Source organism: Arthrobacter sp. ISL-72 (assembly GCF_018613755.1).
Lineage (GTDB): Bacteria > Actinomycetota > Actinomycetes > Actinomycetales > Micrococcaceae > Arthrobacter.
In genome coordinates, this window is record NZ_JAGGPP010000002.1 from 1 (window position 1) to 57671 (window position 57671).

At 61.6% G+C, this 57671-nt stretch carries 50 protein-coding genes and 3 pseudogenes (1 of these 53 running past the window's edge); 19 read left to right on the plus strand and 34 right to left on the minus strand.

Annotated elements, in window-relative coordinates:
- The first annotated feature begins 619 nt into the window (after positions 1–619).
- Positions 620–871: a hypothetical protein gene (locus tag J7I92_RS01705; RefSeq protein WP_214836496.1), complete on the plus strand. Its 252-nt coding sequence runs from the start codon at positions 620–622 to the stop codon at positions 869–871.
- A 143-nt stretch (positions 872–1014) separates the two neighbouring features.
- Here J7I92_RS01705 and J7I92_RS01710 read toward each other — a convergent pair whose 3' ends face one another.
- The 7 genes from J7I92_RS01710 to J7I92_RS01735 all read right to left on the minus strand — a co-directional run bounded on the left by J7I92_RS01710 (position 1015) and on the right by J7I92_RS01735 (position 11060).
- The gene (locus J7I92_RS01710; RefSeq protein ID WP_214836499.1) at positions 1015–3576 is read right to left on the minus strand and encodes a carbohydrate binding domain-containing protein; all 2562 of its coding nucleotides are present in this window, start codon (positions 3574–3576) and stop codon (positions 1015–1017) included.
- Positions 3577–3773: 197 nt separating this feature from the next.
- The gene (locus J7I92_RS24475; RefSeq protein ID WP_214836502.1) at positions 3774–4562 is read right to left on the minus strand and encodes an NAD(P)-dependent oxidoreductase; all 789 of its coding nucleotides are present in this window, start codon (positions 4560–4562) and stop codon (positions 3774–3776) included.
- Positions 4563–5753: 1191 nt separating this feature from the next.
- Positions 5754–6284: a hypothetical protein gene (locus tag J7I92_RS01720; RefSeq protein ID WP_251039353.1), complete on the minus strand. Its 531-nt coding sequence runs from the start codon at positions 6282–6284 to the stop codon at positions 5754–5756.
- A complete protein-coding gene (locus J7I92_RS23665; RefSeq protein ID WP_251039354.1) occupies positions 6260–6577 on the minus strand; it encodes a hypothetical protein in 318 nt (105 codons plus the stop codon). The genes J7I92_RS01720 and J7I92_RS23665 overlap by 25 nt, the downstream gene beginning before the upstream one ends.
- Before the next feature lie 294 nt (positions 6578–6871).
- On the minus strand, positions 6872–8497 hold the full coding sequence (locus tag J7I92_RS01725; RefSeq protein ID WP_214836505.1) for an alpha-amylase family glycosyl hydrolase: 1626 nt from the start codon (positions 8495–8497) through the stop codon (positions 6872–6874).
- Between the two features lie 558 nt (positions 8498–9055).
- Positions 9056–10186 carry an ROK family transcriptional regulator gene (locus J7I92_RS01730; RefSeq protein ID WP_214836508.1) on the minus strand — a complete coding sequence of 377 codons (1131 nt, stop codon included), beginning with the start codon at positions 10184–10186 and terminating at the stop codon, positions 9056–9058.
- Positions 10187–10874: 688 nt separating this feature from the next.
- Entirely contained in the window at positions 10875–11060 is a 186-nt protein-coding gene (locus J7I92_RS01735; protein WP_214836511.1) for a hypothetical protein, read from the minus strand.
- Between J7I92_RS01735 and J7I92_RS01740 the strand changes: the two genes are divergently transcribed.
- The 4 genes from J7I92_RS01740 (at position 11050) to J7I92_RS24300 (ending at position 16039) form a co-directional block, all read left to right on the plus strand.
- Positions 11050–11334, plus strand: coding sequence for a hypothetical protein (locus J7I92_RS01740; RefSeq protein ID WP_214836513.1), 285 nt, complete (start codon positions 11050–11052; stop codon positions 11332–11334). The genes J7I92_RS01735 and J7I92_RS01740 overlap by 11 nt on opposite strands.
- A 302-nt stretch (positions 11335–11636) precedes the next feature.
- The gene (locus tag J7I92_RS01745; protein WP_214836515.1) at positions 11637–12815 is read left to right on the plus strand and encodes a glycoside hydrolase family 27 protein; all 1179 of its coding nucleotides are present in this window, start codon (positions 11637–11639) and stop codon (positions 12813–12815) included.
- 211 nt (positions 12816–13026) lie between these two features.
- Entirely contained in the window at positions 13027–13245 is a 219-nt protein-coding gene (locus J7I92_RS01750) for a hypothetical protein (protein WP_214836517.1), read from the plus strand.
- A gap of 568 nt (positions 13246–13813) precedes the next feature.
- Entirely contained in the window at positions 13814–16039 is a 2226-nt protein-coding gene (locus J7I92_RS24300) for a discoidin domain-containing protein (protein WP_214836519.1), read from the plus strand.
- Between the two features lie 454 nt (positions 16040–16493).
- Here the strand turns inward: J7I92_RS24300 and J7I92_RS01760 are convergent.
- A pseudogene (locus J7I92_RS01760) lies at positions 16494–16772 on the minus strand (integrase core domain-containing protein); the annotation flags it as partial.
- A 68-nt stretch (positions 16773–16840) separates the two neighbouring features.
- Between J7I92_RS01760 and J7I92_RS24480 the strand changes: the two are divergent.
- Positions 16841–17197 carry a carbohydrate binding domain-containing protein gene (locus J7I92_RS24480; protein ID WP_396020342.1) on the plus strand — a complete coding sequence of 119 codons (357 nt, stop codon included), beginning with the start codon at positions 16841–16843 and terminating at the stop codon, positions 17195–17197.
- A 315-nt stretch (positions 17198–17512) separates the two neighbouring features.
- Here the strand turns inward: J7I92_RS24480 and J7I92_RS01770 are convergent, their stop codons facing one another.
- Complete coding sequence (locus J7I92_RS01770; protein WP_214836521.1) at positions 17513–18742, minus strand: ROK family protein; 1230 nt, start codon at positions 18740–18742, stop codon at positions 17513–17515.
- 300 nt (positions 18743–19042) lie between these two features.
- On the opposite strand from J7I92_RS01770, the gene J7I92_RS01775 reads away from it, so the two are divergent.
- From J7I92_RS01775 to J7I92_RS01820, 9 genes are all read left to right on the plus strand, one after another.
- Positions 19043–20251 (plus strand): extracellular solute-binding protein, encoded by a 1209-nt coding sequence (locus J7I92_RS01775; RefSeq protein WP_214836523.1) that lies wholly within the window; start codon positions 19043–19045, stop codon positions 20249–20251.
- Between the two features lie 17 nt (positions 20252–20268).
- Positions 20269–21234, plus strand: a complete 966-nt coding sequence (locus J7I92_RS23675) for a carbohydrate ABC transporter permease (RefSeq protein WP_214836527.1) — start codon at positions 20269–20271, stop codon at positions 21232–21234.
- A complete protein-coding gene (locus J7I92_RS01785) occupies positions 21231–22118 on the plus strand; it encodes a carbohydrate ABC transporter permease (RefSeq protein WP_214836530.1) in 888 nt (295 codons plus the stop codon). The genes J7I92_RS23675 and J7I92_RS01785 overlap by 4 nt, the downstream gene beginning before the upstream one ends.
- A gap of 32 nt (positions 22119–22150) precedes the next feature.
- Positions 22151–23281: a mandelate racemase/muconate lactonizing enzyme family protein gene (locus tag J7I92_RS01790; protein WP_214836532.1), complete on the plus strand. Its 1131-nt coding sequence runs from the start codon at positions 22151–22153 to the stop codon at positions 23279–23281.
- Positions 23282–23292: 11 nt separating this feature from the next.
- Complete coding sequence (locus J7I92_RS01795) at positions 23293–24165, plus strand: NAD(P)-dependent oxidoreductase (RefSeq protein WP_214836536.1); 873 nt, start codon at positions 23293–23295, stop codon at positions 24163–24165.
- A gap of 8 nt (positions 24166–24173) precedes the next feature.
- Positions 24174–24875 (plus strand): bifunctional 4-hydroxy-2-oxoglutarate aldolase/2-dehydro-3-deoxy-phosphogluconate aldolase, encoded by a 702-nt coding sequence (locus J7I92_RS01800; RefSeq protein WP_214836539.1) that lies wholly within the window; start codon positions 24174–24176, stop codon positions 24873–24875.
- The gene (locus J7I92_RS01805; RefSeq protein WP_214836542.1) at positions 24863–25837 is read left to right on the plus strand and encodes a sugar kinase; all 975 of its coding nucleotides are present in this window, start codon (positions 24863–24865) and stop codon (positions 25835–25837) included. Before J7I92_RS01800 ends, J7I92_RS01805 begins: the two co-directional genes overlap by 13 nt.
- A 13-nt stretch (positions 25838–25850) precedes the next feature.
- Positions 25851–26807, plus strand: a complete 957-nt coding sequence (locus tag J7I92_RS01810; protein ID WP_214836545.1) for an SMP-30/gluconolactonase/LRE family protein — start codon at positions 25851–25853, stop codon at positions 26805–26807.
- Positions 26808–27643: 836 nt separating this feature from the next.
- The gene (locus J7I92_RS01820) at positions 27644–28741 is read left to right on the plus strand and encodes an ATP-binding protein (RefSeq protein ID WP_214836548.1); all 1098 of its coding nucleotides are present in this window, start codon (positions 27644–27646) and stop codon (positions 28739–28741) included.
- 595 nt (positions 28742–29336) lie between these two features.
- On the opposite strand, the gene J7I92_RS01825 is transcribed toward J7I92_RS01820, so the two are convergent.
- From J7I92_RS01825 to J7I92_RS01895, 15 genes are all read right to left on the minus strand, one after another.
- On the minus strand, positions 29337–29657 hold the full coding sequence (locus tag J7I92_RS01825; protein ID WP_214836551.1) for an Lsr2 family protein: 321 nt from the start codon (positions 29655–29657) through the stop codon (positions 29337–29339).
- Between the two features lie 1346 nt (positions 29658–31003).
- Positions 31004–31441 carry a DUF4913 domain-containing protein gene (locus J7I92_RS01830; RefSeq protein WP_214836554.1) on the minus strand — a complete coding sequence of 146 codons (438 nt, stop codon included), beginning with the start codon at positions 31439–31441 and terminating at the stop codon, positions 31004–31006.
- Between the two features lie 9 nt (positions 31442–31450).
- The gene (locus tag J7I92_RS01835; RefSeq protein WP_214836557.1) at positions 31451–33226 is read right to left on the minus strand and encodes a type IV secretory system conjugative DNA transfer family protein; all 1776 of its coding nucleotides are present in this window, start codon (positions 33224–33226) and stop codon (positions 31451–31453) included.
- Positions 33223–34821: a helicase HerA domain-containing protein gene (locus tag J7I92_RS01840; RefSeq protein WP_214836560.1), complete on the minus strand. Its 1599-nt coding sequence runs from the start codon at positions 34819–34821 to the stop codon at positions 33223–33225. Before J7I92_RS01840 ends, J7I92_RS01835 begins: the two co-directional genes overlap by 4 nt.
- Positions 34822–36330, minus strand: coding sequence for an SCO6880 family protein (locus J7I92_RS01845; protein WP_214836563.1), 1509 nt, complete (start codon positions 36328–36330; stop codon positions 34822–34824).
- Positions 36317–37555, minus strand: coding sequence for a hypothetical protein (locus J7I92_RS01850; RefSeq protein ID WP_214836636.1), 1239 nt, complete (start codon positions 37553–37555; stop codon positions 36317–36319). Before J7I92_RS01850 ends, J7I92_RS01845 begins: the two co-directional genes overlap by 14 nt.
- A 22-nt stretch (positions 37556–37577) precedes the next feature.
- Complete coding sequence (locus J7I92_RS01855; RefSeq protein ID WP_214836566.1) at positions 37578–38330, minus strand: hypothetical protein; 753 nt, start codon at positions 38328–38330, stop codon at positions 37578–37580.
- Between the two features lie 23 nt (positions 38331–38353).
- Entirely contained in the window at positions 38354–38626 is a 273-nt protein-coding gene (locus J7I92_RS01860; protein WP_214836569.1) for a TrbC/VirB2 family protein, read from the minus strand.
- A 38-nt stretch (positions 38627–38664) separates the two neighbouring features.
- Positions 38665–39258, minus strand: a complete 594-nt coding sequence (locus tag J7I92_RS01865) for a DUF6668 family protein (RefSeq protein ID WP_214836572.1) — start codon at positions 39256–39258, stop codon at positions 38665–38667.
- Positions 39259–39296: 38 nt separating this feature from the next.
- The gene (locus J7I92_RS01870) at positions 39297–40739 is read right to left on the minus strand and encodes a chromosome partitioning protein ParA (protein ID WP_214836575.1); all 1443 of its coding nucleotides are present in this window, start codon (positions 40737–40739) and stop codon (positions 39297–39299) included.
- A 36-nt stretch (positions 40740–40775) separates the two neighbouring features.
- Positions 40776–41294, minus strand: a complete 519-nt coding sequence (locus tag J7I92_RS01875) for a hypothetical protein (protein ID WP_214836578.1) — start codon at positions 41292–41294, stop codon at positions 40776–40778.
- Positions 41291–42343, minus strand: a complete 1053-nt coding sequence (locus tag J7I92_RS01880; RefSeq protein ID WP_396020343.1) for a CHAP domain-containing protein — start codon at positions 42341–42343, stop codon at positions 41291–41293. Before J7I92_RS01880 ends, J7I92_RS01875 begins: the two co-directional genes overlap by 4 nt.
- A 672-nt stretch (positions 42344–43015) precedes the next feature.
- Complete coding sequence (locus J7I92_RS23680) at positions 43016–43447, minus strand: hypothetical protein (protein WP_251039356.1); 432 nt, start codon at positions 43445–43447, stop codon at positions 43016–43018.
- A 537-nt stretch (positions 43448–43984) separates the two neighbouring features.
- Positions 43985–44980: a hypothetical protein gene (locus tag J7I92_RS01890; protein WP_214836581.1), complete on the minus strand. Its 996-nt coding sequence runs from the start codon at positions 44978–44980 to the stop codon at positions 43985–43987.
- Positions 44977–45480 (minus strand): ImmA/IrrE family metallo-endopeptidase, encoded by a 504-nt coding sequence (locus J7I92_RS01895; RefSeq protein WP_214836583.1) that lies wholly within the window; start codon positions 45478–45480, stop codon positions 44977–44979. The genes J7I92_RS01890 and J7I92_RS01895 overlap by 4 nt, the downstream gene beginning before the upstream one ends.
- A gap of 500 nt (positions 45481–45980) precedes the next feature.
- Here J7I92_RS01895 and J7I92_RS01900 point away from each other — a divergent pair, with 500 nt between their 5' ends.
- Positions 45981–46214, plus strand: a complete 234-nt coding sequence (locus tag J7I92_RS01900; protein WP_214836586.1) for a hypothetical protein — start codon at positions 45981–45983, stop codon at positions 46212–46214.
- Between the two features lie 193 nt (positions 46215–46407).
- A complete protein-coding gene (locus J7I92_RS01905; RefSeq protein WP_396020339.1) occupies positions 46408–48255 on the plus strand; it encodes a MarR family transcriptional regulator in 1848 nt (615 codons plus the stop codon).
- 230 nt (positions 48256–48485) lie between these two features.
- Here J7I92_RS01905 and J7I92_RS01910 read toward each other — a convergent pair whose 3' ends face one another.
- From J7I92_RS01910 to J7I92_RS01935, 5 genes are all read right to left on the minus strand, one after another.
- On the minus strand, positions 48486–49109 hold the full coding sequence (locus tag J7I92_RS01910) for a hypothetical protein (RefSeq protein WP_251039357.1): 624 nt from the start codon (positions 49107–49109) through the stop codon (positions 48486–48488).
- Between the two features lie 68 nt (positions 49110–49177).
- Entirely contained in the window at positions 49178–50119 is a 942-nt protein-coding gene (locus tag J7I92_RS01915) for a ParA family protein (RefSeq protein WP_214836594.1), read from the minus strand.
- Between the two features lie 1669 nt (positions 50120–51788).
- Positions 51789–52274, minus strand: coding sequence for a hypothetical protein (locus J7I92_RS01920; RefSeq protein WP_285290048.1), 486 nt, complete (start codon positions 52272–52274; stop codon positions 51789–51791).
- Between the two features lie 285 nt (positions 52275–52559).
- Positions 52560–52778, minus strand: coding sequence for a hypothetical protein (locus J7I92_RS01930; RefSeq protein WP_214836600.1), 219 nt, complete (start codon positions 52776–52778; stop codon positions 52560–52562).
- A 3-nt stretch (positions 52779–52781) separates the two neighbouring features.
- Positions 52782–53153, minus strand: a complete 372-nt coding sequence (locus J7I92_RS01935; protein ID WP_214836603.1) for a hypothetical protein — start codon at positions 53151–53153, stop codon at positions 52782–52784.
- Between the two features lie 187 nt (positions 53154–53340).
- Here J7I92_RS01935 and J7I92_RS01940 point away from each other — a divergent pair, with 187 nt between their 5' ends.
- Positions 53341–53973 (plus strand): SHOCT domain-containing protein, encoded by a 633-nt coding sequence (locus J7I92_RS01940; RefSeq protein ID WP_214836605.1) that lies wholly within the window; start codon positions 53341–53343, stop codon positions 53971–53973.
- Positions 53974–54046: 73 nt separating this feature from the next.
- Here the strand turns inward: J7I92_RS01940 and J7I92_RS24305 are convergent, their stop codons facing one another.
- Entirely contained in the window at positions 54047–54370 is a 324-nt protein-coding gene (locus J7I92_RS24305) for a hypothetical protein (RefSeq protein WP_214836607.1), read from the minus strand.
- A gap of 101 nt (positions 54371–54471) precedes the next feature.
- On the opposite strand from J7I92_RS24305, the pseudogene J7I92_RS24310 reads away from it, so the two are divergent.
- Positions 54472–54912 (plus strand): annotated as a pseudogene (locus J7I92_RS24310) (recombinase family protein); the annotation flags it as partial.
- A 513-nt stretch (positions 54913–55425) separates the two neighbouring features.
- Here the strand turns inward: J7I92_RS24310 and J7I92_RS24315 are convergent.
- The 4 genes and pseudogenes from J7I92_RS24315 to J7I92_RS01960 form a co-directional block, all read right to left on the minus strand.
- Positions 55426–55608, minus strand: coding sequence for a transposase (locus J7I92_RS24315; RefSeq protein WP_311380040.1), 183 nt, complete (start codon positions 55606–55608; stop codon positions 55426–55428).
- 103 nt (positions 55609–55711) lie between these two features.
- Positions 55712–56197, minus strand: a pseudogene (locus J7I92_RS24320) (transposase); the annotation flags it as partial.
- A gap of 56 nt (positions 56198–56253) precedes the next feature.
- On the minus strand, positions 56254–56748 hold the full coding sequence (locus J7I92_RS24325) for a transposase family protein (RefSeq protein ID WP_311380038.1): 495 nt from the start codon (positions 56746–56748) through the stop codon (positions 56254–56256).
- 225 nt (positions 56749–56973) lie between these two features.
- Positions 56974–57671: the 3' portion of a hypothetical protein gene (locus tag J7I92_RS01960; protein WP_214836609.1), read on the minus strand. Its footprint extends 697 nt past the window's final position; 698 of the gene's 1395 nt are visible here — the last part of the coding sequence; the start codon falls outside the window, past its right edge — the gene reads right to left on this strand; the stop codon is at positions 56974–56976.

Sequence of the window (57671 nt, forward strand, 5' to 3'; positions counted from 1 at the left end):
AGCCGCTCTCCGGGACAGAGAAGGAGCGGGCGAAAACGTCGCGTCGGGTCGGATCCGGCTCAACCACGGCCGCAATCTCCGCGCCAAACTTTCCGTTCGCAATCCTTGCATAGCCCGTCCCCCGCGAACCGGCACCCACGACCGCGAGCTTTAACCCCGACCCAACTTCAGACTGACGGCTCCATCAGCTGGCCTTTCATACAAAAATACCCTTCTGCAACAGGCTTAAATGAGTAACGGAGGTGCGGGAATGTCATCGCCACCGCCGTACAGCTACCGGGCGGATGCCGCCGTTCAGACAATCGAGGGACCCCTCCCTGGGCTACCTGCAATGAATCCGGCCTCAAGGCATTGGAATCATCGGCAGGGCGCACCATGGCGTGGTTGGATCTGCCCTGTCCAGAGGGCAACGGCGCCCGCTCCCATAGGTGTGGCCGGGGAACTTCCAAGCCTCTGTATGCACTTACGGCAGGATCCATTTCTGGTGTTGTCCGCCATGAAGTAGATGAGATAACTCGTCCCGCAGACTCTTTATGCGTTGTCCCACGTCAGGCGCGGGTTTGAGTTCGCTGTAGCGCCTCGGTTGTTCCAGCGGAGCCCCGGTCACAGGCGTGGTTCGATGCGTTCAAATAAATTGCCTTTCCGCTGCCGCCTGCACGGTGGCCTTTCTTACGCCATCACCAACACCCCCGCTGCCATGACCGCTTTCACCACCGCCCCGCCGGACTGGCTGACCACTGCAGCTCAGAGCAAGCCAGCCAACACCTTTTCGCAGAGAAAGGGCCCAGCCGTGCGGCGCGTCGTCGTCGTCGTCGACGACGCGCCGCACGGCAGGGTCCCGTTCTACCGCCGATATCCAAAGCCCTTCTAATTTTGCTTAGGAACGATGGAGGCGCCGGAAACAGAGTTGAGCATAGTGGTCGTATGCCGGTGATTTATGAAGCAGACCGGCTGCGCGGGGTCCATTGGCCAAGCCACCTCGAAGTCCTTTCCCGAGTTGCGCCCTTGCCTGCGTTACGGTTTTTTTCCTGGCGACGGGCGGTCTGCGGGGCTTTTCGCATGCGTGACGAGCTCGAAAGAGTCGATGGCACCGGCGCTGCTCCCGGCTGTTGCCGCGAACACCGTGACGGCGGTGGTCTGGGGCCCGGTGACGAATGACACGGTCTTGTTTGCCCACTGCCGGTCCACCACCGCAACGGCTACCGGTTCGGCGCCCGACTCCTGCACGCCGAACGAGACTTGCTGGCCGTCTCCAAGGGCCATCGCGGACCCGGAGAGGGTGTAACTGGTGTTCGGCTCAACCTGGACGACCTGCTGGAGCTTAGTCTCGCCCCAGATGAGCTGGTGCCATTGGCCCGTCCGCGCCTCCCCGAAAATGGCTTTCGTCTGTCGTGCGTTCGTCGTGGTCCAAGGCGCGAGATAGGGGTTCTCGAAACCGCCGTTCGCCAAAACTCCCGTCGGCCCGTGCTCGCCTGGAGCAGAGATCACGAGTTCACTCACCACAAACTTTCCCCAACTGGTTGCTGCTGCATTTACAGTGATTCGCAGTTCGGCCGCTACCACTTCGTCGAAGGTGACGTCCTGTTGCTCCCAGGTGCCGTCGGAATATTTCCAGTCCAGCGCCCTGTCTGTGACGATGTTGCGCCATTCGCCGTTCGCCTCCCGTACGTCGACGGTGATGTTCGTCATTGCCTGTTCGCGGGCGTACCAGTTTCGAATGGACAGGGAATTGATCGATTTCGGCTTGGGCCAACTGACGCTGATGGTGCCGGGGAAGCTTGGGTTCAAAGCACTCTCCCAAGTATTGGCATCGGAGCCGTCGAGCATCGCGGATACGGGCGATCCTCCTGCAAGCGTATCGAAGGAGGTGGTCACAGTCGGGATGGTTGTCCCAGGGGCCGTGGGTGCTGGAGCCGGCGCTGAACCAATGCCAGGGGTCCCGAAAGCGGTGACCGTTTTTGCCACGTTCCCTCCCCGCACACGTAGCTGTGTTGTTGACACGCCGAGCTGCAGTTCTCCGGCGGTGCTGGGGGAGGCGCCGACCAGTATGGGTACCCATCGAGTGCCGTTCCAGCTGTCCACCGATACACGCGTTCCGCTAATGCCAAGCCGGTCGACGGCCGGCTTCCCATCGAAGGCCATTGTGACAGTCGACTCATCGACTTGGGAGATGGTCGCATCGAGCGGATGAGCGTCTGATGCCTTCACGGTGGTGGTGCCGAGGACACTCCAGCTGCCGCTCGTCGCGCCGTTCAAGGCAAGGGTCACCCCTGGCTTGAAGCCGTTGTCTCGGTCTACGATCGCGACAGCAAAGTCGTACCGGCCGGCGTTGACACCGGCCGGGGCAAACGTGACCTGGTCAGACGTGTCCGTGCCCTTAAGGATATATCCGGGGTCGATGTCCGACAGGACGGTGTAGAGGGGCTGTCCTGTCGCTTTGTCGAGGAGGGCGTACGCAACCTGGTACTTGTTGTTCCATTGCGGCACGTCATTGGGAAGCCGACCGACGCCTAGGTTGCGCCAGGAAACCTGAACCGAAGCGCCGCCCGGACCCAGATGGGTCGGGATGGTCGCCTTGGCGGGGTAGAGGCGGTAGCCACCATTCTCTATAAAGTACTGGACTAGGTCCGGTGCCTCCTTCATCCAGATTTCGGTGTCCTGGACCTGACGGAGATCGAGCGTGTTCGAATGCAATTCGATCGCATCCGACATAGTAGAGGCCATCATTTCCCGCACCGATGAGTAGCTGTCGCCCTGCCACCAGCCCGCTGAAGTATTGAAGCTGTGGTAACAGTTCTCGCCAAGGACCGGCGTGGTGGGCCAATGCGAATTGATGTCCGCCTTGTCGCCAGCGCTGAGATACGTTTTGCAGCCGAGACTGTCTCGGCGGATCACGTAACCGCGGTCGTTGATGGCGCGGTTCTGGCGCTCGGTTCCGAAAGTGTTCGGGCCGTACTGCAGACCCAGGAGGGTGCGGGGGAACGCCTTTGCGTAGCTAGCGGTGACCCACTCGTAGACTTGGTCACGCTGCGTCTCTGTGAGGTAGTTGTCGTGATCGTTCTCGCCCCACAGCCCCAGGCCCACACCGTCAACGAACATGGTCGTGGCCGGGTCGTCGAAATCCTCACCGAGCGAGTCAACCAGCTTGGTGTACTTTTCCTGAAAGATCGGGTCGTCGACGCGAGGGTTCTTTGCGGCGTCCCGCATCCAACTACCGACACCTGAGTCGAACACCCACTGGGGCGTTGCCTGGGAATGGTCGTAGTAGTCACCCCCCTGAACGATTACCCGCCATGCGATCTTCAGTCCGCGCTGCTGCGCGCCTTGGATGATCTGGGCAAGATTGCTGTCACGCTCACGCCAGAGGAAGCGCCCCTCCTCAGGGTTCACTTGGTCCCAAGCGAGCCTTAGGTACAAATAGCTCGCCTTGTTGGATCCGCCGCTGGCATCCATCGCACTCCAGTAATCCGTGGCACTGGGCAGTGGTCCGTTGAAGCCTTCGAGGTACAGGCCTAATCCCATGCCAGGATTACGGATGAGACTGGTTTGGTCGGCTGTCGGGGTGATCGTTTTCATAGCCGCGACGTCAGGGGCCTTTCCAGTGACGGCGGGCGGCGCCGAAGCGGCGGTGGGCACTATGCCCGTTGTTAGCGACGCAGCCAGGAGAAGCGTGACCCCTGTATTGCGTAGATGGTTTTTTATCATCGTTGATTCCCATTCTCACTAGTTGAACGAATTGTGGCACGGCCACGTATCTGGGCTGTGTCCTTGCGTTATTTCAACAGCCGACACGAGCTTTTCTTCGCGAGGGGCAGTTCACCAACCTCCTTCGCCCAATGATCGAACGGGACCCATCCAAGATCCTCTCGGGCGTTCCCGGTATCCCACCGCGTCGCAGCGTCTCTGGACACCCCGTGATAGATTCCAAAACCCGCACGCGCGGTCAACGCGGCCCTGACGAGGGCACGCATGTCGCCGGCTGACAACCAGGTATGGGCGTACTCACGTTCTTCAAGTGGCCAACCAACCAGACCGAGCCGGAGACAAGAAACGGAATTTCCCATCTCGTCCTGATGGAGCCTGGCCAAGCCTTCAACCGCCACCTTTCCGGCACCATATGGGCAACAAGGCCTCGGTGGATGCGCTGGACTGATGCCGGATATTCCGTCCCGGTAATCCAGGCCGCTTGCGTGAACGGAACTGGCTATAACGACGTTCTTCACTCCGGCGCGAGCGGCGGCGTCGAGGACATTGGCGGCGATTTCAACATTGCCCATGGCTTCGGCGACAGAGGAGACCGGTGAGGCGTTCGCAGCCAAATGGATAACAGCGTCCGCTCCGGCGACTGCCCGGTTGGCGAACCGGGGGTCGCGCAGGTCACCTTGCAGAAACTCATCCACGCCTGGTGGCGGGGCGTCTTTGATCAGATCCGGCACGGATCTTCCGGTCGCCCGAACCTGATGGTCTCGGTGGAGATCATCCAGCAACAGCCGCCCGACCATCCCCATGCCACCGGTAATCAACACAGGTATTTTTCCCAAAAGAAGTCTTCCCTTCGGCATTTGCTGATGCCCACTTTCATGCCTTCACCAATCCGCTGGCCCAACCACGATGTCACGAGCAATGATTACGAAGGCTTAATTTCATAAGTATGGTGCCGACCCTACGTGATGGCCCATTTAGGGGTCAAGAGGAGAGGTGAGTATTTGTTAAAATGAGCTTTAGTAAGAGAGGATCGACGACCATCGCTGGGTGAGGACAGTGCACCTCCTGACGAAGCATGAGGCTTCCATCGTGCTGCTTCTGCGACCCGGCTTTGAGCTGACAATTATGGAGACCAGCGAAGCGCCCGGTGTATCGAGACCCACGGTTGTGTACTGGCCACCAGCGCAGCGGGCGCATTAGTTGACCGTCCGTTGGGCAAAACTCATGGCCATTGACGAGCGACCTCTTGAGCAGCGGCATTGCACTGGATGTGGTCCCTGGGGCGAGGAAGGCGGGCGGTCACGTGATGGGAGGAACTTGGGCTGGAAGGGTGATGTGTACTGTCTTCCGCTCGATGCTGACCGTCAGTAGTCCGTGCGGCGTGGGTACGGCGGCCGTCAATGAACTCAATGCCATTTAGCCTGAACCTGATAGATCACCGGCCCCGCCACGTCCACGAACAGGATATGACGGGGGCTGGGCACCAACGTGCTGGAGATGCCTCAGAAGGTTCAGGCATGGTGCGCACCACAATGCGGAGTGTGGGATGGCATAGGTGTTTGACCAGTACGCCTGATCCCACTTTGTAAGAGCACACGTTATACAGCTGCGCAGCTGTCCATGTTGGGACCGCCATGCTGGTCGACATTCAAGGCTGCGTCGTGAATGCTTGCCGAACCGATAGCAATAAGCCCCAGCCCCGCACTGTCCCGGCAAAGACTACAGAAGCGCGGTCGCCTGCCCCTTGGGTCATCTTCTTCCATTGATCCGCCGAAAATTGAGTGCTGCGGTATCGCGGAGTGTGCGCCACGGAGGAATCAGACCCGTTCCATCGAGTAGAACCTGGAGGACTGCTTCGGTAAGTATGTCCAACCCTGGCCTCAGGCACGAAGATCTGCGAACCGCGGCGAAAAAGCAGCATCCACGGCCCGACTCGCCCACGTGAGCGCCATTCCGCTACCGCACATAGAGTTGCACTTCGAAGAGTCCCCGGTCTGGCGAAGGCGCTCTTTGAGCTGCTCCCGGTCCTAAGTGCAGTATTGAAATGCCTAGTGGCTAACCACGCCTGTCGAGAGATCGAGGCTCCATGTCTCGTGCCAGGAAAGCTGTGCTTTGCCGGCCTGGATTTCGATGGGCAAAACGACCGTTCTGGAATTGAAGAGGTCACTTCTATTCCAGCGGTCACCAATGTAAATGTGCGTGGTTCGTTCCGAGCCTGACACCGGTACGATCACGCTCACCTGTGAGTCGAAAGTACGGGAACCAGGCTTCGCGAAGTCGCGCCAGGCGGACCAGGGCCCCTGCAGAGATTCCGCTGTCGAGTACTTATTGTCGTTGGTGTTCCATCCCGTCAGGTCTGACCCAAACAGGTAGTAGAGCCCGTCTTGGTATATGAGGACAGGCGATTCATATCCGTGGCTCCCATCGTCCTTGAGAGTGGTTGAGAGCAGGCGCTCCACGCTGAGGTAGTCGTGTCCGAGTTGGTAGATATGGAGTCCGTTTTTCCGGTCTTCGGAGAGGAGGATTCCGGATCCGGAAGGGTCCTGAAAGACGCCTATGTCCCGGCTTTCATTGCCCATGGGGCGGTGGCTGCCGTGACTTTCGGCCGCTCCACCACGCGATATCGGGCGGTGTCGCCCTCTGTTGTCGACCCAAGGGAAGTTCCTTCGTGCCGCCATTCAGAGAAATTGGTCGTGGAATAGCACTCCACTGATGTGAACGTTCCCCCGTTCGACTTCTCCTCGCCCCAGGCGTAATAACGGCCCGCGTGCGCCATCACACCGACCCCGTGCAGTTGAGCGACTTTTCCATGCTGGTCTTTGAAAGGCTCCCCGGTCCGGATGGAGCCAGAGGAGCTGAAAGTAATGGTCATTCGGGGAGGTCCTTTTCATAGGTGAAGCCGTACGGAACGTCGGCATGTGCCACACGGATGGAGATGCTGTCTCTAACGTCAGGCGAAGATCTCATCTTTTGTTCCTGGTCTTGAACGAGGCTGAGCGTCAGCCGGTGAATGCAACATGCTGGAATTCGGCGCTCCAGCGATGCTCGGCCAGATCGTGGGCGGGACCACGGCGGAAGCTCCCGTGAAACGGAGGAGCCCCGCGTGATCGTCGCTGAGGAAGCTGACATCGAGTGGTTCTCCCAGCGCCGTCCAGTTGTTCTTTGTTTAGTGAACCCACCAGGCGGTGGTGTTTGGGGGCATCATGTTGTCCTTGAACGGACAACTGGTCAAGGTTGGTTCTGATCCCATCGGCGACCGCACCGGAACGTCGCCCGCGTTGACGACGCAGGTGAAATGTTCGCCCCGATCGAACGCGATCACGTCGCTGCCGACGTCAAAGGATCGGAACATCGTATTTCCAGCAAGGTGCTCCTTGCGGATCGCGAGGGCTTTCTGATACAGGTTCCACGTCGAATCCCTTTGAGCACGCTCCGTCTCAACGCTATATGCGCTGAAGTACTCGGGCTGTGGTAGCCAGGTGGACGTGCCGACAGTGAACCCGAAAGGAGGTTCGGCGCCTTGCCAAGGGATTGGCACCCGACAGCCGTCACGTCCGCGTCGGCCACCGTTGGTATTACGGAAGACGGGGTCTTTCAGTGTGTCCGCGGGGAGGTCGGTCACTTCGGGAAGTCCGAGTTCGTCGCCTTGGAAGATGTAGGTTGAGCCGGGAAGAGCAAGGATCAAAAGAGCAGCAGCCCGTGCCCGCAGCTCACCGAGCTCTTCATCTCCCCGTGAGACTCCGGGTGCCCCGCCGGCGTATCGGGTCGCGGCACGCACCGTGTCGTGGTTTCCGAGCACCCACGTGACTGGGGATGCGGTATCGCGAGCTTGCTGAAGCCCGTTGGCGATCGCCTCCCGCATCGACTGGCCGTCCCAATTCACGTTCATGAACTCGAAAAAGAATCCCTGGTGAAGCTGGTCGGCGCCAATATAGTCCCGGAGATAACGGGATCCCAGACCGGTGATCTCACCCACGAGGGGACGCTCGGCGCCGTCCTTTTCGGCGTAGGTGTCCACAAGTTTGCGCCAGTTGCGGTACACGTCGTGCACTTCCGGCTGATTCCACGCCAAGGCATTTGCAGCGTCGCCGACACGTTCTTCTTCGAAGGGGTTATCCGCATCGGGGAGGTCTGGGTGCTTGAACAGTCCCTGCGCGGCGTCGAGACGGAAGCCGTCTACGCCCAGGTCGAGCCAGAATCGGAGGACATCGTAGAAGAATGCCGCGGTGGAGGGGTTGCGCCAGTTGAAGTCGGGCTGTTCGGCCGTGAACAGGTGAAGGTACCACTGGCCGTCGTCGACGCGGGACCAGGCTGATCCTCCAAACATGGAACGCCAATTGTTGGGGGGGAGTTGGCCGTGTTCGCCTCGCCCGTCCTGGAAGTGGAATCGGCTTCGGGCTTCGCTTCCCGGAGCGGCATTGAGGGCCTTGCGGAAGAGTGGATGTTCGATGGAGCAGTGGTTTGCGACGATGTCGATGATGACTCGGAGGCCGAACTCGTGGGCACCGCTGAGAAACTCTTTGAAGTCCTCAAGCGTGCCGTAGTCGGGGTCGACGTCGGTGTAATCGGTGATGTCATATCCCTGGTCGTGATTGGGGGACGGGTAGAAGGGATTTAGCCAGATTCCCGAGACGCCGAGGTCGCGCAAGTAGGGAAGCCGGTCGCGGATTCCGTTGAAGTCGCCAATTCCATCGCCATTGCTGTCACTGAATGACCGCGGATAAATCTGGTAGATCGCCGCTTCCCGCCACCACGAGTCCGTGATGCTCCGCGCCGAGGCGGTGATGGTCATTTGACGGCTCCGTATAAAAGGCCCCGAATGAGTTGGGGTTCGAATCTGAGGGATGCGATCACGACGGGCATGGATGCGGGAAACAGCGGGACTCCTGAGTACTCGGTGCCGAAGACAACCATCGGCCCTGCCGATTTATCAAACGACTTTTTGTAATGCCAGGATCGACGATATATCCAAGGCACCGCTTAACGCAATTTGATTTTCATAAAACGAGGACTGCGATGCGGTTACGCGAACCCGCGATAGTTGCGTGGTGAGTCGAACGCGCATTTGCACCCAGGATGCCCTGGTGTTCTTCGCCTTGTACTGGATCCCGCGGGGACCGAGCAGTCGTTGACGTGTCCGATCGGGAAGACCAAACGAGGTGGCTCATCCGGCCGCAAGGGGCCGCCGGAACCGAAGCATGTTTGGCATGTTCCTCGAGTCGCCGCGATCTCGCTGAACCTCAGGTCCTGCCGTGAAGGCGCGCCCACGATGATGGTGGAGAACTCTCCCGCGTCGGGATACAACTCGAAAGCCACGAGAAACCTCGGTTCTCGGCCAGTGGCCCTTCGCTCAGTCGTGTGTTCGGCCTGAGAGCCCGAGTACCTGACTCTCGGCATGCTCGAACGCAATGCACGCAGCGCCCATCACCGTCGCGTTTTCTCCCAGCGTTGACATCTCTATTCGTGGTCCGACGAGATGGGCTTGCTTCCTCACCTTCTCGCGAAGGCTATCTGCCACCTCCTGACCAGCAGGGGTGATGCCACCGCCGAGGATAACGAGTTCGGGGTCGATGGCCAGACACATCGCGGCGAGGCCGACGGAGAGGTCATCCAGGTAACGCTCGACGGCGATGACCGCGCGCCGGTCACCTGCCGCCGCGCGCGAGAATGTCTCCAAGGGATCCGGCGAGGATCCACCGGAGTCACTCAACGCGCTCGGTGCGCTTGCCCATCGGAGGTAAGGCAGTTCTCCGACCATTCCTGCGGCACCAGTAAAGCCACGGAGTAATCGCCCCTCCAGAACGGTGGCCGAGGATGTGCGGTGCCCTGCAAGAACGTAGACGAAGCTCGAGGCGCCACGACCGGTGCCGAAGCGATTTTCTCCTTTGGCAGCGGCCATGGCGTCGTTCTCCCCGAAAACGGGACAGTCGAATCTCTGCGCCAGGCGGTGAGCGAACGGTATTCCTTCCCACTCCGATCGTGGGGAACAGATGGTCAGGCGACCCATGCTGTCGACGACGCCGGGGAGTCCTAGTCCGATGGCCAGAATGGGAGCGGAAACCGTTGCCGCCGAGCTAGCCCTGCGAATCACGTCGACTATCACATCGATTTGTTCTGCGGCACCGAGTCCTGGTGGGTGCGGCAGCTTGAGGGATCCGACCACCTTCTCATTGAGGTCGACGAGTACCACGCGAAGAGAATGAAGGCCGACATCAACGCCGGCCACCAGACCCGCCTCTCGTCTGAAGCGGTAGCGTCGCGCCGGTCTCCCGAGGGCGACGTCGTTCGATTGAGCGTCGAGGCTCGCTACCCAGCCGGCGTCCGTGAGGTCGGAGAGCGCGTTCGCAGCCGTGGGTCTCGATACACCAAGCGCTTCGCTGATCTCCGTAATCGTCAGCTCAAGGCCTGGTCGCAGAAGCAGCACGATGGAAGCCTCATGCTTCGTCAGGACGTGCGCTGTCCTAGCCTCATCGATGGTCACATGCCCCTCCTTACTAAACGTCATTTTAGCAAAGATCCCCTCTCCTCTTGACCATTACGTGAGCTGACACGTATGGTCGGCACATATTTATGAAATTAAGTCTACGTAATGATTGGTCGTGACATTACCGTGCCTGAGCGCCCTCAAGTGCGAACTTCGGGCGGCTGCCAGGCGGCCGATCCGAATGGATGGTTGGTCGCATGGGCCAGCAAGATGAAAGTACAAGAGGAACTGGTGCTGGCCGTCAACGGGCAGTACAGCGGCCATACGGTGCAGGTATCCCGCGCGTCCTGCCCCCGAGTGCCGTCTACCCTCGCCAGGTTCGTCGGCCCGGGTCCCGGTCGTGACGCTGAATTTCCTTGACGTGGCAGAGATGGAGAGAGCCTTGAAATCTTCGATTGACGCGGAAAAGCGCGAACAGACGGCTGAGGGCGAATGCCCATCCAGGCCCCCGCTGTCCGTGCAGGCCTTCGGCAGGCCGTCCCGGGACCTGGGCGGCATCCTGTGGAGGCGACACGATCCGAATCTGAACCGATGTCCCCCGTATACGGGGCAAGGCGGCGCCGCTCCAGACTCCGGAATGTGGGAGGAACATCTTTGGGCAGACATCGAGAAACTCCTTGCGGAACTGAGAGGGAAATTAGCCCGCCTTTCCGGGTTCTGGTCCCTCCAATCCTCCAGTGAGGCGTCACGGCTTGACGATGAGGAAGCCCTTGAGTGGATGCAGCAGTCCCTTGAGGATATCGCCGCAACAGCGCTGGGGACCGAGGCGGCGCACCACAAAAGCTTCCTTCGGAATCGGATGACCGCAAAGCAGGATTTGATAGTCGAAACAAGCAGTAACCGGAGTCAGGAACTTCACGATGATCAGCACAATTGAAGCTGGACAGACCTTTTTCATTGAGGCCAATGATCCTCGCCTCCTCGAAGAGGAGCTGGACACCGCAGTGGATACGGCAATCCAGCAAGCCATGGAAGCGGGCCGGCACGGCGTTCTGGTGACCCGCAACGGGAACACGACCTGTACCGTCACGGTCAACGCCAGAGTCCCCTACGGACAGATGGAAGAGGACGCGCCGGTGCGGCCCTTCCCTGGCACCGATCTAGCAAGGGCTCAGGCTGTCGTACGGCACCGATTTCCCTGGTGACGAACCACTCCTTCACCCATCATGTGCTCCTTTATTCAACAGCCTCACGACGTGCACCCAATTCCTGTGCCACATGATGAAGATCCTCGGCTGCATTGCTGGACGATCTCGGCTGGCTCACTCCGTCCTCCGCCGTTCCGCGGAGGCCCTCGTACCATTTCGCGCCTGAGTTTGACCTGCTCCTCCGACTCATGCACGAGGACTCCGCGTCCCCGAACCGCTTGGGCCGGTGATTCTCGTGACGATGTTTTCCTCGGGACGGGCGGACAGATCAGCACCCACGTGCGAATGAAAGGCAGAGCATGAACCAACTCTCACTTGATGGGGCTTCCCATCGTGAAAAACCGCCTCTTGCCCTCACCCCGCCCTTGGGGTGGAACAGTTGGAACTGCTTCCGGTGCTACGACATCAACGAAAGCAAGCTCCTGGAAGTCGCCGACGCCCTCGTCGACAGCGGCATGCTGCAGGCCGGCTACGACACGTTTGTCATTGACGACTGCTGGCAGGCATATGCCCGAGGCAGCGACGGCCGGCTCAAGGCGCACCCCCGCCGGTTTCCTTCAGGGATGCAGGCCCTGGGAGCTGAGTTAAAGTCCCGCGGCTTCAAGTTCGGACTCTATGGGTCGCCCGGCAGAAAAACGTGCGCGATGATCTACGACCGCTACCCCGGCAGAGGTCTCGGATCCTATGGCAGGGAAGACCTGGACGCAGAAACCTTCGCCGCCTGGGGTGTCGATTTCCTCAAGTATGACTGGTGCGAAGCCGACGAAGACGGCACAGACCTGAAGTATCCCGACGCATTTGAACGCATGGCCCTGGCCCTTGAGGCCACCGGCAGGCCGATCGTGTACTCCATTTCCGAATACGGACGCACACAACCGTGGGCATGGGCAGGCGAATACGGACACATGTGGCGTACCACGCCCGATATTGAAAAGAACTGGGCCTCGGTAGTGTCCATTGGCGAGACACACGCAAAGATTTCCAATCATTCCGGACCTGGAGGATGGAACGACGCCGACATGCTCCAGGTCGGCAACCCCGGCCTGTCCTCGGACGAGGCGGCAACCCACTTTGCGCTATGGTGCTTCTTCGCGGCACCGCTCATGGCCGGAAACGATCCGCGCACTATGGGCGAGGACATCCGGAAACTGTTAACGAATCAACGCCTTCTGCGGATCAATCAGGATCCATTGGGCATCGCAGCATCATGTGCTGAAATCGCGCCCGGAGTCGACCTCTGGACGCGACCTCTCGTCCAGGGCGAGGCATGGCTGATCGTCAACAAATCGGAGCACCCGATCGATATTGAATACCGGAGCGGGGCAATCAGCTTCGACCGTCGCCTCATCGCCCCGGTCCCCGCCCAGGCCCAGATATTGCCGTTGTACGGTGAATCGCCGGCGGCAATCAGCGAAAGGTCTGTCTGGTCAATCCCGTCGCATGGCTGTCTGCCTATCAGCTGCCGGGAAGATAAATAACGCGAAGACTTATCACCCAGCAGCGGACCTGCCCTGACGCGAAGTCCCGTCCGGCCAGGTCCACCGCCCCGTCTCTCCCGCATAGCGGGCCGGGCTTAACCCGCAAACTATCGCGGCTTCCCTGATCCACGTAAAACAATCATGAGGCTGAACCGCGAGCCAGCATGAACCAATCAATTGCTACTCTCCGCTGAAGAATTCGAAGGTCAAGATGAACACTCCGCCGGACTCCAACGAAACCATCTACATCCACGTCACCAACAGCCAGGCGTTGGAAGAGCGAATAGACGCCGCCGTAAGCAGCCTGCAGGAAAAAGCGATAGGCACAGGAACGCGCGGCATCCTGCTCATCCGCGATGGACCCGGAAAATACACCGCGGCCCTGTCTGATCAGGTTCCTTTCGGCATAACTCGGGAGCTTATGCGATGAACCCCCATCAACGGGGGCAGCTTCTTGCGTAACACCGACACCTGCCCAGGACGCTGACGCGTCCCGGTTGAAACCGGGGGCAGCAACCTTCTTGGTGGGCGAGAGCCGTATCAGTGCCACGCGGTATCCGGTCCGCGACGGAGATCGGCTCTTCCGGAATTTTCATACGAGACGCTGCCGCTTCCGATGAGGCTGTGCTTCGGTTTTCCTTGTCATTCCGATCGACAGCTCAGACGCGGACAGCCCTTCTCAAGCCGTCGTCGCTTTGAGCATGGTTTTGGAATCTATCACGGGGTGTCCACAGACGCTGCGACGCGGTGGGATACCGGGAACGCCCGAGAGGATCTTGGATGGGTCCCGCTCGATCATTGGGAGAAGGAGGTTGGCGAACTGCCCCTCGCGAAGAAAAGCGCGTGTCGGCTGTTGAAATAACGCAAGGACACACCCCAGATACGTGCCGCACCACAATTCGTTCAACTAGTGAGAATGGGAATCAACGATGATAAAAAACCATCTACGCAATACAGGGGTCACGCTTCTCCTGGCTGCGTCGCTAACAACGGGCATAGTGCCCACCGCCGCTTCGGCGCCGCCCACCGTCACTACGACTCCGACCATCGACACCACGACGGTGATCAAGAACCCGGGTATGGGCTGGCAGTTGTATGCCGAGGAGTTCAGTTCGCCCCTCGCGGATGCAACCACATTCTGGAACCAGGTAGACCCATACGCGTCGGCGGCTACGACGCTGTATCTCCGGGTGCCTTGGTCTCGTATGGAGCCACAGCAGGGCGTCTACGCGTGGAACTCCGACAGCAACTACAAGGCACTTGTGCAAGGTGCGTCGTCGCGCGGGATCAAGCTCGCATTTCGCGTTGTAGTTGACAGCCAAGACGTACATCAACAAGCTACGCCGCAGTTCGTGTTTGATGCCGGAGCGCAGGGCTATGGCGCCGCCTCGAACACGGCTAATAAGACCCCTTATCTGACGGACCCGGTCTTCCGTACTAAATTCGCGAACTTCGTCACGGCCTTTGGTGCGAAGTACAACGATTCGGCTGTGGTGGACTATGTCGACGCCAACGGTCTCGGGTGGTGGGGCGAAATGAGCAACATTCAGGGCATGAGTGCTACCCAGTCCACCGACACCCTCAACTGGGTCAGCTCCCTCTACGCTGGCTCCTTCAACAAAGTGATGCAGGCGGTCAATTACCCGACGGCGTCGTTCAGCACTCCGGATCTGGACGCTGTTATCGGAAAGTACCACTTCGCCATCCGCCGTGATGGACTTGGCAGCACCCAATGGCTTCCACAGGAGGAGAAAGATCGCATCCGGTCCAGGTTCGACTCAGGCACCACAGTCCTGGGTGAGAACTGCTATCAAAACATGGTCACCCGTACCAGCAACAACTGCGACTCCTCCTATGCCCAACCCAGCCTCACTGGGATGCTCGAGCGGGTAGTCGACGATGCAAAATACGTTCACGCCAACACTCTCGATCTTCGATGGCCACAGGATGACGTCCCACTGTGGGTTCGGGACAACCCCGCTCTGGTTCGCGATTTTGCTCTCAACGGCGGATATCGCCTAGCGCTCAACAGTGCGAGCTGGCCGACCGCTTTGACAGCAGGATCAACTTTTTCTCTGACGCAAACTTGGTCCAACTCGGGAGTTGGGCGACTGCCCAACGATCAGGGCGGGTGGAACGGCAAGTACCGGGTCGCGTACGCGCTTCTCGACAATGCCGGCGCCGTCGCATCCCGTTGGATCGATCCGGTGGGCGATCCAGGTAACTGGGTGAAAGGACCTTCTTATACCTCCACGCTCCAGCCACATTTCGACTCCGTGGCGCCCGGGAGTTACCGGCTGGCATACGGAATCGTGGACACAAGCACCGGCAACAACCCTGCTATCGCATTGGCGAACTCGGACACAATTGTCAATGATTGGCACGTGCTAGGCGAGACCAGCGTCAGCGCCCCCGTTGTGGTCAGTAGCTTCCCGGAGCTACCAACTGCGCAAGCCGGTTGGATCTCAGACCAGAAGCTCGAAACCGCGTGGTCGAGCGTCAAGAGTGGTATCAATTTCCCGGGCACGATCGACGTCGACTACGGCGCGCCGCAGACGGTTCGCGGCATCAAACTAGCGACCACCTACGGACAAGGCCAGGGCATCACCAACCTTGACGTACAGACATGGGATGGTTCGGCCTGGACAACCAGGGTTGCCGGAGCGATGCCCCAGTGGAACACAAATTCAGCCACACCGGAGATCGTGAGTATTCCGTTCTCAGAAACCGTGACGACGCAGAAGATCAGGCTCGTGGTTCGCGCTGCGAATCTCCAGTGGGGCAACTTCGCCATCAATGAGCTGAATCTCGACTCCGCACCGGTCACAGCCCAAGTGTCCTCCAGAACGGGCAACGGAAGCCCGGCTGCCCTGATCGATGGAAAGATCGAGACCCCGTGGGCGACCGACAACGTAGGCGTCGCATTTCCCAGTACGCTGGACGTGCACTACCCCACCCCGCGACCTATCAATAAGGTAGCCATCTCAACCACCTACGGTCAGGGGCAGGGCCCCACCATCGTGGACGTGCAATCGTGGAATGGAAAAGCGTGGGTCACCAGTCTTTCCGGAGCAACTTTGACCTGGCCTACCAACACGGCGAACCCTGAAACGCTGACTCTGACTCTTCCCGCAACAATTGTGTCTTCCGACGTTCGAGTCGTGGCGAAGGCGGCAAACCTGCAGTGGGGTAACTATGCCGTCACGGAGATCAATCCGCAGTAGGCAGCATTGCCCTGGGTCTTGCCCGTACTTTGGCCGCGGCTGGTGCCAGCTGGCGCCCCGGCCCCCTCCCTGCTGTCCCGGACCAGTTCACACCCCCACCCCAGGGACAAGACAAAAGCAGGGTCCCCGAAAGTTGGACTGGCCAAGTAGGAGCATAAGCCCGCGAGGGTCTGAGCACGGTACTCCACCGGGGCTCAGGCCCTCGAGCTTTGTCGAGATCCTTTCGGTGTTGTAGGCGTGATGCTCGGATTTGCCGACATCGAGCCCGCTCTTCCTTCACTCAGGATTACACCCAGGTTTAGAGGATGACCAATTTTGATCGAATCTGTCCTTCTCCAATCAGAATCAACAATAGCGAGGGGTTTAGGTATGCCTGTTTTCTCCCACGCCCAGAAATTCTCCCGGAAATCCTTTAAGAGGAAGGGACTGCCCCGGCTTTTGTTGACTCGGGGTCTTAGGCCGCTGTGAGCGCGGTCGGGTTGATTGTTTCATATTCGATGGGCGTGAGTTTCCCCAGCCGTCTTTGCCGTCTTCGGCGGTGGTAGGTCCTTTCGATCCAGGTCGTGATGGCCAGCCTGAGATCCTGACGTGTGAGCCACCGCTGACGGTCCAAGACCTTCTTCTGCAGCAGCGACAAGAACGATTCCATCGCTGCGTTGTCCGCGCACGCGCCGACCCTTCCCATCGACCCTGTGAGGCCGTTGTGGCGGAGCGATTCAACGAAGCGGCGGGACCACCTCCCCAGTTCACAGCGGAAATAACGCGGCACGTGTTGGTCCTGCCCCGGCATCGGTCGAGCAAATCGTTTCCGTTGAACCAAACACCACCTACGTTCTGTCCGGTTGGGTTCGATCAGGCGTTTCCGGCGAGCCCACCTCCATCGGTGTGAAGAACCACGGCGGGCCTGAAAGCAGTGCAACGTCCTCTACCACCGACTGGGTTTTCCAAACGGTGCAGTTCACCACAGGAGCGACGTCCACGACGGCGCAGATCTACGTCTATAAGGGTGCAGGTGGAGACTATGGTTACGGAGATGACATACAGGTACGTCGTTCCTCAACGATCACGGTGGATTCGAAGAACCAAGCCTCGGCGCATGGCATGCCTGGAACACAGCCTCGCTTTCCTCGACGGCGCCTCATTGTGGAGGGAAATTAGTAGAGATCGGCCCTGCACCGGCCTCCGTTGAACAGATAGTCAGTGTTTCCCCGAACACCACCTACCTGTTGACCGGGTCGGTGCGAAATGGAACAGGCGGAGAAGCCGTCTCGCTCGGGGCCAAGAACTTCGGCGGACCGAAGTTCAGACTTCCGACACTGCCACAGGGTGGACATTTCGGACAGTCCAATTCACGACTGGTTCCTCCGCATCCACCGCGACGATTTTTGTGTACAAAGGGTCCGGATCAGGCAATGGATACGGTGATGATGTCGCCCTGACAGTGCTGAATTAGCGAAGCTCAGCATGGAAGTGTCACGCCCGGGCGCTGACGGCTCCGTTGAAGAGCCGTTCCAGCATCTGGGGCGCCGTTGTCAGCTTGGACAGGGCGAGGGCGGTGCCGCCGGCGGCTCCGGCCTCCGGGCCCCCGCCCAACTCCGACGCTACGACGTCCAGGGCTGCCGAAGGGGTAAGGGCGTAGCGAAAAACATTCTCCCGGATAGGGTCCAGCAAAATTGCTCCTGCCAGCGACGTTTGCCCGCCCACGACGATACGCTCAGGGTTGAGCAGGTTGCACATGCTCGCCAGCAGTCGTCCCAGCATGGTGCCGGCCTCGGCGAGCACGTTCTCGGCCGCCCGGTTCCCTGCGGCGACAGCGGTCAGGACATCCGTCATGGTTACAGACCCGCCCATTGTGGCCGTCAGCCTGCTGATAATGGCGGGGGCGCCCGCGAACAACACGATGCACCCGCGATTCCCGCACCGGCACGCAGGTCCATTGATGTCGATGGAGACATGGCCCAGTTCGCCGCCTCCTCCGAGTGAGCCTCGGTACAGCTCCGTCCCGAAGAGGAACCCTGCTGCAATTCCGCTGGAAATGTTGACATACATCAGGTTCTGTATCCCCCTGCCCGCTCCCCACTTCGCTTCGGCGATCGTCTCGAGGCGCACGTTGTTCTCGATGAAGACGGGGACCCCAAGCCGCTTTCCCATTTCCGTTCGGGCGTTAATCCCGTGCCATGGCTGGTCGGCCAAGGCACCATGGACGATGCCGTCCGATGGGTTGATCTGGCCCGGCAGGCCGATACCTACGCCGAGCAGGTCTTCCCGGGCGCCGCCGCCCTTTTCCAGCGCAGCGTCCAGCAGTTCTGTGGCGGCATCGGCACGGGTCCTCCAGTCGTCCTTGGCCCCGATTGACGTCTCCATTGCCGCGACTTCCTCCCCCATCAGGTCGGTCACGCGCACGCAAATGCGATCCAGGACCTGGTTTATTCCTGCGACCCGGCCAGCGTCCGGGCTGAAGGCGAGCTGGTCCCCGGCGCGCCCGTCAACGTCCTGGCCCTGGGGACGGTGGGTGGCTTTGGACAGGATTCCGCGGTTGACGAGGTCGCGGGTGATGGTGGTGATGGTCGTCCGGGAGATCCTGGCGCGACGGGCGATTTCGGCCCGATGCATGGGACCGTGCTCAGCGATGAGGTCCAGGACACGGATCGCGTTGGACGTGCGCAGATCGAGGAGGGAGCCTCCCGCGTTGACAGAGTTCACTCCCCCATTATGAGCGACGCGACACGCTCAGCCAAATAAGTTTGTACGGACTCTTGACAGACTTTGCCGCGTTCTCCACAATTGGAGCCTTGGGTATCCAAGGAAATTTACATTTCAGCCGACCATAGGCTCGTAGCAACGAAGGTACGTTAAATGAATATACAAAAGCATGTTTCGCGCCGGAGCCTCTTGGGCGGCGCAGCTTTGCTGGCCGGCTTCGCGGCAACCGGAGGTGCATTAACCGGCTGTTCGGCGAGTGGGGCAGGAGAGGCTGCAAAAAAGTCTGCTGGCCTGACGATCATGAGCAAAGCCAACGAAATCACTAAGGACGTTATCGGGGCGTGGAATGCGGCTCACGCTGATGTGCCCATCACCCTGATCGAGGATGATCCAACCCGGCTCAATGCGATGCTCGCGGCCGGAACTCCGCCGGACCTGGTCCGCGGGTTCGGGGCCACCAGCACAGCTAACGTCGCCAGCCGCGGACTCGCCCTGAACCTGGACTCGTACGTCTCGAAGTCCAGTGCGCTGAACGACTCCGAGCTGCACAAGATCAACGATGTCTGGCGTTGGGACGGAAAGGCGCAGGGCGCAGGAGCCCGCTTCGGTCTCGTCAAGGACTGGTCCCAGGACGCCATGTTCTGGTACAACACTGAGGCCTTCGCCGCGGCGGGGATTCCCCTCCCCACCGCGGATAAGCCGTTCACCTATGACCAGTTGCTCGACTATGCAGGTCACATGACCAAGCAAAGCGGAGGCAAGGTCGGTCAGTACGGTTTGTTCACCACCGCGCCCACTATCGAGGCGATCTCATCCATGCTGGCAACCAGCGGCGCGCGTGCCTTCAACGACGACCTGACCAAGGCGGACTTCACCAGCCCGGAGGCCATGCGCGCTCTGCAGTGGCATGTCGATGTGGCCAAGGCCAAGGTTGGCTACACTCTCGCGGATCCCAATCCGGATGGCTGGGACTGGCCGCCTTTTGATGCCAGGAGGATTGCGATGGCCGGTGCTGGCTACTGGTTCGGCGGCGCCGTTGCACAGAACCCCAAGACGGCCAAATTTGCCCGCCTTGCTCCCGCCCCGATGATGGGCAACAAGCGGGTCAGCCCCACAACTTCGGCCACCGGATACTGGATCTCCGCCAAATCGAACATGAAGGACGAGGCCTTCGCCTTCCTTGAATGGTATGTCGCAGGCGATCAGGGCAAGACTCGTGCCCAGTCCGGGTGGGGACTGCCCGCAGTCACTTCCTTGTCCTCGGAGCTTCCGCAGAGCCAGCCCTACCAGGCGGATGCTTTCGCCGTTCAGAAGAATGAAGAGCAGTACCTACAGGTCATCTCGTTCAGCCCGTACGCGCAGGCCACCGCGGTCAGCGCAGCCATCGCGAACCTCTTCCCGCGCACAGTGGACGGGAGCCTGTCCACCGCGCAGTTCGCAGACCAGGCCACCACGGCCGTCAACGAACTCCTAAAGCAGGGCATGGAACTTGCCGGCAAGAAGGGTTGATCAGCGTGAGTGCGCACGTGGGTACACAATCTCTGGTCGGGGATGCCCGCCGCAGGCGTCGGCGGGGAGTCAACGGCGGTTCGGGCGCTTTCTATGCGTTTATCTCCCCTTGGCTGATCGGCACCGTCCTCCTCACGCTTTTCCCGCTGGGTTACGCGCTGTGGATCAGCTTCACCAACTGGGACGGAATCTCCCCCAGCCAGAACTGGATCGGCTTGGAGAACTACGCCGATGCCTTGGCTGAACCGCAAATGTGGGCCAGCCTGCAGCGCACCGGTCTGCTGGCTATTGCCATAGTGCCCGTGACCATCTGCGGCGGACTGGGACTGGCGCTGCTGCTGAACGAAAAGGTCCATTGGCGTTCGGGCCTTCGCATGCTCGTGTATCTGCCGGCCATCGTGCCGCCGGTGGCAGCAACGCTGACCTGGAAGCTGCTGTTCGACCGCGACAGCGGTGCCATCAACGGCTTCCTGGCGATCTTCGGTGCCGATGCGGTGAGTTGGATGACCGGAAACACGGTGTTCATCGTCCTCATAGTGGTCATGCTTTGGGGCATCGGCGCAGGGGTTTTGATCAACCTCGCCGCTCTGCAGGACGTTCCTGCCGAGCTCCACGAAGCCGCGCGGCTGGACGGGGCAAACGCCTTCGCGGCATTCTGGCACGTCACTTTGCCGAGCATCTCGCCGGTTCTTCTTTTCCAGGTGATCACCACGACGATCGGCGTCCTGCAGACGTTCGTCCCGGCGCTCCTCCTGTCACCGGCCAACGGAGCGGCTGCCATCACTGCCGTACCTGAAGCCAACCGCATCTTCATGGTGGACGTCTATGCGCAATACTTCGCATACTCCCGCTATGGGTACGCCTCCGCCATGCTCTGGCTCTTCTTCCTGGCCATCCTGGTAGTCACAGTCATCACGTTCAAGGTCAGCGGGCGCACAGTGTTCTACGCCGTCGACCCCTCTGAGGAAGGGAAGAAGAAATGACGCTCACCGCCCACCGGAAGGGAACGGATTCCGGCGCACCGTCCGAAATCCCCATCCGCCACATCCCCGAGCGCAAGAACCGGGTGGCGTTCGTCATCTTGCTGGTTGTCTGCGCCATTCTCTTCCTGCCGGTCCTTTGGCTCTTCCTGACGTCGCTGAAGTCTCCGCAGCAGCTGGCCTCGGACCCCATTACCTGGATACCCACCCCGCCGCAGGTGCAGAACTTCATCGAGGCAACAACGGCATTGCCATTCTGGGCATATGCCGCCAACTCGCTCTTCCTTTCGACCGTCTGCGGTGCGCTAACCACCATCAGCTCGGCACTTGTCGGTTACGGGTTCGCCCGCCTCAACGGCAGGGGAAAGAAAGTTCTCTTCGGCATCCTCATCGCCATGATGATGACACCCCCGATCATCACGCTTATCCCGACCTACCTGCTGTTCGCCAAAATCGGGCTGGTGGGAACGTACTGGCCATGGGTGCTTTGGGGCATCGCAGGCGCTCCCTACCTTATTTTCCTCTATCGACAGTTCTTCGCCCAGCTGCCCCGGGAACTGGAGGAGGCCGCGATTCTCGACGGCTGCGGACGGCTGCGCATCTTTGTGCAGATCTTCCTCCCGCTCTCCAAGCCCGTCATTATCACAGCCTTCGTCCTCTCCTTCAACGGGGTTTGGGGCGACTTCATCGCCCCTCAGCTCCTGCTCAACCAGGACAACACCACCCTCGCCGTGGCAATTACCAGCGGCTACGTCAACAAGGCCGGGTTCCCGGTAAACAATCTCCTGGCTGCCGGCGCCATACTCTACGTCATCCCCGTTCTCATCATGTTCTTCTTCGTCCAGCGGTCCTACGTCCGCGGATTTGCCACCTCAGGCATGAAATAGAGAATTTTCTCCTGCAAGAAAGGCCTGACCCCGTGAAAATAACGGACCTTGAGATCCTTACCATCGACGACGGCGGCGCGCTGATGATGGTTGTTGTACACACCGACGAAGGGATCTTCGGCGTCGGGGAGGTGGGGCTCCGGTCACGCCAGCTGGCCGTCCGGGGAGCCCTGGAGCACTTCAAGCCCCTCCTGATCGGCAACGACCCCTTCCGCACCGAACATCTCTGGCAGGTCATGTCCCGGTCCGGGTTCTACCCCGCGGACCGCGTGCTCGCCTCGGCCATCTCGGCGGTGGACATTGCCCTGTGGGATTTGAAGGGCAAGGCGCTGGATATCCCGGTCTATGAGCTGCTCGGCGGTGCGGTCCGTGACCGCGTCAAGTGCTACCGGCACATCTGGGGTGCCGACCAGGCGGAGCTCGTCGACAACGTACGGAAGGCCTTCGAGGAGGGCTGGACCGTCGGGCGTCTTTCCGTACCCTCCGAAGGGGACTTGCTGGAACCTCGCGCCGCTACCCGGCATGCTCTGGCTGAAGTGACAGCTGTGCGGGACGAGCTCGGGAGCGAATTTGAGCTGATCCTGGACGTCCACACCCGGTTGGAACTTCCCGAGGCCACAACCCTGTGCCGTGAGCTGGAGGGGGCCAATATGTACTTCATCGAGGATCCGCTGCGATGGGAAAATCCGGACATCTACCGCACGCTGCGCCAGCGCACCTCCGTGCCGTTGGCTGCAGGCGAGCAGGCCGCCTCCAAATGGGAAATCCGGCCCCTCATTGAGCACGACCTGATTGACTATGCCCGCTTCGACATCTGCATTGTGGGAGGATTCACCGAGGCCAAGAAAATAGCAGGCTGGTGCGAGTCCCACCACATCCGCACTGCAACCCACAACCCGTTGGGACCCATCGCAACGGCGGCCTCACTCCACCTGAACATGACCCTGCCCACGTTCGGCATCCAGGAGCAGTACCAGCTTCCAGGCACCCAGGCCAACGATGTATTCCCGGTTCAGGCCACCATGGACGGGGAATGGATGCGCCGTCCCGAGGCGCCCGGCCTGGGATTGGAAGTGGACCTTGAGGCCGCCAGGGCCCACCAGATCCAACCACCTCCCATGCCCCAACTGCGTAGACTCGATGGGTCATTTACCAACTGGTGAAAGGACATGCCGTGAATGCGGAACGCGGCGGGGACCACGAACTGCCCCTGGTTGTCGTCACTGGCGCAGCCGGCCGGGTCGGCCGACTGACTTCAGCTGCCCTGGCCGGCTCCTACCGGCTCCGGCTGGTCGATCGTGCTTGGCCGGGTGCCGGCGGCGGAGGGCCGGCCCCGGGGGCTGAGCGCGTCTGGCCGGACCCGCACGCTGGCGCTGCAGACGACGTCGACCACGTCACCCTGGACCTGGCGAACCGTGCCGCCTGTGACGAAGCGATCTCGTCGGCCGACATCCTGATCCACCTGGCCGGACAGGCAAACCCCCAGATTGACGAGCGCGAAGCAATCGAGGGAGTGGCCGTCATTTCAGCCAATATGGCCGCAGCCGCTTCCGACTCGAGCCTCCAAAGGGTGATCCATGCCAGCTCGATCCACACCATGGGCCTGTACCACCGTAGGGGGCAATATCCGATCAACCCGCACTGGCCGGCCAAACCCTGCTGCGAGTACGGCGCGGCCAAAGTCTTCTCCGAGAACCTGATGGAGCTCCTGGCGGAACGCACCGGCATGTCCGTCATTTGCCTTCGTCTTGGCCTCACAGGCTTCGAACCGACATCGGAGGATCTTGCCTTCCAGTGGCTGGGTCAAGCCGACTACGGCCGGCTCCTGCACTCCGCACTTGCCGCACCCGTCGGGTACGGCGCCTACTTTGGGATGTCGCCCGGCGCCATGGAGCGCTGGGATCTGACACACACAATCCGCGATCTTGGCTTTCACCCCGAGGACGCGCCCCCGCCCGCCTCTCCCGCTTTCGAAGAGGACCCTGCCCCCGGTCGCTGCCTGATGTTCAGCCCGAAGGCCCACCCCGGTGGGCCGCACAACATTTAGGAATATTCATGAAACGCCCCTCCCCCGACCTCCTTGGAGCCCTCACCGAGACGCGACTGCTCGCCATCATCCGAGGCAGCGACCCCGACGCCTGCGTCAACACTGCCCTGACGCTGATCAACACAGGGATAACAGTCCTCGAAGTGTCGCTCACCTCAGCGGACGCCCTCGGAACCATCGGCCGAATTGCAGCCGCCGCGGGTGGCAGCGCAGTCATAGGCGCAGGCACTGTCCTGACCGAGGCCCAGACCCACGGTGCGCTCGACGCCGGAGCGCAATTCATTGTCACCCCTGGGCTGGCGCCCAGCGTGGACGCAGCCAGCCGCTTGGGCGTGCCGCTATTGGTGGGCGCGCTGACGCCGACAGAAGTGCTCCAGGCCATCGAGCGGGGCGCCTCAGCGGTGAAACTTTTCCCGGCAAGCCTCGGAGGTCCCGGCTACCTCAAAGCCCTCCGAGACCCGTTCCCGGACATCCACTTCATTCCCGTGGGTGGCGTCGACGCCGACTCCGTGTGCGGCTACCTCCAGTCTGGAGCGGTCGCCGTCGGCGCCGGCGGCCCGCTCACCGGAGATGCCCCCGACGGCGGCAGCCTCGCCGCCCTGCAAGCCCGGGCCGGGTCGTTTCTTCGGCTCGCGGATTCGGGCAGGCCTGTAGCAGGCGGCTCAGCTTCCTCGGGCAGGACTTTGGAGGAACATCAATGGACGTCCTGACATTCGGTGAGGCCATGGTCTCCCTGAGGTCCGAGTCCACCCTGGCCCTCAACCCGCACCTGGGCAGGTCCATCGCTGGTGCCGAATCAAATGTTGCGATTGCCCTGGCCCGGCTCGGGCACGACGTGCAGTGGGTAGGCTGCGTCGGCACGGATGCAGGCGGAGAGCTCATCCGGAGGACGCTGCGGGCCGAATCCGTCGGCCTGGACCATGTGACGACCTGCGTGGAACGGCAGACTGGCATGGTTCTCTTCGAACAGAGACTCCCGGACCTGAGCCGCGTCAGCTACTTCAGGCAGAATTCGGCCGGATCGGCGTTGCAGCGGGACCACCTGACCGCTGCCCTCAATGAGGAACCGAGAATTGTGCATGTCACCGGAGTGACGTGTGCCCTCGGACCCGATGCCGCTGATGCCGTGCTGCACGCCGCCTCGACAGCCAAGGCGGCCGGTGCCGTTGTCACCTTCGACGTCAATTACCGCGCCAAGCTGTGGAGCGTGGACGTTGCACGCGAAACGCTGAGCAAAGTCGCGCAGGTCTCGGACGTGGTCATCGGCTCAGTGGACGAACTCGCGCTCCTTACGGCGGTCCCTTCCCACCCCGGCCGCCCGCCCGAAGTGGCCGCTGAAGCGGGCGCCGAGGTGGCCGCCCTCCTGCTGGCCCAAGGCACGCGGGAGGTTGTCGTCAAGCTAGGGGCGGGAGGTGCCCAGGTGCACCACACGAACGGGTCGAGCCACATCCCCGCCCGCCGGGTCGCCGTCGTCGATAGCGTTGGGGCTGGAGATGCCTTCTGCGCCGGTTACATCTCCGGCCTGCTGAACTCGCTTTCCACGCAGGACTGCCTGGACCTGGCCAATACCCTTGGGGCGTTCGCCGTCGCGAGCAAAGGCGACTGGGAGGGTCTCCCCACCCGCCCTGAACTCGCACTGCTAAACCTGGAAGCAGGCTCAACCCTTCGATGAAACGCGGAAAACTATGACAGCGACTTCTCTCCCCATCCAAGACCTCCAGTGGCGCGCCTGCAGCGTGGCGCCCATGGAACTTGGCGAGGGACCGAGGCTCTTGCCCGACGGACGAGTTGTCGCAGTGGACATTCTCCGGGGCCAGCTGTGGCAAGTGGACCTTGCCTCGGCAGAACGCACGGTCCTGCTGAAGGAAATCGCGGTGCCGCTCGGCGCCGTCGCCCCGATTTCCGGCAACGACCGCGCCCTGCTCGCGGCGGCCGCTGACGGAATCGCCATACTTGACGACGCCGACCGCCTCACCTGGCTCAGCGCGCCGTCCGACAAGGCACCGGTCCCAACCGCGGCCAGGGAAACCCCTGCCGTGCGCATGAACGACGCCGTATGCGATCCTTCCGGACGCTTCTGGGCGGGGACAATGGCCCTGGACGCTACTCCTGGCGCGGGTTCCCTGCACCGCCTGGATGAGGAGGGCTCCCTAACTACGGTTCTCACCGGGCTTACCATTCCCAACGGCCCGGCTTTCAATGGCAGCGGCACGCTGATGTACCTCGCGGACAGCGCCAAGGGAACCATCACGCGCTACACCGTCGACCCTCATGGTGGCACCCTTAGCCGGGCAGAGGAATTCGTGACCATTGCCAACGGCAGCCCGGACGGCATGATCACTGATGTGGAAGACCATTTGTGGGTGGCCATCTGGGGAGCAGGACAGGTCCACCGATACCGCCCCAACGGCAGCCTCGAGCGGATACTTCCTGTTCCGGCCAGGCAGCCCACCAGCGTGTGCTTTGCCGGCGAGGACAGGACCACCCTCGTCGTCACAACAGCCAGCATCGGTCTTGACTCTCCCGGGACCTACGATGGGCTGGTCCTCGCCGCAGACGTCGGAATCGCCGGAAGAACAACGCCGGCAGCGCGAATAGTTAAGGCCAGTACAGGCGGCTTTGGAATTAATGTCCCGGGATAATAGGGCCCTGATAGCGGATGCCTACTTCGCTGCCAGGCAAGCACCGACCGTCAGGATCCTGGTTTGCGGGTCACGGAACGAACGCACCGTGCGCTACGCCTCGGACCGTGACCTCATATACCTACGAAGCGCTGCCCGCCGACGAAAAGGCCACGCTCCCATCACCCGCGGCAATCACCGCAGCGTTGGAGCACAACCCGGCGACCACGTCCAACGCCTGACAGATAAACACCGACGATAGTCACACCCTTCTTGGGCGGTCAAAACATGGCTGGTGGTTTGGCCTGTTCTTTCGGTGGCCCCGTGGATGATGGAGCCATGAGTGACTACTTTTACCGCAGCCAGCAGACGCAGACGTGATCAGTGATGGACTCCTTCTCGACTTCAAGGCCAGCGTAAAAGCAACGCACTCCTGCGCAGCGACCTGTACCAGCTGTTGGGGTACACCCCAACTTGACGTCAAGGACGTGTCCAAAAGCTGTCAGATTAGAGTTCAAATTCTTTTTCTTGGCACGGGCCTTGCCAAACTCTTAGAAATCAATCTGACATCCAGCGGCGGATGTACCGTGGCGTGTCAGCGGTTCCGCCGCAACGGTCTGCGGAGTCCGCCAATGAAGACCAACGAGGATTGTCGTCTCGCAATCCGCGGCTTTCAAACGGTGTCTCGGCAATGGGCATCGTAACCCCGACTCTGCTAGCAACTCACGCTTTGGCGCCAACTGTGGCCGGCTGTTGGCGACACTGCCGCGCCACCAGCACCAAACTCACAAAACTCATATAAACTCACACGTCGAGGGAAACTCACAAGATACACAAGCACTCACAGGAGCTCGTCAATGGAGAACCCATTCCGCCCGTCGGCCGGGGCAACGCCTCCGCAAATCCTCGGCAGGGCAGGCGTGCTGGATGAGTTCGCGTACGGGCTCCGCCTGGGATCCGGCGCTCCCGGCCTGTTGACCATCTTCACCGGAGCCCGCGGAATCGGCAAGACCGTCATGCTCGGCGCCGCCCACGACATCGCCCGCGAAAAGGGCTGGGCCGTGATCTCCGAAACCGCCACCGCCGGCTTCATGGGCCGCATCGGAGAGTCCATGCGTCATCTCGCCGAAGAGATTGGCACCGGCCCAGTGAACCGCAGGATCACCGCGGTCGCCGCCGCAGGCTTCAGTATCACCACCCAACTCCCGCCCGAACGCCAAGTCGCGTGGCGGACACTGGGCGAGGACCTCCTCAAACTCGTGGACGAACGCGGCAACGGACTCATCATCACGGTGGACGAGATCCACGCCGCCGACCGCAGGGAACTGGCCCAACTCGCCGCCAGCGTCCAGCACTTCATCCAAGACCGGCTACCTATCGGCCTGGTCTTCGCCGGGCTGCCCGCTGCCGTGTCCGACCTGCTCAACGAAGGGGTGGCCACATTCCTCCGCCGGGCCGACAAGATCGATCTCCACGCCGCCGCCGTGCGGGAAGTGGAGGAGTCCTTCGCCAGCACCTTCGCCGAAGCAGCCTTTACGGTCTCCCCCGACCTCATCCGCCACGCAGCTGAAGCGACAAGAGGCTACCCCTTCCTCATCCAACTGGTCGGATACTTCCTCTGGAAGGAAGCCGAAACCAACCATGGCAACCTCACTCCCGAAACAGTCGAACGCGCCATCGAGGCGGCGAACCGGCGCAATGCACGCACCGTCATCGAAGCAGCCCTCGCCACTGCCTCCCCCAAAGACCTGGACTTCCTTCACGCAATGGCAGAGGACGACGGACCGTCCATTGCCGGAGACATCGGGCGACGCATCGGAGCCAGGACAAATCTCATAGCAAACTACCGCTCGAGACTGCTGGCGGCCGGCCTTATAGAATCTACCGCCCACGGAAGGGTCGACTTCGCAATCCCTGGCCTGCGCCAACACCTGCGGGCACAAGCCAGACCCTGACGCCTTCAGCGGGCGAGGACGTAACATATGGGTTCTTATCGGCGTTGCCCGCCGCAATGGATCCTACGAAAGTGACGTCTGAGGTCACCGCGAGGTGAGATAGCGGATATTCGTCGCTGGCCCGGACTCACTTGTCCAGACACCGTCTGGACAAGTGAGTTGGAGTCACATCGTCGCGCTCCGAGCAGGCTGGACGACCACGAGCGGCGACGACGGTAGGCATCAAGAGCGGTCCAGCATGGGTGCGGTGACCGCACTGGAACACGAGATCGTCACTGGTCTGTCCAGTCGTAGCGGTGCGGCCCCGAACAACGCGAGGCAAGGCTGCGAGGACACCGACTTGGCACGGCCAGCCTTCGAACGGCCCATTGCGCGCCGGCAGTCCGGGAGCCAACTCGTACTGCTTGGCGATAACTTGATCGGCCCCTTGATGTGTTCCTGCAATTTTCCGGGAATCTGGCCGGCGAGATGACCTTAGATCCGGCCGATCGTCCAATCCTTGCCTTTGCTTAAATTCTGTTTATTCGGATTACAACGGCAAAGCCGCTCTGATTCAGCGGAAACCATTAGGGCAGCGATTCCCGGCATTACTTCGCTAATGTGCGGCCGCGTAGCGCTCCAACACGTCAGCCTGGATTCGGCCCCGGGTGCTGACGGGAAGGCCGTTCTCCAGCGCCCAGGCGCGGACGGCTTTGGTGTCGTTACCGCCGGGGCCGGGCCGTCGTGCCGATCTGGCACGCCCGGTCGATCGGCGTGCAACGGATACGTATTTGTTCATTGCCGCACGTAGTTCGTTGGCGTGGGAATTATTGAGATCAATCTCATATTCAGCGCCGTCGAGAGAGAAAGTGATTGTTTCATTCGCTTCAGAACCGTCGAGATCATCTTCAAGCGTTGTTATTACTCGTTTTGCCATGCGGAATAGGTTATCACCCGTGGCCGGGGAGTAAATCCGGCATAGGTATTGCCTAATTCGGTAAATAGCGATCCATTAATCGCCGCGATTCGATCTGGTCGATCAGACGAGTGGGTGGTGGACAGCTACTGCGCCCATCGGTCGGGGACTTCTCTGCTCCCGTTGCGGGGTTGCCCCGGCTCGCGGCATTGAAGGCGGGATGGCGGAAACAGGCGAGGCGACTTTGCCGCGGCCGGCCGCTTCCATCAGGCCGGCTGCCAAGAGTCTTGCCGCCCGGCATCCGTGTTGTGGAATTGGCGAAGCTCCCGTCAAATAGCGGTTGACCGGAGCTTCGCGACAATTATGCACAGAGAACCCTGAGGATTGCCCGTGAAAGGCGGCACAGTCCGGAAGCCGAAGCGGTCACGCAAACGACCGGTACCCGCGGTACCCGCTCCTTGAACGAAGCCACCAGGGGAGCTTCCTGCCGGCAGGGCCGGGCGGCCGTAAATTTTTGGGTGGCCGACCAATCCGTCACCCCGGCGGCCACGAACAGAGTTTGAACCGCCCGTTCCGGCGCCCTGTGCAGCGCCCGTGATGTAGCCGCTGTAGCAGGACGGCCAGCGCTGTAGGCACGTGCGGAAAGAGCCACCCATGGCAGATACAGAGTTCGACCAGTTCCTCAAAGAAGCCACGACCTGAGAGCAGTGTCCCGTGTTTACACTCGGGCCGGATCCTTTGTACGGTCTCTACACCAGCTGGTGCCGCGTCCGCGGCACCGTGCCCGGAGCCGAGGGGGACGTTCTGGGGAGTCATGGGAATCCGCTTTAATCCCGAACCGAACGGCCGTCGCGGACTACATATTGACCAGCTACCCCGCCCTCGTCTGAGGACGGCACGGTGTATTCTCACCGATGCCCGCGTCTATCCGTGTGGCGGTCAGCGATGGCGGCCTGGATGGTGCTGACCACCTTGTCGTTTCTTCCTCAGGCGGGATCAATGACTTGAAGCTCCCCCAGCGTCCGGCCAAGGCGCCGACTTGTCTGCTGTTGCTCTCGCGGCGGGATTCATCGAGGGTTCCTGTGCGGCGGGAAGTTCTGCCGAGAAGCCGGGTCCACGTGGTCTTCAAACCTGACGCAGAGCTGCGCGGCCCGGTTGTGCCTGGCCGGAAATACATTGCCACCAAATCCATGGCCCGGCACGCTGGCGATAGGGAAGCGGCAGTCTCTTCCGTGCAGTACCCGTGACACAAGTCCTTTGGCCCCTGGGCATCGGATGGTGTCCATCTGGGAGAGAGATGCTGCAGCGTAGTTAGCGACAACGCAGTAGGTGGTCCATTTGGACCGCCCCTACTCGCTTCTCAACAGCTAACTATGGAGTCGTACATCCGGGAACCACCCTGCCGGTGCACGTTTTGGCTCCAGGTGGGCGGGGTCGCGGTGGCCTGATTTGTCGCAGTTGAAGAAGGGACCTTGGGGGTCCAGCAGTACGCGCATGTGGTGGTCTGCGTGGTCGCGCCACCAGACGCTGATCCCTGTGGCGCCGTCGAGGCGCAGGTGCTCCCATGCCCGCCATAGGGCTTCTACCCGCGAGACGGCTTCGGGGTGGAAGTACCATTCCATGCACCATTTGGCGCTCCTGTCATCGACGTCGCGGACGTAGGTGGGCAGCAGCTGTTCGTGCAGGAACTCCTCGGCCGAGCCGAAGACCAGCTGAGGCGCTGCTGCCGGCCCGGCTGCAGAGGCCTCGTACGTGTGGGCCATGTCGTTGCCGGTTTCAGCAAATAGCCCGATTTCCTCTGGCATGTCTTTCTCCTACGTGGCGATCCACGGATTGGCGACCGCGGCTTCACCGGCGGGAACCAGCGCATCGTCATCTTCGCGGCTCGGGCTGTTTGCCTTGATGGAGGCCTCCACTGCTTCCTTGTGCGGGCCGGTGTACCAGGGCAGCGTGCGGACGAGCGTGGCGGGTGCCCCGGAAGCGAGGACGACGGCGCGGCCGCGGTCGAGCTCCGCGAGGTTGGAGACATCGAAGATTCGTTCCTTGCCCTCTTGGCGTGAGCGGCTGCGCCCGGACTTGCCCGAGGAGATGGAGACGTTGGTGTAGCTGTAGTCCCCGATCAGGTCCGAAAGGGCCCGGAGGAAACCGTCTTCGGCGACACCGCCGCCATAGACCTTGATGTTCGCTGCCGACCAGATTTTGCGCATGTTCGCCTCTCCCCACAGTTCGACTCCCTGGGACCAGGACTGCAGGATCGCCATCACGATCAGGCCTTTGGAGCCGTAGTGGCTGAACTGGTCCGGCAAGCCGGCCCAGCGGACAACGTTGGCGAGCTCGTCCAGGGCGAACAGTGCAGGCAGGTCCAGGCGGCCGCCACGACGCTCGGCACGTTCCTCCATCGCCTCGGCCATGGCGACGGTGAGGGCTGTCGTCAGCGGCGCGGCCGAGCCCGCGCCTTCCTTGGAGAGTATGTAGATCGTCTCCCGGGAGTGGGCGAAGTCATTGGGGTTGAACTGGCGGCGGGGGTCTGTGGCCACGGTTGCCCCGGCCTCTGGTGCGACCCAACGCAGCGTGTTCCTGCTTTTGAGGCACTGAACCATCTTTTCGGCGGTCCCGAAAATACCGTCCCGCTGCTTATCGGCCAGCTTCAGCGTCGATTCCAGGCCCTTGTACTGCAGCTCGTAGCCGTGTTCCTTCAGGATCTCGATCGGGGTGCGGCTGACCTGCTCCGTGACCCACAGATACACCTGCGTGATGGGCAGCTCCCCCAGCGCGGCCGCGAGGAAGTATGAGGAGAGAATGTCTTCGGCCTTCGGGTCGAAGTAGGCGTCCGGTTTGGACCCTGGCGTACGCGAACCGGCAGCGAAGTGCTGGGTGAGTTTGTATGCCTTTTCTTCGTCCGTGACGTAGGACAACGGGTTCCACCACCAGGAGGGTTCCTCCTGGGCGATCTTCTGCGGATCAAAAACCCACACCGGAGCGACTCCGGCCCGGACGCTGCGGGTGCCGTCCACGACGTCGCGCTTGTTCGAGGTGGACACCACCGCGCCCGGGGCATCCAGGATGGCAGGTATGACCCGGGATGTGGACTTACCGGTCCGCGGGCCCCAGATGTCGATGCTCAGGTCCTCCCATGGCTGGATGAACTTCTGCCCGGTAGAGACCACACGGCCCACAGGGATTCCCGGGGACCCGGTGACGCCGAGGCGTTCGGCGGTGGCTTTGGCGCCAGGTTCGGAGAATGCTGCCAAGGATTTGCCGCGGCCGAGGTAGCGTGCGGCCTTGTCCACCCTGGCACGCTTGCTCGCACCCTTGGCCCGGATAACGAGGACCAGGATGACGCCGGCAAGCAGCAGTGTCGCCATCACGGCCGCCACGACGGTCGACTGGACCGGCCACGGCACCTTGCCCTTCACGAGTCCGGCGATCAGATAAATCGGGTGCGCGGGGGGCGCGGCAATGCCGGCCAGCCAGGATCCGAGGTGGGCCGAGACCCAGCTGCCGCCCCCAATGACGGCAGCTGAGCCGATGGCCAGCCAGATCTCCAGCGCATCGTCCAGGCCGGTGCCTTTACGGTTGGGTGCGCTCATGCCGCACCTTCTTCCCCATGTATCGGAGCTGCCGCTTCCAGCAGGGATTCTGCCGGGGCATGCCAGCGCTTGTTCGTATCGTTCAGGGACGCCTCGATAGTGGTCAGCCCGATCTGGACGGGGATGCCGGGACGGCCGCCGACCTTAATGAGGAACTTCCCCCGGCCCGGGGGTTCGACGTCGCCGCCGCGTGAGTCCCACGCGGGCGGGTCCTGCCATGAGATGAGCTTCTGCTGTTCCTGCCGCGACAGCGGAATGGCGGCGGTCAGCAGGGGCATCTCGGAGGCGGGCAGGCCGCCGCAGATGACCATGCCGGAGCGTTCGACGAAGCCGCGGGCCTTCATCCGGTCTTCCTCCGCCGGGAGGGCCAGCAGGTCGGACATCGTGTGGGAGATCATGACCTGCCCGACACCGACGGAGCGGTTTAGCCGGGTGAGGGCGTCCACCCGGTCTACCATGCCCTTGCCGGCCCGCAGTGCCCGCCAGAGTTCATCCAGGACGACAAGATAGTTCCGGCGCGGTTCCAGACCGGCGTCGGCGAGAGCGTTGGCGACGTTGACGGTGCCGAAGCCGTAGGACCAGCACGCCAGCAGCACAGCTGCCTGCAGGTCCGTTTCGGTCTCGTCGATACTGGAGACATCGAAGACGACCGCCCGGTCCCGCCTCATCGGATTCGTCGTGTGTCGGGAGAAAATTTCGCCGAGCTTGCCACCGCCGGTCAGCCCCAGCAGCGTGGCCTCAAGCGCCCGCGTCTCCTGCAGGTAGACGTTCATGTCGCCGCGGTCCAGTGCGACCTGGCGCAGCTCGTCCGGGGCGGCCGTGATGACGTCGAGCAGGTCTTTCAGGACCGGAACACCGACGAAGGTGTCATCGAGGACACGCAGGGCACGGTCCAGGATCGTCTGTTCCTGATCCGTCGGAGGGTTGTTCCGACTGATCGTAATCAGGGAGACGACCATGTTCAGCCGGCGGCCGTGGGCGTCCGCCCGGATCCGGACGGCGGCTTCATGGTGCCCCCGTTCCTCGAGGAGCTGGGCGACCTCGACTGCTTCGCCCGGGTCGAGGATGTTCAGGTACCCGCGGCCGCGACCAAGCCTAATGACCTGCCCGCCCAGGGCTTCGACAGCATCTACGTGCTCGCCCTTCAGGTCGCCGAGAACGAGCGGATGAACGCCCTGGCCGGAGAGGCCGAGCATCATGCGGCGCACGAGCGTGGACTTCCCCAGGCCGGGCTTGCCGAGGAGGAACGCAGAGGGGTTGGAAATCAGGTGCGCGCGCTGGAACCAGCTGATCGGATCACAGCAAACCGTGGCCTGCGTTTCCTCATGCCGGCCCAACGGCACACCGATCATGGGTGAGGACGTGCCGGAGGAAAACGGCCACAAACCACAGACCTGCACCGTCGTGCCACGGTATTCGCGCACGGCTGGGACAAGCGCTGCAGCCCCTCCCCCGCGCCCGCCCCAGCCACGTGAGCCAGGAACACGATCACGGACCGTGGCGGGTTTCCCGGGCTTCACCGGGACGCCCTTGGCGCCTAATGCAGTCATTACTGTTTTTGCAGTCTCCGTCGACAGGAGCTTGAGGCGGGCCATTTACAGTGCCTCCCTGATTTCGCTGGGCAGAAGAATGTGCTTGGGCAGCACCAGTCCCAAGGGCAGGGATGCTGCGAAGGCGGTGTCCTGGGAGCCGTAGGATCGGCGCAGCAGCACGCGGGCGGTGCCCGAGGTCTGTTCGATGGCGGCGACCGCGTCGGCCAGCCGGTCCACGTCGGTGACGGTGGCGGTGACGACCATGCCGAAGTTCACCAGTCCGGCGCCCTGCGCTTCTTCCTGCGCGGTCTGCGCGGCGGAACGGGCATCGACCAGGGCACGGGCGGACGGCCGGTTCCCCGAGCTGATGCGGACGTTGGCGTTGTTCTGGTCCCGTTCGACCACGGCGGCCGCCCGGGCCGAGTCCATCGGACGGTAGAGCAGGGACACGCGTTTACGGTCTATGTCCCCGTGCGGGGCCAGCAGGCGGGACAGAACGGAGGAGTTCACCGAACCACGAGGGGCGCCCGTCATGGTCCAGGAAACGGAGAACGCACTGTCGTGCCGGTAGTCATCCCAGCCGGCCTGCGTCGCGGTCGGGCCAACCTCACCCCAGGTCAGGGCCACCGGGGAGCCGGCGGCGTGCGCTTCATCAATGATCAGGGCCGCCGGCGGGTCGTAAGCGATCCGGACGACTTCGCAGAGTTCCTGGGCCGACATGGGCCGGGCGATCCCTGCCCCGGTCGACTGCAGCCGGGCACCCAGTCCCGGGAGCCGGGACGCCAGGTCGCGGGCAACGTCCTCTGGCACGCGTTTCCGCGAACCTGCGCGCAGGGAAGCGCTGAAGGTCAGGGACACCCAGGCCCGGACAGTGGCCGAGCCCTCCGGGTAGGTGCGGACGACCTCGCGGAGGATCGCCTTGGCTGCCTCCGGCGCGTCCGGGTGGATGTTCATCTCGACTTCGTTCCGCAGCCGGTAGCCGGAGTCCGGAGCGGTCTCCACGGTCACCGCGGCAGCTTCCAGCCCTGCCTCATCACCGAGGCCGGCGAGCCAGCCGCCCCAGTTCGCCACCCACGCATCAACCTGTTCCGGGTCTACCAGGGACGCCCCGTCGGGTTCAGTGGAGAAGACCACAGTGAAATGGCTGGTGGTGGGGACATGGAGCATGGCGAAGGGGCGGTTGTAGGAGTCGTTGAACTCATACAGCCGGGACTTAGCCGCCAGGCCCGGCAGCTGGTACATTCCCCACTCCGTGACACCCAGAGGGCCGGAGCGGTAGAGGTTCGTGCCCGCCGAGCGGGAGAGGCGGAAATTCAACCGCGTTGCGAACCGGTCAACGATGGATTGGCCGTGTTTGTCCTTGAGCGACAGCAGCAGGACCAGCTGACCGGCTGCCACGAGCACGCCAAGTCCGGGCAGAAGACCCCCGATGGCGAAGGTGATGATGCCGGCCAGCAGACCGACCATCACGATTCCGGTCTCGATCGCGCCTAGGCTGCCCAACCCCGCGGACCGGGGCACCCGCCAGTTGCCGTAGGACGGTTCCTTGTACTCGGTGTCAATTGCTGCCACTGGGGCCCTCCCCGGTTGAGTCCTGCGCGGTCTGTTGTGCGGCCTGAGAGGCCCGTGAAGCTACCTGGACACCTGCAGCGGCGGCCATGCCCATCGGGCCTGCTGCCTTCGCTGCCGCACCGGCTCCCGAATTGCTGGCAGCCGCGGCGGCTCCGCCGGTCGTTCCTGCACCGGGACCACCCGGACCGGACGGGCCTTGCCTGGCCGGTGCCGGCTTGGCGTTGCCGCCAGTCTTCCCGCCGGGCCGCTGGCTGCCCTCGGGGTTATTGCCTGCCCGCGGCTGCTGGGTGGGCGGAGTCGGTGAGGCGTTACCCCGTCCGCCCCCGTTGCGACCCAGCGAGACGGCCCCGGCCGCAGCGGCGCCCACCATTGCTGCCGCTCCCCCGCCGGGGCCCGAAGCGACAGCACCGACCATGGGAGTGACAAACCGCATCAGCGCCGGCAGCGCTAGCAACGCCACCACCATCAACGCGAAACCGGTGATGGATCCCAACAGCGCGTCACCGCCGGTAGAGGACCCCATGAGCTTGAAGGCCACGGCATAGACGATGGCGGCCGCGGGCTTATAGAGGACAAAGGCGATGGTCCAGCCCACGGCCTTCTGGAACCACTGACGACCCATTTCCGTGTTGGTGAACGCCGCTGTCGTGGGCAGGATCCCGGCCAGGATCACCAGCATGCCGCTCCGGACGACCATGAGGACGATCTGCACCAGCGAGGCGATCAGGCCGATCAGTCCGAGGATGATCAGGATGAACACCGCAGTGCCCGACTGGTTGGTCATGACCAGGATGGTCATGGCTTCGGCGAAGCCCTTCCCGTCCGTGGCTTGATCGATGATCGAGGCCGAGAACTCATCGGCCGCGATCACCAGAATGGAAATGACACCCAGTCCGAGACCTGACACCAGCGTGAGGGTCAGGAGGGAGCGGAGCAGGTCTTTCAACGGTGCCCCGCGCTGCTCCCAGATCATCCGGGTCCCGCCGAGAATGACCGACAGGACAGCCAGCGCCAAGGTCCAATAGCCGAGTTCGGAATTGATGAAGCCCACGATAGGGCTCGGCGTCGTCCCGTCCTCGCTCGCGAGATTGGTCGTCGGCATGCTCACCCAGAAGCTGGACAACGTGGTCACCATCTGGCTCATGCCCTCCATGATTGACTTCGCCAGGTTCGTTGTGGCGTCGTTGACTGCTGCGGTGGCGAGGTTGCCCGCCACGCACTGCATGTCCCCCAAGGTGCACTCCACGTCAGACTCCGGACCAGAGTATGAAGCCGCTCAGATCACTGAGCTGGGCGATACCGTTGAATATCTGGCCGTCATCGGACGCCTTTACTTTCCAATCCCCGGCCACCCAACGAAGCGACAGGACTGAGTGTGCGAACGCGCCGTTCGGGAGTTTGATGGCCAGATCGACGTCTGCCTCGGCCGGGCTGTAGGACTTGAGGAGGAAGCCGCTGAGCTGAGCGGTCTGACCGTCTCCCGGGGACGAAGTCCTCGTTTTAGCTTCTTTCATAGCCGCGTCACGCCCGGGACCCGGGACCAGGAGTCTGTCGGCGAGCTTGAACTCGTCCTGCGCCGGGGAAGAGCCAAGGGCGATCATGTTGGCGGCCGCGTAGAGCGCGCCGGTGGGGGAATTAGCGAAGCAGGAACGGAAACCGTCTCCGTCCATTACTCCCGGTCCAAACGTTTGGGGATCGGCGGGAGCGGCCATTTTGCCGACTAGCTCCCACTTGGCTTTAGGTGCCGTTCCCAGGGCCGTCTCCGTGCTTGAGGGGAGACCGCAGACGCTTTTCCCCGCGGCGTCCGAAGATTCCGTGGCCGCTGCCGAGGCGCTTTCCGACGCCGAAGCCGGGCCTGGCTGAGCAGTGCTGTCACTCTTCGGAACGAAGAAAATCACGATGACGGCAGCAATCAGTGCAACCACTAGGGCGGCCGAAATGATGAATCCGGGCTTGGTGAACGGATGCTGTTCGGTCGTGCTTTGGGTGGATTCGCTCATGATGAACCTCCGATGGTCGGGTTTTAGACGAATGCGCGGACGATGCCCGAGGCGCCGGTGATGATGATGCAGCCGGCCAGGACCCAGCCGAGCTTGCCGATGGACTCGCCGCCCTCTCCGCGGCGCAGCTGGATGACCATGCCGATGCCGACGATGATCACACCCAGGACGCCGAGGATCAGGCCGATACCCGAGGCCCAGTTCAAAACAGTCAAAAGTCCCTTGGCCTGTTCGGGGACAGTGGGCGTCGGGTCCGGGATAACGCTGAGGGGAAAGCGGGAAATGATGTTCTGCATGATGAGACCTTTCGAAGGGTAAAGCCGTTGTGGCTGGGTTAGTTGGTGAGTGCTGCGAGATCAGTTGCGAAGCGCTGATAGTCGTGCCCCGGCTGGCTGGCCGTGGAGTCTCCCAGCCGCCAGGATTCAACCCAAGGGAGCATCCATAGCCTGGGGGCGCCCCCGCCGACCAGGGCAGCGAACTCCCGCAAAGGCTTTGGGAGTTTTCCGGGGGCGTCCGCCAGGACCGCGAGGCCGAGCAGTTCAACGGCCGGTGCGGCACCGGATGCCCACTGAATGAGGGCGCTCCGGGCGGCCTGTAATCCCCGCATGTCCGACCGGCACGCGAGCAGCACGGGTAGCTTGCCGTAGGCGTCGTCGTGAACTGGCCATGCATGGTCTGTGGCGCGGGCGCCGTCCAGAAGGCTGGCCAGGCGGCTCTCGCCCGCTCCCCCATGAACACCAGTGACCCACAACGAGGCGGTGCCGCTCACCGTGCGGCGGCCGAGCCGGTCAGCCCAGTCCGGCTCCACGATCCCCAGCAACGGCGCGTCGATCTTTGCTGTGGGCGGCAGATGGACCTCCGCAGCCACGTTGTCCGATGCGTCACCCGCGGCCGGGCTGGTAATCCAGGGGTTCTGGGTCTGTTGCATGGTTCCTCCCTTCGGAATGGTTGTTTCGTGCGGAGGAGTTAGAAGCCGCTGGCGACGGCGGCTGCGGCCGCCAGCCACGCCCGCTGCGTGGCCGGCCGCAGGACCTCGTAGCGGATGGGGCCGTTGACCAGGGCCGGGTCGTACGGGATCCGCACGACTGCCCGGACGTACGGGGCGAAGCCGTCCGCGATCCGTTGCGCTTCGTCCTTGGCCCGCTTCAGCGCATCTCCGCTCATGCTGCGTTTGGCGTCGGTGGATTCGGAGACGATGACGACGGCGTTGCGGGCCAGCTCCGCCTCGTGCCCGCCCCGGGACTCGAGGGTCTGCAGTGTCAGCCGTGCTGCCTCGGCGCGGTCTTCAATGGCGGTGACGGGAACGACGAGCTGGTTGGTGTGGTCGATCATCCGTCGCCAGTTCGCCGCCCGGGCCGTGTTTCCGGAGTCCATCACGACCAGTCGGTAGTAGCGGGTGAGGACTTGGTGGGCGATGTCCACCTCTTCGGCGGTCACTTCGTGGTCGCCCTCTTCGTTCCCGTCCGAGCGGAGGACGTCGAACTTATCCGCCGTCTGGTGGTGGACGAACTTGGCGATTTCGGCGGCGTTCGTGGACGGCGAGAGCAGCGACCGGGACGAGTCGATCAGGTCCAGGACACTCCTGTCGTGGGCACCTTTTTCGGTGCGCCACCCGAGGGTGCCCTGGGATTCGTTGTTGTCCCAGGCGACCGTGGCCGCGCCGCTGTAGCGGGCGAGGACCGCCGAAAGCATCACCACGGTGGGGGTCTTGTTCGCCCCGCCCTTGCGGTTCACCACGGCGATCGTGCGCGGGCCTGGCCAGTGCTGGCTGACCGTGCGGATGTCCTCACGCTCCGCCATCTCCCCGGCCGAGGGATCCGTGCGGAAACCCAGCCGCGTCAGGGTTCCGCGCCATCCCCGGGTGGCCGGTTCCAGCACCGGGGCGCTGACCAGGAACGACGTTTCTTTCAGGCTCCGCCGCCTCGGGGTGCCCTCCACCGCAGATACCGCTGTAGCTGTTTCGTGGGTGGAAGGCATTCTCATTCCTGTCGTGGAGGAGGCGGGGTGTTCACCGACCGGCTCCGGATGAACCGGGGCCGTCTGTGGCTGGGCAGTTTCGACGGGCGCGGAGTCGATCACGGCCGCCGCGGCGGGCGTGGTGGTCGCAGGAACTTCCGCCCGGCGGCGTGCCGGCTTCGGCGTGTAGCTGACGGATTCTTTGGAGCCGTCGGGGCTGACGAGGAGTTCCCCGTGGCCTTCGGGGTCATCTATGGCCACGCGGACGGGCCGGTTTAGCGTCTTGGCTTCCCCGAGCACGATGGCCAGGGCGTTCTCCCGGAGCTGCTGCAGGGATCCAGCCGGTGCCACGGCGCGGGAGTTACCGGCAACCACGACTTCGGCGGTGCCGTTGTCACGGACGATGGCCTGGATCTTGGGGAAAGCCAGTACCTCTGTCGCGTTCAGACCCATGGGCTTCTTCCTTTTCGTGAGTAGGTGTGTCGGTTATCAGGAAGCCGGCGGCGTCAGCCGGTTGACCTTCCAAGTGGATTCAGCGGAGGTGCGCAGCAGCTGGACGGCGTAGGGGCCGACATCGGTCGGGACCGTTACCGTGACGCCGTAGCCGTTGGATTCGTCCACGGCCAGCGTTGCCGGGCCCGTCACGCGCGAGACAGGAACGTTGGCCGGGTCCACCATGGAATAGTCGGCCGTGGCCTGCGGGGTAAGCCAACGGGCAAAGTCATTGGCCCACCGTGTGGCTTCTGTCCCCGGGCGGGCATAATCAGCCATGGCCCGGCTCGCGACGCCGGCTGCTTCCGTTTTGCTCTCTTCATCCCAGGCGATGCCCGATGTCGGCGGGACGGTCCCGTCCGGGGCCTGGGACCTGCCACCAGCGCTCAGCGACGCCGGAGCGGTCGGGCTTACCGAAGCCGTGGCCGATGATGAGACTGGCCCGGTGGGTGCTGTCGGGGCGCACGCGGTGCACAGGAGCACGGCGGCAATGGCGGCCAGCAGGGATCGTTTCACTTCTTCTCCTCCGCGCCCGGCACGTACAGGAACGCGCTGGGCACCGCGTTGTTCACGGTCCGCGTGTAGTACATGTGGTCCTCCGGGGCCGGGTTGCCGTTGTAACCCTCCTCCAAACAGCTGCCGTCGGCATTGACGGCCTTCACCACAGCGACGTGGCCGTAAATGGGATCCGCTCCCCCGGCGCCAGGGGCGTACCAGACCACCGCGCCGACACGCGGTGCCGAACCGGTGGGCCATCCGCGGGCGTTCCAGCCATCCCGCCAGGACAACGCAGAACCGAGGTTGATCCCGTCGGGGCGGAAGGTACGGTTCTGGATCTTGTACGGGGCTGCGGTGCTGCCGAGCTGCTGGTTCACCCGCCACAGGGCGAAATCCACACACTCCCGGTTGAACATGCCCAAAGGGCTCGGCTGGTAGATCACCGAACGTGCCCAGGGCAGATCATCGCCCGTGCCGGGCTGGCCGGGAACCGCGCAGCCCTGGCTGGCCCCAACCTGGACCTCAGCGAGGGCGACAACCAGCTCCGAAGCAGGCTGCCAATAACGCTGGTAATGATACGGATCCGCATTCCGCTGTACCCGGCTGGCCGCAATCGTTGGCTCCAGTTGCTCCCAGCCATCGATTTTCTGCAAAGCCCGGACGAAGTTTCCCGCACTGATGGCCGGGTCCATGCGGTCCGCAAGAGTCCCCCACGCGCCGTTGTCCCGTTGCTGAAACAGGCCACGGGAATCATGCCCGGCAGCGTCGCCCCGGTCCAGCACTTTCAAACCGGACTCCCCCAGCGCCACCATGACGCTAACCATCTGTCCCTTCAACGGCAGATTCAAGCTCTTACCCGCGTTGATGATGACCGCAGCATTAAACCGCTGCTCGTCCGAATAGCCAGGAATAATGGGCGGTTCTTTGACCTGCACCGAGCCTTTGGTCGAACCGCAGTCGGCCTCTGCAGGTGTTGATCCCAAGAAAAGGGCCATCAAAACAATCAAACCGAGGACCACTGCCGGCACCGTCACTGCGGCGCCGAGCATGAATCCGGTCGGCTTCATTCCGTTCCCAATCGTCCAGTTCCCAATTTCTGCAATCTCCTCAGCGCTGTTCTTACGCATTTATAGTATCTAGCCATCTACTTAAAGTAGTAAGTTTTTGCAAAAGAGTTCGTAAACGGCAGCAAGGTTCGGCACAATTGACGACATGCCTAAGACCGTTCGCCCAGTGGATGCTTCATGGTCAGACGATCTGGATGCGGCGGCTATTGCCTACGGAACTCCAGTTCGGATGCAGATTGTGAGGCACCTTCGGGTTGCCGGGCCATCAATGCGCTACCAGCTGGAGCAGGCTACGGGGGTAAAGCACGCCCTCATGGTGCAGAGCCTCAGTAAACTCGAAGCTACCGGAGTGGTTGCAGTCAACCTCCCACCGGAGGAGCGCTCTACTCGTGCTTTGACCTATTCCTTGAATCAGATCAGGGCGGACTACCTTCTGGAATTGATCATCAAGTACGTCCGAGCACGAGGCTGATACCTGGCTGGCCCCCAAGGTCAGGCGGGTAAAGCCTCGAGCTGATTCCCCGAGCGTCCAGAGCCGCTGTTCTGCGTTAGGCTGGTTCATTTTCCGTCCACTGACTGGTTCATTCATGTGTCACGCATGTGTGAGTACACGTAAGACGATAGCAGTGTGACGAATTCTGTCAACTTGTAGTGAGGCTCCGGGAGGGCAGGCTAGACGTCCTCGTCCAGAATTTTGGCAATCGCCTTTAGCGCTTCAGGATCCACAGGACCGAGAGCACGGGCGGCGAAATTACGCACCTCAGCACGTCTCAGGCTTCGGATGAGTTCTAGCTCGGCCTCCACGCGTTCTGGTAGCTTGCCGCCCTCCTGGATGAGGTACTCGGGATCAACGTCGAATACGGAGGCTATTGCCCGGAGTGCTTCATCGGGAACCACTTGCTCTTTTCCGGACTTGAGTAGCTGCCACCTTGTCCGCGAAAGGTAGTAGCCGAACTTTTGGGCGCCATCACGAATGGCGGCGTAGTCAAACGGTTTGCCGGTATCAGACATGATCACGTCCAGCAGGAGATTGATCTTCCTTGCGAGCGTTTCGGCTCGGCGGATCCCCGTGGCCCGCTGAGGCGACAGATCAAAATCGCTCAAGTGATCCAGCTCCAATTGTTAGCTCCAACGAAACAGCCGAAGGTGACTATTCCAATCAATGCGCCCGCCAGCGCTTCGTCCCACGAATGTTCCCCGAGGACAGTTCTGCTCACCAGCATCATCGGTGATAGTACCAACAGCCAAGCAAAGGCCGGACCGAATGCCACCGTCCCCCAAAGAACAGCGAACGTCAGGACAGACACATGCGCTGAGGCATTCAGCCACCGGCGAGCCAACGCCAGTCCCGCGTTGCCTGCGAAGAGTCCTATGACTGTTGCTGGAACTGGCGTCGGGACACTCAGCAAAACACAAGCCAATGCACCCACAAGAGTCAGTATAGTTACGATCTTTGTTCGCAAATTCGTGGGCAGATCGAACTTTCCAGCTACAACCGGAAATTTCTTGTACGTCAGTCCAGGAATGACAATGACGGTGACGGCAAGGACTGTAACGCCTAAAACTCCGAGTCCAGCCTTTGTGCCAGCGAGGACAATGACCACCAGCAGGACACCGGCTGGTGTGAATATCTTCGAAAAGCTAGCTGCCAGTCGGGACCGGGGCGCCAAGCGGGCCTGGTTCTGCAAATCCTGCCTCAATATCGTCTAGTAACTCAATTTCGTCAGCTGACAGAAGCTCCGGACTTGCAACCCGGATATCGTCAACAAAAATTACCCAGCGGTAAAGCTGATCCTTGGAGGTTCTGGGCCGCAGGCTTAGAGCAGCAGCTTCCCCGGCACGTTGGCCTGCATCGGTATCACGCAACCTGCTCACAATCGGCTGAAGCCTCATCAGTGCGTTGCGGCGTTGCACCCGATCAGCCCACTGTTGCCGGGCACGACCGTACGCAGGGAGTCCAAAGCCGACAGCGAATCCGAGCAAGGTAAGAGCGATCAGCACGCGATATCCGACGTAGGCGGCATCCGAAAGACTGTTTTCGGCGCCAGCCACTTCCTGTACCACGAGCAGTAGCTTGGTGGCCACGGCCAAAACTCCGAAAAGACACGAGACCGCGATGATGTCGAACCCCATGCGGAAAGACGCTGTTTCACCGGCTCGGTTGCGGCGCATGCACTCGATTCCTGTGTAAGCGGTGATGAGACCAATCCATGTGAAGAACAATCCCTGGTACCACGCGATAGCGGGGACGCCTGCAAAAACGTCCGTGAAATTAGTGGCCGATCCAGGCGTTGAGGTCGAAAACATCAGGGCACCCTGCGCCGCCGCCAATGCCGTCCCCATCAATACCAGCAGACGCCAGCGAGCGGTTGACGCACCCGTAGCAGCAACAACCAGCCGGCTCAATTCAGTCATGCCAAGGCCCAAAGCGACATGGACAATCAAGTTCAGAATGTTCCGATTGCCCAGCCAGGCATCGAGGGCCAAGTAGACCAGGTCTATGTTCAGGGTCGTGCCAGTCGAAACTAGAACCATCGCTTTGAGGATTCCGGGCTTCCATCCAAACCGCAGGCCAATGATGCGTGCTATGACCACCGACCAAAGAATGAAAGCAGGCAATATCTGAAGCAACGTCATCCAAAAACCCTTTCGAAGTCACTGCCTGGCACTGTCGGCTTGTCCAGCACAAACCCGGAAAGGAGATAGGCCACTTCCTCGGCGGCCTTTTCCACGTCATTCCACTGGGGGGACCGCGCGAGCATCCGCTGGATGCCGCTTTGCTGACCTACGTGACTGAACATTGACGGCATAGACGCGGCGAGCCCGTCGCACCCTTCATGCTGGAGGAGGATATGGCCGAACTCATGGCAGATGACATGCATTCGATGCAGTTCAGAGTGACTCTCCGGAACCAAGATGTGGGACTTGAGAGCCGTTTCAAGCCAAAGACCGGACAGACCAGATATCGTACTGCTCGGCACGAGCCGCACAGCGATCGGTTTGCCGTGCGTCGCCTCGACTACGTCTAGGAGCACGTCAAACGACACCTTGCTAGAAAGCTGGAGCTTGTCGACGGCGCCCTGCGGTGTTCTTCCGGGGAGGTCGGGGTTTCCCTTGCCTGCCCTACTTTTTCGCATCAGATCTCCACTGAACAAACTTGACACACATGTTTCACACATGCGTGACTAGACTACAGACTGTGCGACGTGCCCGCCGCGCAGGGCCATACTGGCGCTTCCTACTTGTATCAGTTATCGATCGAAGGTGCCTTGTCACATGGAACTAAACACGCCACAGATCACGGTCATTGCACCCGACAGTAACCGGCGAAGTCCGCGTGACAAGCTGCTGCGGCCTCTACGTTCAGTCCTGACGGCTGAACAAAACGGGCCAGCCCTGGTTACGAAAGGAGCGTGCGCCATGGGCGTGCCGACGCATCCGCGCGGACCTCGGGCACGTGGACCGCGACACGCGGGGGCCGTTTTCTGTAAACAAATCCCCGGGTGTCGCCGGAAGCAGTGCTAATTTCGACTCAGTCGATAGCTGTAAACAGAAACCTCACAGGGGTCGACTTCAGGTAGCACCAGCGATGAAGCAGCCACAACCGCAGGTTGTGCGAGATTCAAAGGACATGACCATGAGCGCAGTAATCAATCGTGGAGGCGGACGGCCCAGCAAGGGCCTACGCAAATACATTGGCTTCCGCACGCAGGCTAAGACTGCGGAGGACGTTCAGATGATCGCTGCCGCCAAAGGCATGACTGTCACTGATTACGTTTCCTCTGCCGTCGACCGGTCCCTGCGCGAAGACCTAGCATTGCTTGAACATTCCGTGCACCAGGAGGAACTGCCGATCCGCATGGCCTCATAACAGAAGAAGGCCCGCACTAGGCGGGCCTTCGAAGCTGAAGATCCACGATCCGGGAAGCTTGCCGGCAAACAGATCGTAGATCGGATGGAAGACCTTCACAGGACTTCATTTGTGTTGCAAAACCGATCCTGCAAGATCGGCCCTTAGTCATTCCCTCGACAGGAACAGCATCATCGTACAACAGCACGCCCGCGTGCTGCCAGCCACATACAGCGCTGGCGTGTCGCACGGGCCATCCTCTACGCATAGCCCCGCTCAGGCGTGGGCTGCTTTGGCGCCTCTTCTCGCAGGTCAGCCCCGAGTTCGCCTCTCTCGGGACGCCGGCAAGACGTACCCGCAGAAGCACGAACGGGCCCTGACTGAGGCGCTCCCCACATTTCCTGCCGCGGTCCGGATCTTCGGCAAGGATGGCACGTGCGCTGCGATATTCCTTGACTTTGACTCGTCCATCGCAGGTGCTGACTGGGTCGAAGCCGACGTCCGCGCCCTCCAAGCCTGGCTGCACGACTGCGGGGCCCGATGGATTGAGGACTACTCACCCAACGGCGGCCGCCACGTCTACATCCCGTTGGAGCGTCGAGTCACTTTCTCTGAAGCGCGTGATTTTGTCGAGGCTCTGGGCACCCGGTACCGGACCCTGGACAAGACCCCGCACCAGAACCTCCTCCACGGCTGTATGCGCACACCCGGGTCCCCGCACAAGCGCGGCGGCTACCAGGAACTCGCCATGTCGCTCTCCAAAGCCTACGACATCGTCCGCCGACCCAACTCCACGTCCGTGTGGACGGCCATGAACGTAGACCTGGCTGGGGAGATCGGCGCCGTCCGGGCCCTGCGGCTCGAGCAGGCGTTCACCCCGTCGTCGCTCGAAGCACCTACACTCCCCCACCCGGCCGGCCGGATGTCCCGGGTCATGCAGCTGATGGCACAGACCGGACTCTACGACTCGAACCGGTACGCCTCCGACTCGGAGGCCCGCCAGGCAATCATCACCGGGGCCGCCGCCGCCGGGATGGAACTGACCGATGTGGAACGCCGGATGATGCAGGGAACCTGGCCTGGCCTGGCGTCCTTCTATGCCCGGTATACCTCCCGGCACAGGATCCCTGCCCTGCGCCGAGACTGGCTGAATGCGGTCAGCTACCTGAGCAAAAAACCAAGATCCAGGGACGAAAAGAACAATGCCCGTATATCCCCCACAAGCCCGCCAAATACACAGCCCCCCGGGATACAAGGGACCCCCACCTCGAATCCCGGGGCCGAGCACCGATACATCAGAACCTGGCGCAATGCCCTCCGGCTCAAAGAGCACACTTACACGGATTCACGGACCGGGCTGGTACGAAGAATGGTGCTGCGGTCACTGGCGGAGGCTGCACATATGACGGCGTCCCGGTTCGTTGAATTCGGCGACAGGTCGATTGCAGTTGCCACCGGGCTCGACCACACTACTGTCGGGTCCCATCTGAGGGCGTTGCGCAGTGAGAACGCCGGACTGGTGACGCTTGTCGAACATGGGCGCGGCACCAAGGGAGATCTCTACATGCTGACCATTCCCGATGACGTGAAGGCCGCGGCCGAAGACCTGGCCTGGCGGAAAGGGAAAATCCACGCCCTTCGACCTGTATTCCGGGAACTGGGGCTGCCGGCGGCTTTCGTGTACGAGGCGCTTGAGCACTCCCCCGGCCTGTCGACGGCGGAAATAGTGAAGCTGACCAAGCTGTCCCGGACCGCAGTCAGTGAAGCGCTCGAGGTGATGGCCGCCTGGAACATGATCGTCCGGGACACCACACGGGCCTGGTCGGTGGTGGCCACGACCTCGTTGAAAGATCTAGCCGAGCACTTCGGAGTGCTCGAAGCCGTCGCGGCTCAGCTACAGCGCTACCGCATTGAACGGATCCTCTGGAAGGAATGGCTCTCCAAGAACGCCAACACGATTGCCGAGCTCCTCTCCCCCGGGGAAGACTATCCGTGGGAGGTATTTGAGGGCCCACCGGATGAGTGGGCCCTCGCTGACATGGCGTTCACTAGGGCTGGGTGAAGCGCGGCTGTACTGGTCATAGGCGAAACCCGTCGCTGGTCGACAGCAAACCCGCTAGATTCGGCGGGAGAGGTGTTTGAACGGCTGACTAGGCACGGATCCGGCGGTTCATGCCATAACTGACGCCATATGATCAATGGGATGTCGAGCCATAATGCAGGTTCCAGTATCTAGCGCTGCATTGGCGGGGCTGAACACCCTACTCCCCCACGTTGCTGCTGCCGAGATGCCTACCCTTTTGTGAGGTGAAGTTTGTAGGTCGTCGCGACGAGGGCGCTGCGTGAGGGTGCGCTGAACTCGACAACTTTCTGATCGAGCCAGGCGATCTGCTCGTCGTCGAGGCGTACCTGGATCTGGATTCCGGCCGAGCCGCGGCGGCGGGGTACCCGTCGGGGCATGCCAGAAGATGACGGGACGCTCTCAGACCGAAATTCACGGATTATGACGTCTTCATCCAATGTGTCGAACGCATCCAGTAGAAGATCGGCATAAGTAATGCGCTGACGGTGAACCGCCTCTTTAACATCGACCAATAGTTCCGGTGCCAAGTACACACCCACATTGCGTGGTGCACCTGGAACCATCTCGGAAGCCTTCTTGCGTGAGTTTGCAGGCGTTTTGTACTTTTGCTGGGTCGGGCTCGAAGATGCGGCATTTGCTGCACTCTTCTGTGGTTTGGATGGCTCTTCCGTGCCCTGCTCTGCCCCAAGCACGTCGGATGATGCAGAGGCGTCAACGTGTTTACGTTCACTGGATGGTTCCGTGGCAATGGCAAGCAACGCCCGTTCGATGGGACGCGTTGTTTCGGCATCAGCCGGTACCTCTTGGATTTTCTTGCGCTTCGGGGCAAGCATGCCCTCCAGTTTTGCGCCGCGGGGTGCCACTGGCGCGAACGCGCCCGCAAGACTCGGTCGGTTGCCGCTCACGCAAGGCCCTCGCTTTCGATTTCGTTCAAGCGGGAAAGTATCTCGCCCGTAAGCTGCTCGAATTCTTCCGCCAGTCCACCTGCATTCCGGGAGAAGAATCCGTCCGCCGGCTTCTCCCCCGCCCTGAGCGCTTTCAGACGGCTCTTTTGTGCATCGGTGACAGCTCCCTCCAGTTCATGGAACAGGAGGCCCTTCTTTCGAGCATCAGCGCTGGCGCTTTCGAGATTGCGGATGCGAGTCTCAAAGACTGGGGCTACCGTGCCTAGCATCTCGGCCAGCGTCTCGCGCACGCTGCGTTCTAGACGCAGCGAACGCGGGCCGACACCGAACAGCACGACGCCGGCGAGTTGAAGGGAAGGATTCCTGTCTCTCACAGCTAGGAATCGACGGGCGATACGTTCAACCCCATCAATGCTCGCGTCGTCAGATTTCGTTGGAATGACGACAGCGCTGGAGATCGCAAAAGCGCCTTCGACTAGGATCCGCTCCCCCGGCGGCGTGTCGATCAGAATAAGGTCATATTCGTCGGCAAGCGGTGCCAACACGGAGTACAGCATGTCGCCGAAATCGCCCGCGTCGGAACGGCCTGACCGCGACACCATGAGACCCTGAATGTCTTCAAGGTCCTGGCCGCCAGGGATTACATCTAGATTTTCCCTCACATCCCTAAGGATCAGAGGGGCGGTACCGGCGATGAGTGCCTGGAACAATTCGCGTCCAGTTTGTTTGTCGTAGCCGAGATCTCTGGCGAGGTCCCCTTGTGGGTCAAGGTCAACCATTAGGACCCGCGAGCCGGCCAGTGCCACGTACCCGCCGACGTTTGCAGCTGTGGTTGTCTTTCCCACGCCGCCTTTGCCGTTTGCGAGGGAAACGACGCGGTCGATTGCTCGGGTTTGATGCGTTTTTTGAGTGGCTGGTGCTTGCAACAATCGTGCCATTGTGGCTGTCTCCTACTGTGTTTGGCGCTCTACCTTCCACGCTATGTGGAGTCAGGTGGTAGATCAGGCAATGACACGCATTAGCTGGTCCACTTTTTGTCCAATGGTTGCCCCCGTAGGTCAACCTGCTGGTCTTCTAACATGGAGGCTGGCAGGAGCAAGGACAGGAAGTGCCGCTGCTTTACCTGCCTGTCTCTCTGCTTGACTTGATAGTGGAACCTACATTGCGTCTATGGCGTGCCTTGTAGCTTTACTTATGGCGAGCCATACAGTTGCATATTCAATTGATACATTCATAGTTAAACAAATAAGACATCGGGCTATTAGTGTGGTTTTGACTACCATCACATTTCCAGTAATGCAACACACTTTTCTTACAGTGCTTAATCCAATGGGAGTTATGGCGTTGGTTATGGCATGAGTGATGGCATTACGCCCTGTAGTGGTTCCGGGCCAAGATCCGCTGTGAGCCGTTTCCCTCGCATCCAGGTATCGGGGCCCATCCCTGCCCTGATAAACGTGTTTCAACGGGCGGGGGGACAGACACCTGCGGCTTGCATCGGCGAGGGCGGCGAAGATTCCGAAGACGAGTTTGCCGCGGCGGTGGTGGTGATGTCGATGGCGGCGCCCCGGCCAGTGAGGACTTTGAGTGCGATGCCGCGTTCGGTCAGGTCGTGGACGATGTTGACGAGATGACGCAGGTCCCGGCCCGAGCCGGTCCAGTTTCCAGACGACCAGGATGTCGCGGTGGCGCTGAGTCTTGACGCGGGCGGCCAGCTGTGGCGGTCATCCTTCTTCCCGGACGTCCTGTCTTCGTAGAGGAGTCCGCGTCGATGCCGGCGGCCAGGAGCGCATCGCGCTGCAGGTCGGTCCTCTTGTAATTTATACGTTCGCTTATATGACACCAGCCTCGGGAATCGAGGAAGCCAGCAATGGTGTCACTTTACCCGTCATCTAATTTATGTGTCGCAGGCGATGCTGCGATCACTTTGTGTGACAGAACGTCAGTAGGGACCCTTGGCCAGCGAAGGAGCAAGTCAGTCCCGGACCTTGAGGTCACCGTTCGGACCGTTGCATAAGTCAGTTCCGTACGTGGTCAGCGAGACGCCGGTTTTGGAACAACTTGTGGGACAGGCAGATTACGCCCAGCAAGGGCCGGTAGGTCGGGGGAGTGGCAGCCCCGGGACAGTTTCAGTTCGAAGGAAATGGGACACTGCTAACAGTCTGGATCCGTTCACGAGCATTATCGGCGATGAGGCTCCGCCTTTGACTCGTCGTTTCACTGCGCACCTCCAAGCAGGCAGTTAGTCTTAGCTACACAAGATGCTGGGGGAGCAAAAGATGAAACAAATAACTGTTGGCAGCGGCAAGGGCACCGTGGAACTCGACGCCGGGGGAGTTCTTCACCTTGTGTGGAACCCAGGGACTATTCTGGAGGCCGCTGATGTACATGCGGCGATGGCAACGGTCAATGAGGTTGCCGATGGTGCCGAGTATCCGATGTTGATCGACATAACGAACACCCAAGAGGTGACCCGCGGGGCCAAGTCCGTCTTCAGCGTCCGGTGCGCTGCTTCACGGATTGCCCTGCTTGGCTCAAACCCGGTCAGTCGTGTCATTGCTAACTTCGCTATGGCGCGGCGGACCCTCCCGTGTCCAACTCGGTTTTTCACGTCCCGCAATGAGGCCATGTACTGGCTTCTCCAGGAGCCCCTTCCCTGACTCGGACCGTTGCTTCCAAAGGGCCAGGGGAGTTTCCGTATGTTGAGCAAAGTCGGGAGTTACGCAGCCGAAAGTGCCGGTAGGTTCCTTTGACCGTTGTCGGCCATGGATGCCGTGGCGCTGCCGGGCGCAGCCAGCGGGCCAAGGCCCTGCTGGCGGCAGTGGTCAGTGGGGCGGATCTGCCCACGATGCGCAGCTTCCCTCCGATTGGAAGGCCGGCCACGATCTCCCTGGGCATGTGTATCGGGCCGATGACGGCCGCGCAGACGACCTCCACGGTTTCCCGGTGCTTCAATTTCCACCAGTTCCGGACCCCTCCGGCGTATGGTTGGTCGTTTCGTTTAATGAGCAATCCTTCGATCCCGGTGTGGGGCATCTCTTCAAACCACCGCGCCGCCTCGTCGGGATCCGTGGGACGGGAACCCCGCCGCAACCGGTACCGGAGACCCGCACCGACAACAACGACTCACCCGCCTTTATCACGCGGGGACGGACAATAACGCCCACAACACACCTTTATTCGAATATATGTTCGATTCATTCAGTGTAAACCCTAGACCCTGGCCCGGACATTCAAGGCACCTGCGTTCCCGCCCGGCCCCGGCGGGGGCGGGTTGTGCACAATGGGGACAGCTTTGAGCTGTGCGGAGGGCTCCACCTGGCCCCCAGTGGGCACAACCAGGGACACGGCACCCCAACCGGCGGCCGAGGGGCCCGGTCAGCGCTTTAAGAACAGCGGGGGATAGTCCCCGTCCTGGGCGTGGCGTACGTGGTCCCAGCCCAGGGACTGCCAGAACGCGTCCTCACTTTCGGGCGGACGGGCGAACACCGTCCTGCCGGGATGCTGCCGGCGCAGCCGTTCTATGGCCTGTGTGCCGAATCCCCGGCGGCGGCGCCCGTCGGCGATTTCCATGAAGTCAATCTCCAGTACGTCCATTTGTCAGCCTGCTTTGCGGTAGCTCTCCCATTTATCCAACTGATCCGGGCATTCGCCTCGGACCGAGGTCGCAACGATTATCTGGGCCTGTTGCTGATTAATCTCTTCGATCCGGTCGAGCTCCCTTACGAGCTGCGACACGCTTTTTAACTCGCTGAGCTCGCCAATCAGACTGCGGCAAGTCGTAATCGTATAGGCCTGGACGGTGGTTCTATCCGCGCTGATACCGTTCGCGAGGAAGTTGTTCGAGGCCCATGTCTCCAGCTCAGCGTCGGAGAGCCCGGTCTTGGGCGGCTCCACATCGGCAATCTTCGATGATGAGCTACAACCCGACAGCAGGACTCCGGTGATAAGTGCGATGATGACGCCTTTCAATGCTTCCCCCGTCTTGTTTGGCAGCGATTTGATCAGAGTATCCGCAGGCCCTGCTAACCGTACTTGGCGACATGAATAGCTGACTGATTTGGGGCGTCGACCTGGCTGTATCCTGTTGGAGGTCCAGCGGTCCGGCCAGCCAGCACTGTGCTGGACATGCGCTCCCGCTCGAAAATGGGGAGATAAAATGCAGCCGGGTTGGTATGCGCACATTCAGAATCCGGGAGCTGTCGCATACTTTGACGGCACTGCATGGGGAACAGCGAAAGATGGCTTTGCGCTGGGTTACGAGATCCAACAAACCATCACACCGCTTCAGCCGGGACACCCCGGACCCCCCGCGCCGTTTGAAACGCTGACGGTCACCGGCCCGCGTAAACGGAAACCCGGCTCCGCATGGTTCTGGGGAATCGGCGGCGGCGCGGCTCTGATCTGCTTGGGGCTCCTGAACGGATTCATGCCGGCTGGTTCGAACTGCGGCGCTCCATTCAAGAAGAGCAGTGTGGCCGAGTATATGGACGCCCTCTCGCTCGACAACGGACTGGGCTACACGGGCTATGCGGCCGAGTGCCGTGCCAGCATCGCTGACGCAACGGCGCTGACCTGGGTGCTTGTCGTCATCGGCGTCATCGTATTGCTTGCGAGCTTCCTGATCCAGGCTGTCATCCGATCTGGCCAATCTAATCGTCCGCCCGCAGCGCCCGCCGAAGCACCGACGGTTGCATCCCAGATAGAGGATCTGGCCCGGCTCAGGGACAAGGGATTGGTAACGCCAGAAGAGTTCGAATGGAAGCGACAGGACCTTCTGCGCCGCTCCTGAGCATTCCTCGGCTGGGTGCCGGGAGCTATCGCTCTCAGCCCGTCTGTCCCTCAACAACCAGGGGTTGGCAGAATCACGTGTCGAGGAAATCCCATTCACTGCCGAGAACCCACCGCAATGCGGAAAGCTTGCCATTGAGCACGCCGAGCTCGAAATCCGTGTAGGGGCCGAGCTCGCCGAGTCCCTTATACACTTCCTCGACACGCTTGCGGCCTGATCCTGCGATTGTGAGCAGGCGTTCCAGTTCTGCCAAGTTTCCTTGCTCTCGTAAACGGTACTCGTGCTGCAGCGAGCGGTGGTAGTCACGGCCGAAAACCAGAGCACGATTCTGCGGCTGTTGGCCGAACGCCGCGAAGACCTCGGCCACGAACGAGCCCGGTTGCTCAACCGCCTGCACCGGCTCCTGCGCGAACTGGTACCCGACGGTGTCGAGCCCGGCCTCAGTGCAGACAAGGCAGCCGCGGCGCTGCGTTCAATCCGGCCGGTAACAGCCACCGACCCGAACTGGACAAGCTGCTCGATTACCTGCGGGACGGGGATGAGGTAGTGGTCTGGAAGCTGGACCGGCTGGGACGCAACACCCGCAACCTGCTGGCTCTCATCGATGACCTGAAACACCGGGGCGTGCACTTCCGTAGCGTCACCGAGGGCATCAGCACGACGGGACCGATGGGCCGGGCCATGCTCACCGTCATGTCCGCGTTCGCCCAGCTCGAGCGCGATCAGCTGGCCGAGCGGACCCGGGCCGGCATGGCCGCGGCCGCCGGACACGGGCGGAAGGCCGGACGGCGGGAAGTGACCGCCGGCCATGCGAAGGTCAGGCGCGCCCGCGACCTGAAGGCCCAGGGGCTCACGCCTGCCGACATCGGGACGATCATCGGGGCCAGCCGCGCCACCGTGTACCGCTACTTGAGCATGGGAACCAACGAACTGCTTTGAGGAGGACCGAACGGGAGGCCACGGACGGCTGGAATGGGCGCGGGGCCCGCGATTTACCTACTCTGCGGCACGCTCTTGCCGGACACACGCGGTGGCGGTGGCCGCGGCCATGGAAAAGCACTGAGCACTGAGCTGGACCCGCCACATCGTCTAGTTCTAGTGATCACACCGTGCCCTAACCGGATCCGGCACCTGGCCGACAAAGATTGAGAAGCCTTCAGACTCTTAAAATGGCCCTTCGCAGATGAGCGTGGTTAGGGCGGTCTGAAAGCGCCGCCGCGGTGTTGGACGTTTTCGGTGCGGCGTGTCGAGAGTATCAACCAGACGCTCTGCACTCAGCACCCGGGCAAACTCCACTGGTTGAAGGAAGAATTGCCTGAGCTGCGCAGAAGCTTCTGTCTGAGTCTTCATGAAGGTGGCTCCGATGTATGCACTCAAGCCACCGCCTACGACGCCGACTGCACCTGCAGATATAGCTCAGACAGGGGTAGAAGCATTAGCGGCCCATCGCATTTAGGCATGGTTGGGGTGGTTGCTCCGGTAGGGGCGGTGGCCTCCGGCGGCGAGTAGGCATCTGAGTCTGTAATTGGTGAAGTTGCGGAAGCCGCGGGCGATTCTGCGGGTGGTTTCGATGACGCCGTTGATCGCTTCGGTGGGCCCGTTGGAGGCGCCGAAGGTATCGAAGTAGGCCAGGATTGCTGCCTTCCATTGTTTGAGAGTCCGGCCGAGGCGGGAGGACTTCCGGGATCGGGCAGGACGGGAACGAGGCGATCACTTCGTTGACGAGTTCCCTGCCCCGCGCAGGCTTGGCGTGGTAGATGTGGCGGAGCTTCTGGTAGCACTGCCAGGCCAGGGTGACTTCGTGGTCTGGGTCCCCGAGGGTGAGCTTCACGTCGAGCCGGGCAGCTTGTTTGTCGGTGAGATGTTCGGCGCCGACCTGCAAGGTCCGGCGGATGCCGTAGAGGGGATCACCTTTGCGGCCGCGGTGCCCGAGGGTGTCCTGCTGGACGCGGCGGCGGACTTCGTCGACCATGGCCGATCCCAGTTTCACGACATGGAACGCGTCCAACACTGTGATGGCTTCGGGCAGTTCGTCACGTATCGCGTTCGCGTAGCCCCGGAACGGATCCAGCGCTGCCGTTTTGATCCCGGCGGTAAAGTCCGGCCCGCGGCCTTTGAGCCAGTCCGCGTAGGCCTTCCCGGACCGTCCCGGGACGAGATCCAGCAACCGGGCATGGACAACACCCTTCGCATCGCGGGTGTGGTCCACGATCCCGGTGACCATGCCGGAGCCCGGCGGGCCGGTATGGGACCACACATGCTCATCGACGCCGAGCGCATTCACCCCAGACAGCCTGCCAGTGGTGCGAGCCTTCCGGTGGCCTCTGCCTTGATGGCGTCCCAGACCGTATGCCAGGAGACGCCGAGTTGATGGGCCAGGGCCGAGACCGAGGTGTCGAAACGCTCCAGCCCGTCGGTAGCCCACGCAATGGCCCGGGAGGTGAGTTTCGCCCGTGGGACGGCCAGCGGGTGCTCCTCGGTGAATGTCGTTCGCGGGCAGTCGGTATCCGGACACCGCCAGACGCGCTTGGACCACAGCAACCGCACGGGCCTGCCGAAACACGGGATGTCATGGAGCCGGACCCGCCGGCGGCCATGCCCGACGGCGACGACGCCGCAGTCCGGACAACCGCTAATTGTTTCGCCTGTCTCGACGTGCAGAACCAGACCGGTCCCGGTCGCCGTGACAGAGCAGACGTGGATGCCTTCGACACCAAGAAGCGTGTCTGCCCGCTCGCACCAGCGACCGCCCGGGCAGGAAGTAGCATTGGGCATATCATGGTCTCTTTTTTTGGAAGCTTGGTCGCTACCAATTCAAAGAGGCCCTGACCTCTCCCTTCCCGCACCACGCCGCAGAGGCTGCATCAACCTGCCCTAACCATGCTCATCTGCGAAGGGCCCGTTATCTGAGGAAACCCCGATACGGACTACGGTTCCTTCTTGAGGCCTGTCATTGACGCAATTCACGACGGCAGGACTTGGCCTTCGTCATTGTCAACCTCAGTTCTCCGCCTGCTTCGGTTCGGGCGACGCCTTCATGGGTTTGGCCTTTGACGGTGGCGGACGCTTGTGGGACCGTTGCACGGCGTCGGGAGCTTCGGAAGCAGAAGGCTGCGTTGACCCAGCCTTCTTGACGGGCCGCGCCTTGGCAGGCCTGGCTTGACCCAAGCCATGCGGTATCCCAGCTGGCGACTTCTGGGAATTTTTCAGTTGCTTAGTCCCTCCGGTTCTTCCGGTCCTGCTTGCGGAAGGTGTGGCTGGTTTTGATCGGCTGTCCAGCGCGTGACCCTTTACGCGCTGCCCAGACAGTTGGTCACCCGTTGTGCTTGTCGGCCAGAAGCGAAGAAATATGGCAGACGCCAGGATGGCGCTTCCAATCGTGAAGTAAATTAGAGCGGCCGTGCTAAGTCTGTCCCATATTGTTGCGGAATGACCGTCTACCGCGGATATCTGCGCGGAAAGCGTTGCGACAGAGGAGAGGTCAGGGTATTGAGACTCCTCGGAAGAGGGCGAAGATTCTCTAAAACGCAGATTTTCAGGGAAGCTTCTAGCTGTTATCTCGGTGGGTAGGGTATCCATTACCATCGTCTGCAGTGAATCTTGTGAATCAATATGAAAATTGGCGAATGACATCGTATCCGGTCCAACACCGGATCTACCCGTTGGCAGCCCACCAATCATTGGGGTTTTAAGGGTTC

Bases quoted from the DNA above. Each gene is read 5' to 3' on its own strand.
- J7I92_RS01705 (WP_214836496.1), top strand. From the start codon at position 620: ATGCGTTCAAATAAATTGCCTTTCCGCTGCCGCCTGCACGGTGGCCTT.
- J7I92_RS01710 (WP_214836499.1), bottom strand. From the start codon at position 3,576: ATGAAAACGATCACCCCGACAGCCGACCAAACCAGTCTCATCCGTAAT.
- J7I92_RS24475 (WP_214836502.1), bottom strand. From the start codon at position 4,562: ATGCCGAAGGGAAGACTTCTTTTGGGAAAAATACCTGTGTTGATTACC.
- J7I92_RS01720 (WP_251039353.1), bottom strand. From the start codon at position 6,284: ATGGGCAATGAAAGCCGGGACATAGGCGTCTTTCAGGACCCTTCCGGA.
- J7I92_RS23665 (WP_251039354.1), bottom strand. From the start codon at position 6,577: ATGACCATTACTTTCAGCTCCTCTGGCTCCATCCGGACCGGGGAGCCT.
- J7I92_RS01725 (WP_214836505.1), bottom strand. From the start codon at position 8,497: ATGACCATCACCGCCTCGGCGCGGAGCATCACGGACTCGTGGTGGCGG.
- J7I92_RS01740 (WP_214836513.1), top strand. From the start codon at position 11,050: ATGATCAGCACAATTGAAGCTGGACAGACCTTTTTCATTGAGGCCAAT.
- J7I92_RS01745 (WP_214836515.1), top strand. From the start codon at position 11,637: ATGAACCAACTCTCACTTGATGGGGCTTCCCATCGTGAAAAACCGCCT.
- J7I92_RS01750 (WP_214836517.1), top strand. From the start codon at position 13,027: ATGAACACTCCGCCGGACTCCAACGAAACCATCTACATCCACGTCACC.
- J7I92_RS01775 (WP_214836523.1), top strand. From the start codon at position 19,043: ATGAGCAAAGCCAACGAAATCACTAAGGACGTTATCGGGGCGTGGAAT.
- J7I92_RS01785 (WP_214836530.1), top strand. From the start codon at position 21,231: ATGACGCTCACCGCCCACCGGAAGGGAACGGATTCCGGCGCACCGTCC.
- J7I92_RS01800 (WP_214836539.1), top strand. From the start codon at position 24,174: ATGAAACGCCCCTCCCCCGACCTCCTTGGAGCCCTCACCGAGACGCGA.
- J7I92_RS01805 (WP_214836542.1), top strand. From the start codon at position 24,863: ATGGACGTCCTGACATTCGGTGAGGCCATGGTCTCCCTGAGGTCCGAG.
- J7I92_RS01810 (WP_214836545.1), top strand. From the start codon at position 25,851: ATGACAGCGACTTCTCTCCCCATCCAAGACCTCCAGTGGCGCGCCTGC.
- J7I92_RS01820 (WP_214836548.1), top strand. From the start codon at position 27,644: ATGGAGAACCCATTCCGCCCGTCGGCCGGGGCAACGCCTCCGCAAATC.
- J7I92_RS01825 (WP_214836551.1), bottom strand. From the start codon at position 29,657: ATGGCAAAACGAGTAATAACAACGCTTGAAGATGATCTCGACGGTTCT.
- J7I92_RS01830 (WP_214836554.1), bottom strand. From the start codon at position 31,441: ATGCCAGAGGAAATCGGGCTATTTGCTGAAACCGGCAACGACATGGCC.
- J7I92_RS01835 (WP_214836557.1), bottom strand. From the start codon at position 33,226: ATGAGCGCACCCAACCGTAAAGGCACCGGCCTGGACGATGCGCTGGAG.
- J7I92_RS01840 (WP_214836560.1), bottom strand. From the start codon at position 34,821: ATGGCCCGCCTCAAGCTCCTGTCGACGGAGACTGCAAAAACAGTAATG.
- J7I92_RS01850 (WP_214836636.1), bottom strand. From the start codon at position 37,555: ATGCAGTGCGTGGCGGGCAACCTCGCCACCGCAGCAGTCAACGACGCC.
- J7I92_RS01855 (WP_214836566.1), bottom strand. From the start codon at position 38,330: ATGAGCGAATCCACCCAAAGCACGACCGAACAGCATCCGTTCACCAAG.
- J7I92_RS01860 (WP_214836569.1), bottom strand. From the start codon at position 38,626: ATGCAGAACATCATTTCCCGCTTTCCCCTCAGCGTTATCCCGGACCCG.
- J7I92_RS01865 (WP_214836572.1), bottom strand. From the start codon at position 39,258: ATGCAACAGACCCAGAACCCCTGGATTACCAGCCCGGCCGCGGGTGAC.
- J7I92_RS01870 (WP_214836575.1), bottom strand. From the start codon at position 40,739: ATGGGTCTGAACGCGACAGAGGTACTGGCTTTCCCCAAGATCCAGGCC.
- J7I92_RS01880 (WP_396020343.1), bottom strand. From the start codon at position 42,343: ATGAAGCCGACCGGATTCATGCTCGGCGCCGCAGTGACGGTGCCGGCA.
- J7I92_RS01890 (WP_214836581.1), bottom strand. From the start codon at position 44,980: ATGACGTTGCTTCAGATATTGCCTGCTTTCATTCTTTGGTCGGTGGTC.
- J7I92_RS01895 (WP_214836583.1), bottom strand. From the start codon at position 45,480: ATGCGAAAAAGTAGGGCAGGCAAGGGAAACCCCGACCTCCCCGGAAGA.
- J7I92_RS01900 (WP_214836586.1), top strand. From the start codon at position 45,981: ATGAGCGCAGTAATCAATCGTGGAGGCGGACGGCCCAGCAAGGGCCTA.
- J7I92_RS01910 (WP_251039357.1), bottom strand. From the start codon at position 49,109: ATGCTTGCCCCGAAGCGCAAGAAAATCCAAGAGGTACCGGCTGATGCC.
- J7I92_RS01915 (WP_214836594.1), bottom strand. From the start codon at position 50,119: ATGGCACGATTGTTGCAAGCACCAGCCACTCAAAAAACGCATCAAACC.
- J7I92_RS01930 (WP_214836600.1), bottom strand. From the start codon at position 52,778: ATGGACGTACTGGAGATTGACTTCATGGAAATCGCCGACGGGCGCCGC.
- J7I92_RS01940 (WP_214836605.1), top strand. From the start codon at position 53,341: ATGCAGCCGGGTTGGTATGCGCACATTCAGAATCCGGGAGCTGTCGCA.
- J7I92_RS24325 (WP_311380038.1), bottom strand. From the start codon at position 56,748: ATGCCCAATGCTACTTCCTGCCCGGGCGGTCGCTGGTGCGAGCGGGCA.